48 protein-coding genes and 3 tRNA genes (1 of these 51 only partly in view) are annotated in these 57,543 nt (G+C 69.6%); 12 read left to right on the top strand and 39 right to left on the bottom strand.

Going from position 1 to position 57,543, the window contains the following annotated elements:
* The 5 genes from CQ044_RS05425 to CQ044_RS05405 all read right to left on the bottom strand — a co-directional run.
* Positions 1–116 carry the 5' portion of a TetR/AcrR family transcriptional regulator gene (locus CQ044_RS05425; protein ID WP_105687420.1) on the bottom strand. 469 nt of this gene lie to the left of the window's left edge, so 116 of the gene's 585 nt are visible here — the first part of the coding sequence; it begins with the start codon at positions 114–116; its stop codon lies beyond the left edge, outside the window.
* Positions 117–219: 103 nt separating this feature from the next.
* The gene (locus CQ044_RS05420) at positions 220–1,326 is read right to left on the bottom strand and encodes a PfkB family carbohydrate kinase (RefSeq protein WP_146116742.1); all 1,107 of its coding nucleotides are present in this window, start codon (positions 1,324–1,326) and stop codon (positions 220–222) included.
* A gap of 3 nt (positions 1,327–1,329) precedes the next feature.
* Positions 1,330–2,922, bottom strand: coding sequence for an AMP-binding protein (locus CQ044_RS05415; RefSeq protein ID WP_105687417.1), 1,593 nt, complete (start codon positions 2,920–2,922; stop codon positions 1,330–1,332).
* A 38-nt stretch (positions 2,923–2,960) separates the two neighbouring features.
* On the bottom strand, positions 2,961–4,538 hold the full coding sequence (locus CQ044_RS05410) for a family 20 glycosylhydrolase (RefSeq protein WP_181158188.1): 1,578 nt from the start codon (positions 4,536–4,538) through the stop codon (positions 2,961–2,963).
* 103 nt (positions 4,539–4,641) lie between these two features.
* The gene (locus tag CQ044_RS05405; RefSeq protein ID WP_181158187.1) at positions 4,642–5,703 is read right to left on the bottom strand and encodes a Gfo/Idh/MocA family protein; all 1,062 of its coding nucleotides are present in this window, start codon (positions 5,701–5,703) and stop codon (positions 4,642–4,644) included.
* Positions 5,704–5,818: 115 nt separating this feature from the next.
* Here CQ044_RS05405 and CQ044_RS05400 point away from each other — a divergent pair, with 115 nt between their 5' ends.
* Positions 5,819–6,403 carry a QsdR family transcriptional regulator gene (locus CQ044_RS05400; RefSeq protein WP_181158186.1) on the top strand — a complete coding sequence of 195 codons (585 nt, stop codon included), beginning with the start codon at positions 5,819–5,821 and terminating at the stop codon, positions 6,401–6,403.
* Positions 6,404–6,449: 46 nt separating this feature from the next.
* On the opposite strand, the gene CQ044_RS05395 is transcribed toward CQ044_RS05400, so the two are convergent.
* From CQ044_RS05395 to CQ044_RS05285, 23 genes are all read right to left on the bottom strand, one after another.
* Positions 6,450–7,652: an acetyl-CoA C-acyltransferase gene (locus CQ044_RS05395; RefSeq protein ID WP_105687410.1), complete on the bottom strand. Its 1,203-nt coding sequence runs from the start codon at positions 7,650–7,652 to the stop codon at positions 6,450–6,452.
* A gap of 9 nt (positions 7,653–7,661) precedes the next feature.
* A complete protein-coding gene (locus CQ044_RS05390) occupies positions 7,662–9,464 on the bottom strand; it encodes an acyl-CoA dehydrogenase (protein ID WP_105687408.1) in 1,803 nt (600 codons plus the stop codon).
* Positions 9,465–9,578: 114 nt separating this feature from the next.
* Positions 9,579–10,406, bottom strand: a complete 828-nt coding sequence (locus CQ044_RS05385; protein ID WP_105687406.1) for an ATP-binding cassette domain-containing protein — start codon at positions 10,404–10,406, stop codon at positions 9,579–9,581.
* Entirely contained in the window at positions 10,403–12,262 is a 1,860-nt protein-coding gene (locus CQ044_RS05380; protein ID WP_105687405.1) for a dipeptide/oligopeptide/nickel ABC transporter permease/ATP-binding protein, read from the bottom strand. Before CQ044_RS05380 ends, CQ044_RS05385 begins: the two co-directional genes overlap by 4 nt.
* Positions 12,259–13,200 carry an ABC transporter permease gene (locus CQ044_RS05375; protein WP_105687403.1) on the bottom strand — a complete coding sequence of 314 codons (942 nt, stop codon included), beginning with the start codon at positions 13,198–13,200 and terminating at the stop codon, positions 12,259–12,261. Before CQ044_RS05375 ends, CQ044_RS05380 begins: the two co-directional genes overlap by 4 nt.
* Before the next feature lie 58 nt (positions 13,201–13,258).
* A complete protein-coding gene (locus CQ044_RS05370) occupies positions 13,259–14,800 on the bottom strand; it encodes an ABC transporter substrate-binding protein (RefSeq protein WP_181158185.1) in 1,542 nt (513 codons plus the stop codon).
* Between the two features lie 121 nt (positions 14,801–14,921).
* Positions 14,922–15,893: a sugar phosphate isomerase/epimerase gene (locus CQ044_RS05365; RefSeq protein WP_105687399.1), complete on the bottom strand. Its 972-nt coding sequence runs from the start codon at positions 15,891–15,893 to the stop codon at positions 14,922–14,924.
* On the bottom strand, positions 15,890–17,002 hold the full coding sequence (locus tag CQ044_RS05360) for a Gfo/Idh/MocA family protein (protein ID WP_258133169.1): 1,113 nt from the start codon (positions 17,000–17,002) through the stop codon (positions 15,890–15,892). The genes CQ044_RS05365 and CQ044_RS05360 overlap by 4 nt, the downstream gene beginning before the upstream one ends.
* A gap of 39 nt (positions 17,003–17,041) precedes the next feature.
* Entirely contained in the window at positions 17,042–17,842 is an 801-nt protein-coding gene (locus tag CQ044_RS05355) for a hypothetical protein (protein ID WP_105687396.1), read from the bottom strand.
* On the bottom strand, positions 17,839–18,891 hold the full coding sequence (locus tag CQ044_RS05350; protein ID WP_105687394.1) for a Gfo/Idh/MocA family protein: 1,053 nt from the start codon (positions 18,889–18,891) through the stop codon (positions 17,839–17,841). The genes CQ044_RS05355 and CQ044_RS05350 overlap by 4 nt, the downstream gene beginning before the upstream one ends.
* A complete protein-coding gene (locus CQ044_RS05345; RefSeq protein ID WP_105687393.1) occupies positions 18,888–19,772 on the bottom strand; it encodes a sugar phosphate isomerase/epimerase in 885 nt (294 codons plus the stop codon). The genes CQ044_RS05350 and CQ044_RS05345 overlap by 4 nt, the downstream gene beginning before the upstream one ends.
* 412 nt (positions 19,773–20,184) lie before the next feature.
* On the bottom strand, positions 20,185–20,397 hold the full coding sequence (locus tag CQ044_RS19725) for a hypothetical protein (RefSeq protein ID WP_105687391.1): 213 nt from the start codon (positions 20,395–20,397) through the stop codon (positions 20,185–20,187).
* A 280-nt stretch (positions 20,398–20,677) separates the two neighbouring features.
* The gene (locus CQ044_RS05335; protein ID WP_105687389.1) at positions 20,678–20,983 is read right to left on the bottom strand and encodes a nucleotidyltransferase family protein; all 306 of its coding nucleotides are present in this window, start codon (positions 20,981–20,983) and stop codon (positions 20,678–20,680) included.
* A 60-nt stretch (positions 20,984–21,043) separates the two neighbouring features.
* Positions 21,044–21,117, bottom strand: a tRNA-Met gene (locus CQ044_RS05330).
* 25 nt (positions 21,118–21,142) lie between these two features.
* Positions 21,143–21,214, bottom strand: a tRNA-Thr gene (locus CQ044_RS05325).
* A gap of 108 nt (positions 21,215–21,322) precedes the next feature.
* A complete protein-coding gene (locus CQ044_RS05320; RefSeq protein ID WP_105687388.1) occupies positions 21,323–22,117 on the bottom strand; it encodes an inositol monophosphatase family protein in 795 nt (264 codons plus the stop codon).
* Positions 22,114–23,247, bottom strand: a complete 1,134-nt coding sequence (locus CQ044_RS05315; RefSeq protein WP_105687386.1) for a hypothetical protein — start codon at positions 23,245–23,247, stop codon at positions 22,114–22,116. The genes CQ044_RS05320 and CQ044_RS05315 overlap by 4 nt, the downstream gene beginning before the upstream one ends.
* A 144-nt stretch (positions 23,248–23,391) precedes the next feature.
* Positions 23,392–24,183, bottom strand: a complete 792-nt coding sequence (locus CQ044_RS05310; protein ID WP_105687385.1) for an enoyl-CoA hydratase/isomerase family protein — start codon at positions 24,181–24,183, stop codon at positions 23,392–23,394.
* 258 nt (positions 24,184–24,441) lie between these two features.
* Entirely contained in the window at positions 24,442–24,933 is a 492-nt protein-coding gene (locus tag CQ044_RS05305; RefSeq protein ID WP_045272063.1) for an FBP domain-containing protein, read from the bottom strand.
* Between the two features lie 157 nt (positions 24,934–25,090).
* Positions 25,091–26,497, bottom strand: a complete 1,407-nt coding sequence (locus CQ044_RS05300) for a hypothetical protein (RefSeq protein WP_105687383.1) — start codon at positions 26,495–26,497, stop codon at positions 25,091–25,093.
* Between the two features lie 501 nt (positions 26,498–26,998).
* Complete coding sequence (locus CQ044_RS05295; RefSeq protein WP_105687381.1) at positions 26,999–28,018, bottom strand: FAD-binding oxidoreductase; 1,020 nt, start codon at positions 28,016–28,018, stop codon at positions 26,999–27,001.
* Positions 28,019–28,286: 268 nt separating this feature from the next.
* Positions 28,287–28,368: transfer RNA gene (locus CQ044_RS05290), tRNA-Tyr, on the bottom strand.
* A gap of 108 nt (positions 28,369–28,476) precedes the next feature.
* On the bottom strand, positions 28,477–29,493 hold the full coding sequence (locus tag CQ044_RS05285) for a LacI family DNA-binding transcriptional regulator (protein ID WP_105687379.1): 1,017 nt from the start codon (positions 29,491–29,493) through the stop codon (positions 28,477–28,479).
* Positions 29,494–29,692: 199 nt separating this feature from the next.
* Between CQ044_RS05285 and CQ044_RS05280 the strand changes: the two genes are divergently transcribed.
* From CQ044_RS05280 to CQ044_RS05265, 4 genes are all read left to right on the top strand, one after another.
* Complete coding sequence (locus CQ044_RS05280) at positions 29,693–30,061, top strand: L-rhamnose mutarotase (protein WP_105687378.1); 369 nt, start codon at positions 29,693–29,695, stop codon at positions 30,059–30,061.
* The gene (gene rhaI, locus CQ044_RS05275; RefSeq protein ID WP_105687376.1) at positions 30,058–31,224 is read left to right on the top strand and encodes an L-rhamnose isomerase; all 1,167 of its coding nucleotides are present in this window, start codon (positions 30,058–30,060) and stop codon (positions 31,222–31,224) included. Before CQ044_RS05280 ends, rhaI begins: the two co-directional genes overlap by 4 nt.
* 57 nt (positions 31,225–31,281) lie before the next feature.
* Entirely contained in the window at positions 31,282–33,336 is a 2,055-nt protein-coding gene (locus tag CQ044_RS05270) for a bifunctional aldolase/short-chain dehydrogenase (RefSeq protein WP_105687374.1), read from the top strand.
* Positions 33,337–33,475: 139 nt separating this feature from the next.
* Positions 33,476–34,903: a rhamnulokinase family protein gene (locus tag CQ044_RS05265; RefSeq protein WP_105687689.1), complete on the top strand. Its 1,428-nt coding sequence runs from the start codon at positions 33,476–33,478 to the stop codon at positions 34,901–34,903.
* A gap of 53 nt (positions 34,904–34,956) precedes the next feature.
* On the opposite strand, the gene CQ044_RS05260 is transcribed toward CQ044_RS05265, so the two are convergent.
* Positions 34,957–35,685: a hypothetical protein gene (locus CQ044_RS05260; protein WP_105687373.1), complete on the bottom strand. Its 729-nt coding sequence runs from the start codon at positions 35,683–35,685 to the stop codon at positions 34,957–34,959.
* Between the two features lie 94 nt (positions 35,686–35,779).
* Here CQ044_RS05260 and CQ044_RS05255 point away from each other — a divergent pair, with 94 nt between their 5' ends.
* Entirely contained in the window at positions 35,780–36,388 is a 609-nt protein-coding gene (locus CQ044_RS05255) for a hypothetical protein (RefSeq protein ID WP_105687371.1), read from the top strand.
* Positions 36,389–36,472: 84 nt separating this feature from the next.
* Here CQ044_RS05255 and rpoC read toward each other — a convergent pair whose 3' ends face one another.
* Positions 36,473–40,339, bottom strand: coding sequence for a DNA-directed RNA polymerase subunit beta' (gene rpoC / locus CQ044_RS05250; protein WP_105687370.1), 3,867 nt, complete (start codon positions 40,337–40,339; stop codon positions 36,473–36,475).
* A gap of 67 nt (positions 40,340–40,406) precedes the next feature.
* Positions 40,407–43,907 carry a DNA-directed RNA polymerase subunit beta gene (locus CQ044_RS05245; protein WP_105687368.1) on the bottom strand — a complete coding sequence of 1,167 codons (3,501 nt, stop codon included), beginning with the start codon at positions 43,905–43,907 and terminating at the stop codon, positions 40,407–40,409.
* Between the two features lie 289 nt (positions 43,908–44,196).
* On the opposite strand from CQ044_RS05245, the gene CQ044_RS05240 reads away from it, so the two are divergent.
* A complete protein-coding gene (locus CQ044_RS05240) occupies positions 44,197–45,111 on the top strand; it encodes a sugar kinase (protein WP_105687688.1) in 915 nt (304 codons plus the stop codon).
* Positions 45,112–45,144: 33 nt separating this feature from the next.
* Here the strand turns inward: CQ044_RS05240 and CQ044_RS05235 are convergent, their stop codons facing one another.
* Genes CQ044_RS05235 through CQ044_RS05215 form a run of 5 tightly spaced genes read right to left on the bottom strand, consistent with a single transcriptional unit; the run spans position 45,145 to position 50,678 of the window.
* Positions 45,145–46,002, bottom strand: coding sequence for a MurR/RpiR family transcriptional regulator (locus tag CQ044_RS05235; RefSeq protein WP_105687367.1), 858 nt, complete (start codon positions 46,000–46,002; stop codon positions 45,145–45,147).
* 31 nt (positions 46,003–46,033) lie between these two features.
* Entirely contained in the window at positions 46,034–47,551 is a 1,518-nt protein-coding gene (locus CQ044_RS05230) for a glycoside hydrolase family 3 protein (RefSeq protein ID WP_258133168.1), read from the bottom strand.
* 2 nt (positions 47,552–47,553) lie between these two features.
* Positions 47,554–48,327 carry a carbohydrate ABC transporter permease gene (locus CQ044_RS05225; RefSeq protein WP_105687687.1) on the bottom strand — a complete coding sequence of 258 codons (774 nt, stop codon included), beginning with the start codon at positions 48,325–48,327 and terminating at the stop codon, positions 47,554–47,556.
* Between the two features lie 56 nt (positions 48,328–48,383).
* Complete coding sequence (locus CQ044_RS05220) at positions 48,384–49,364, bottom strand: carbohydrate ABC transporter permease (RefSeq protein ID WP_045272077.1); 981 nt, start codon at positions 49,362–49,364, stop codon at positions 48,384–48,386.
* A gap of 12 nt (positions 49,365–49,376) precedes the next feature.
* The gene (locus CQ044_RS05215; protein WP_045272078.1) at positions 49,377–50,678 is read right to left on the bottom strand and encodes a sugar ABC transporter substrate-binding protein; all 1,302 of its coding nucleotides are present in this window, start codon (positions 50,676–50,678) and stop codon (positions 49,377–49,379) included.
* A 187-nt stretch (positions 50,679–50,865) separates the two neighbouring features.
* Between CQ044_RS05215 and CQ044_RS05210 the strand changes: the two genes are divergently transcribed.
* From CQ044_RS05210 to CQ044_RS05195, 4 genes are all read left to right on the top strand, one after another.
* On the top strand, positions 50,866–51,732 hold the full coding sequence (locus CQ044_RS05210) for a spermidine synthase (RefSeq protein WP_105687365.1): 867 nt from the start codon (positions 50,866–50,868) through the stop codon (positions 51,730–51,732).
* 152 nt (positions 51,733–51,884) lie between these two features.
* Complete coding sequence (locus tag CQ044_RS05205; protein WP_105687686.1) at positions 51,885–52,412, top strand: hypothetical protein; 528 nt, start codon at positions 51,885–51,887, stop codon at positions 52,410–52,412.
* 101 nt (positions 52,413–52,513) lie between these two features.
* Positions 52,514–53,002 carry a SprT-like domain-containing protein gene (locus CQ044_RS05200; RefSeq protein WP_105687364.1) on the top strand — a complete coding sequence of 163 codons (489 nt, stop codon included), beginning with the start codon at positions 52,514–52,516 and terminating at the stop codon, positions 53,000–53,002.
* The gene (locus CQ044_RS05195) at positions 52,999–53,595 is read left to right on the top strand and encodes a hypothetical protein (protein WP_181158184.1); all 597 of its coding nucleotides are present in this window, start codon (positions 52,999–53,001) and stop codon (positions 53,593–53,595) included. The genes CQ044_RS05200 and CQ044_RS05195 overlap by 4 nt, the downstream gene beginning before the upstream one ends.
* Here CQ044_RS05195 and CQ044_RS05190 read toward each other — a convergent pair.
* The 3 genes from CQ044_RS05190 to CQ044_RS05180 form a co-directional block, all read right to left on the bottom strand.
* A complete protein-coding gene (locus tag CQ044_RS05190) occupies positions 53,519–54,979 on the bottom strand; it encodes an ABC transporter permease (RefSeq protein WP_105687363.1) in 1,461 nt (486 codons plus the stop codon). The genes CQ044_RS05195 and CQ044_RS05190 overlap by 77 nt on opposite strands.
* Positions 54,976–55,821, bottom strand: coding sequence for an ABC transporter ATP-binding protein (locus CQ044_RS05185; RefSeq protein ID WP_105687362.1), 846 nt, complete (start codon positions 55,819–55,821; stop codon positions 54,976–54,978). Before CQ044_RS05185 ends, CQ044_RS05190 begins: the two co-directional genes overlap by 4 nt.
* 271 nt (positions 55,822–56,092) lie before the next feature.
* Positions 56,093–56,593, bottom strand: coding sequence for a carboxymuconolactone decarboxylase family protein (locus CQ044_RS05180; protein ID WP_219844923.1), 501 nt, complete (start codon positions 56,591–56,593; stop codon positions 56,093–56,095).
* 86 nt (positions 56,594–56,679) lie between these two features.
* On the opposite strand from CQ044_RS05180, the gene CQ044_RS05175 reads away from it, so the two are divergent.
* Positions 56,680–57,543: LysR family transcriptional regulator (locus CQ044_RS05175; RefSeq protein ID WP_105687685.1), on the top strand; the 864-nt coding region annotated here is incomplete at its 3' end.

Genomic DNA, 57,543 nt, shown 5'->3' with positions numbered 1-57,543 from the left:
TTGGTGACTCCCGCCGCCTCGACGATCTGCTGCACGCTGGTGGTGGCGTACCCCTGGAGCGCGAACAGCTCGACGGCCGCCTTGGCGACGTCGTCGGCGACGTGAGAATCCTTCATCCACTCATCATCCGCCGAAACAGGACCGCGGCCGCCGAGACACGACCGCGGCCGCGGCCGCGGAGGGACGCTCGTCCGTGCGTCGACCGCTCCTGCCGCGCACCTACTCCGGCTCGGCCTCGACATCACGAAGAAGGCGCACGACGTCCTCGAACGACGAGCTCGTTCCTGTCCGCACGTACATGCCGGCCGTCGCGACGCCGAGCGCCAGCGCGGCGTCCAGAGCCCATCCCTGGGCGCGGGCGAACGCGTATCCGGCATTGAAGTTGTCCCCGGCCCCGGTGCGGACCAGGGGCGTCGCCGTGTGGAGGGTCGGCATCCGGGCGCTGCCCTGGTCCTCCGACCACGCCCCGCTGGTCCATGCGTTCCGGACCACGACCTCGTGCACTCCGAGCCGAGCCAGCAATCCCGTCCCGAGAACATCCAGGGAGCAGGAATCCGCGTCGCCGGGCGCCCCGGAGCGCCGATGCACGAGTCGCGCCTCGCCCTCGTTCATGATGAGCACGACGCGCATCGCGCGAGGGATCGCCGCGAGGAAGTCGAAGAGCTCCTCTGTCTCGGCCTGCGAACGGCGTGTCCCGTCGGCGAGGTCGATCACCAGCAGCCCGGGGGCGGCTCCGGGCTCCCGGAGGATCCCTTCGATCAGCCTGTGCCAGATCGCGGTCGCGTGGCGCATCTCGCCCCAGTTGGTGAGGGCCACGACATCCTTCCCGGTGAACGCGGCGCGCATCGTCGGCGCATCGACGCGATCGACGACCGATTCCCAGCCGACCTCTTCCAGCACTCCGGTGTCGGCCAGGAAGAGCTTGCCGTTCTCGAACTCCAGGGCGATGGTCTCGACCGGCTCCTCGAAGCCCACCCAGCGCACGCCCGGTTCCGAGGCGAAGAGAGGATGGGTCCCCGCCTTCCCCACCATCCCGACGCCGGTCACCTCGGCGCCGAGATGCGCGAGGGCACGGGCGAAGAGCGGCATGTTGCCGCCCAGCGCTCTCGCGACGAAGGTGAGCCCGAGGGAGTGGTTCTGTCCCGACGCGGAGGCGAGGAACGCGGCGAGGTCCTTGCTGCTCTCGAACCGCTCGCCGCCACCGCGCTCGACCCGGTAGATCGTGTCGACGAAGCCGTCGAAGCCCATACCCGCCGAGATCGCGCGCGGCGGTGCGCCGAGATGGGCGTCGAGAGCGGCCAAGGCCGCCCCAGGAATCGGACTCATGGCTCAGGATCCCGAAACCGCACGGCTGCGCAGGTCTTTGCGCAGGATCTTGCCCGCGCTCGACTTCGGGATCGAATCGATGAACTCCACGCGGCGCACCTTCTTGTGCGGGGCGACGTTCCCGGCGACGAAGGACATGACCTCCTCCACCGTGAGCCCCGCTCCGGGCGCGGCGACGACGAAGGCCTTGGGGATCTCCTGCTTGTCGTCGTCGAGCACTCCCACGACGGCGGCGTCGAGCACTCCGGGATGCCTCAGCAGCAGAGCCTCGAGCTCGGCCGGCGCGATCTGGTAGCCCTTGTACTTGATGAGCTCCTTGACCCGGTCGACGATCGAGAACCAGCCCTCCCCGCTATAGGTCGCCACGTCGCCGGTGTGGAGGAAACCGTCCGCATCGATGGTCTCGGCCGTGGCGTCGGGGCGGTTGAGATAGCCGAGCATGACGTTCGGCCCCTTCACCCACAGCTCCCCCGGGCGGGTGAGCCCATCGGCTTCGAACTCGGTGATCTCCTCCCCCGTGTCGATGTCGACGAGCTTGCAGACGACGTTCGGCAGCGCGTAGCCGACCGAACTGACCGGGACGCCCTCGGAGTCGGACGGAATGGTGTGCGACGCCGGGCTGAGCTCGCTCATCCCGTACCCCTGGTAGACGCGCGCGTCGATTCGCCGTCCGACGAGCCCTGCCGTCTCGCCGTCCAGCGGCGCGGCCCCGGAGAAGACGGTGCGCACCGTCGAGAGGTCGAATTCGTCGACGATCGGATGCTTCGCGAGCGCGACCGCGATCGGCGGGGCGACGCAGAGGTACGTGCAGCCATGCCGTTGGATGCTGGTGAGGAACTCGACGAGGTCGAACTTCGGCATCGTCACCAGGGTCGCCCTCCGCCGGAGGGCGAGGTTCAGAAGCACCGTCATCCCGTAGATGTGGAAGAACGGGAGGACCGCCAGCAGGCGATCCGCTCCCGCCAGCGCCGTCCCCACCTGGCACTGCTCGACGTTCGCCACGAGGTTGCGGTGGCTGAGCATGACGCCCTTGGGCGCTCCGGTCGTACCGGACGAGTACGGCAGCACGGCCACATGGGTGGCGGGGTCGATCGCGATGACGGGCGGCGCAGCGTTCTCGGAGAGCAGACTGCCGAGATCCGGATGGCCGGCTGCACCGTCGATCACGATGAGGCGCTCGGGTGGGATCCCGCAACGGGCCGCCGCGGCCTCGGCCTGCGGAAGGAGCCGTCCGACGGTGATCAGCCACGTCGCACCGGCATCGGTCAGTTGCTTCTCGATCTCCTCTGCCGTGTAGAGCGAGTTCAGCGTGGTCACGGTCGTCCCGGCGCGGAGGCTGCCGTGGAACACCGCGGCGAACGCCGGGATGTTCGGGCACAGCATCGCGACGACCGTGCCGATGCCCGCGCGGCGCGCGGCGAGCGCGCCGGCGAAGGCGTCCACCTGCGCTCGGAGCGAGCCGTAGGTCGTCTCGGCGCCGGACGCCGCGTCGATCAGGGCCACTCTGCCCAGGTCGTCGTCGGTGAGGTCGGCGAACAGATACTCGTAGACCGTGAGGTCTGGGATCTCGAGGTCAGGGAATCGGCTGTGGAACATGGCTCTTCTCTCCTTCTTGCTTTCTTTGCCTTGCTGGATCACAGGGCCCAGGGGACGGTTGCCGCCCGGAAGTAGCCCAGGGCCCGCCGATCCCAGATGCGGCTCTGCGCGCCGAGGCGGGGGGCGAAGTCCTCCCAGGCGCCGCTTTCCCGAGGAGACCAGGCCCGCTCCGCGAAGCCGGGGATCCGCGTGACGGAGAGGAGTCGCATCGTCGCCGCATCGGACACGGTGTCGGCCCACATCGCGGCCTTCACCCCTGCGACGCTTGCCCCGTCGAGGCCGGGGATGATGGTCTCCGGCTCCCACTCGTAGAACTCCTGCACTGAGCGCGCCGAGTAGACCGGCAGACCGAGAGCACCTCGACGGCCCTCCTGATCGGCGTCCAGCGAGACGTCCGCGTAGGGCGTGTCCAGGTAGGCGACACGGGTGGGGGCCAGCACGACGCGACAGCCCTGCGCGACCGCGCGCTGCACGTCGCCCGCCGCGACCCGGTAGAACGGCAGCGTCGCAGGGGGCATGTCGTGCGGGAGCGGTTCGCCCGCCGCAGCGAGGCGCTCGAGCTTCTCGAGGTCTCCTCCCGGGCCGACGAAGTCGATCCACAACTCCACGATGGATCCGGGTTCCAGCACGGCTCGCGTCGCTTCCTGGGCGAGGACGAGACTCACCCCGCGCGCGCGGGCGACATGGCTCACGCGGCGCACGAAAGAGGAGTAGACGGCCGGATCCATGCGGAAAGCCTCGTCGCAGCAGAGGCCCACGTGCGGCGAGCCGGCGATGTCGGACAGCTCCCTCAGCACGGCCTCGACGAAGACCCACAGCTCGGGACTGCCTGGGTCCACCTGGCCCACGAACCGTCCCTGACGTTCTTCGATCCTCCCCCATTCGGGGTACGCGCGCAGGAGCGCGATGCAGTGGCCCGGAAGATCGATCTCGAGGAGGAGGGTGATCCCCCGCGCCGCGCAGTAGTCGCGCAACCGCTCCATCTCGGCGCGCGAGTAGAAGGGCTCCCCGCCCGCTGTCAGCGCCGCATAGCCCGGCATCTCGATCCGCCACGCCTCGTTGTCGGCAAGATGAAGCTGGAGCACATTCAGCTTGTAGAGAGCGATCACGTCAACGATCGCGAAGATCTCGTCGAGCGTGTAGTAGCACCGGGCGACGTCGAGCAGAAAAGCCCGCCACGCCAGCCGCGGGCCGTCCACGATGCGCACCCCCGCGACTTCCCGACATCCCTCGGCATCGATCGGGGCACCGGCCACGAGCTGGCGGAGAGTCGCGAAAGCATGGCTCACGCCTGCGGGGTCGGCGGCACGGATTGCGATGCCATCCGGAGCGACCCGCAGCGCGTACCGCGCATCCGTCGCCGTACGACCCGTCGGATCGATGCCGACGGCTGCCGGCACCGCGCGTGCGACGTCCATCGGCGCGCCGATGTGAACGGTGATCGCCGCACGCCCCGATCCTTCCTTCACGAGCGCCGGGCCGCCGTCCGCCGCGAGGTCGGCGATGAACGCGTCGACCTGGTCGGCGAGTCCCGGCGGCGCCTGGATGCGATCCCCGTCCCGGACGAGCAGGCACCCCCGGTGCCCGGAGATGTGGACGGGCGCGGGGATGAGCATGCGTGCTCCTTCTTGATTCAGGGCCGGGGGAACGGCTTCAGGCGCGACGACGCCGGGACGGCCGGGTTCGGGTGTGCGGAACCCGCAGAGCACGGGATTCGGATCAGACATGGGGCTCCAGGACGATCGGACCGCCATGGGCGACCGACAGGGCCGTTGCGTCTATAAGCACCTGGACCCGATGGCCGTCGATCATCTCGGGAAGATCGCCACGACGCCGCTCCTCCCGCCGCATCGCGACGAGGTCGGAGATCTGGCCGGCCGCGGCGGCCCGCAGCTGGGAGCGGAAGTCGTCGGGCTCTGCCCAGCGCACGATGCGGTCATCTTCGTGCGCCCGGAGCCAGCACCGTTCGGCGGCGACGAAGTCGACATGCGCGACGCCCCCATCTCCGTACGCCGTCACCGACATGCGCGCCGTCGCCGACGGCTCGACCCTGCTGACGGCGATACGGGCGGTGGCGCCATCGACGCACTCGATCTCGGCCTGGACCGCGTCGAAGTTCTCGACGGCCATGAGGGTCCCGCCCTCGGCGCGGCGCTCGCCGATCCGGATCTCTCCCTGCGCGCGGATCCTGCGCGGCTCGCCCACCGTCCAGCGCACCAGATCCAGAGCATGGGGTCCGAGGTCGCTCAGCACTCCGTACGGCTCGGCGGTGCGGTCGAACCGCCAGGACCACGGCGCATCGGGGGAGGACGCCGACGTGTGCACGTAGTCGACGTCTGCATGCAGCAATCGTCCGATCCGCCCGCTCCGCACCAGATCACGGAACTGCCGCACCCGGGGAAGCCAGCGCGCCGTGAAGCCGACGAGAGCGTTCACGGGTTCGGCAGCCGCGGTGGTCGCGGCGCTGAGGACGCTGTCGAGCGCGATCGGCTTCTCGCACAAGAGGTCGACCCCGCGGGCGGCGGCGGCACGGACGGCATACGGGTGGGCCGCCGGAGGGCTCGCGATCACCACCCCGTCCAGTGCTGCGGCGTCCAGCATGGCGTCGATGTCGTCGTACGCGTCGGGGATCTCCCAGAGCGACGCGAACTCGCGCGCACCGTCGAGCCGGCGCCCTGCCACGGCCACGAGCTCCACGCCCTCGTTCGCCCGCACGCCGGGGAGGGTGAACATCGACGGCCAGGTGCCGTGGCCGATCAGGCCGAGCCGGTAGGGCGACATCGCTCTCCTCACACGATCGTGACGTCGCCGCGCGGCGACGTTGTGCAACATAATTGATATCGTTGCATGCATGTCGTCAGGAAGGCAACCGTCACCGCCGTTTACACTCGTGCCTATGACCATTCCGGCATCGCTCGCGGCGGCGGGGAATCGCGAAGGAGCGGAGCGCGCGTTCCTGCGGGCACGGCGGCAGTTCATGGCCGGCGACCGCATCGACATGCAGGATCTCGCGGCGGACATGGACGTCGACCGTTCCACGCTGTTCCGCTGGATCGGCAACAGGGACCACCTGCTCGCGATGATCCTGATATCGCTCGCAGAGCCGGCGATCCGGGCCGCCGAGGCGCAGACGACCTCGGAGGGCGCGACGAGGATCAGGGACGTCGCCCGCCGGTACGCCGACGGCGTCCTGGGCTCGGCCTTCTTCCAGGCCTACCTGCGCCGCGAGTCCGACCGCGCGCTGCGCCTGCTCACCTCGAAGGCGAGCGCGGTGCAGGCGCACATCGTGACCGCGTTCGAGGAGCTGATCGAGACCGAGCGACGCGCCGGCAGGCTCCAGCACTCGATGGAGTCCCGCCCGCTCGCCTACATCGTCGTCCGCATCATCGAATCCTTCGTCTACACCGACACGATCACCGGCGATCCGCCCGACGCCGCGATGGTGAGCGACGCCGTGGGTGCCCTGATGCACGTCGACTGAGCTGCACGTCGAAGGAGCTGTGCGTCGACGGAGTCTCCGCGCAGCTTCAGGCGAGGTCCAAGAGCGCTGCCGCCCCCATCCCGCCCCCGATGCACATGGTGACGACCGCGCGACGCGCGGCACGGCGGCGTCCCTCCACGAGAGCGTGAGCGACCATCCGCGCACCGGACATCCCATACGGGTGCCCGATCGAGATCGCCCCGCCGTCGACGTTGAACCGCGCCGGGTCGATGCCCAGGCGGTCACGGCAGTAGACCGCCTGCGAGGCGAACGCCTCGTTCAGCTCCCACAGGTCGATGTCGTCGACCCGGAGGCCGTGCCTGGCCAGCAGGGTCTCCACCGCGGCGATCGGTCCGATGCCCATCTCCCCTGGAGCGCATCCGGTCACGACGCTCCCGCGGTAGCGCCCCCAGGGCTCCAGACCCCGTCGCTCCGCCTCCGCCGCCGACATGACGACGAGTGCCGCCGCACCGTCCGAGAGCTGGCTCGCATTCCCGGCCGTGACCGTCGAGCGCGCGCTCGCGACACCGTCCGGCAGTACCGGCACGAGTCTCGAAAGCGCGTCGAGTTCCGTTCCGGGCCGATTGCCCTCGTCACGCCCCAGCACGACCTCGCGGTCGCGCAGGTCCCCGGACTCCGGATCCGTGATCGACATCACCGCTGAGATCGGCACGATCTCCGCGTCGAACCGCCCCGCGGCCTGTGCGGCCGCGGTGCGCGACTGCGACTCGAGCGCGTACAGATCCTGCGCCTCCCTGGTCACGCCATAGCGCTCCGCCACGATCTCGGCCGTGTGCAGCATCGGGAGGTACAGGTCGGGCACCTCGTGCTCCAACCAGCCGTCGCGGGCCCGGTAGGTGTTCTGATGCGGGTTCTGCACCAGCGAGATCGACTCCACGCCGCCCGCGACGCCGACGCCGATCTCTCCCATCGCGATGCGCCCAGCGACCATGTTCAGCGCCATGAGCCCCGATGCGCACTGCCGGTCGACGCTCATACCGGGGACCGTGTCCGGCATGCCAGCCCGGAGTGCCGCCTGCCTTCCGACATTGAATCCTGACGTGCCCTGCTGCAACGCAGAGCCCAGCACGACATCGCCGACCTCCGCCGCGTCGATCCCCGCCCGCGAAACGGCACTCGAGATCGCATGGGCCGCGAGGTGCGGGGCGCTGGTGTCCCTCAGGGAACCTCGATAGGCGCGGCCGATGGGGGTGCGTGCGACACTGACGATCACTGCTTCTTCAGACATGACGGCTCCTCAGATCGTGGCGGGGTCGAGATCGATCGTCGTGCGGTCCCGCTGCTCGACCAGCCGAAGCCAGGGCTCGATCGCCGGGAGCTCGTAGCGGAAGAAATAGCGCGCTGCCCAGCGCTTCCCGTCGTAGAATCCGCCGACGCGCCCTTTCGCCACCAGCTCCTGCTCGAGCCAGAGCCAGGCGACGACGATGTGCCCGAAGGCGTCGAGGTAGTAGGCGGCGTTCGCCAGGGCCTCGACACGATCGCCGACCTGTGAGAGCGCCTGGGTGACGCGCTCGAGCTCGAGCGCCCACCGCTCCACGGCGGCGGCGTGCTCCCCCTCCACTCCCCCTCCGGCCAGGCCGCGTCGGCAGGTCGCCAGCATCCGGCCGATGAGAAGATGCAGGTCGGCGCCGTCGTTGCGGTGCACGCGACGGCCGAGGAGGTCGAGTGCCTGGATCCCGTGGGTCCCCTCGTGGATCGGGTTGAGCCTGTTGTCCCGGTACAGCTGCTCCACGGGGAAATCCCTGGTGTACCCGTAGCCGCCGTGGACCTGAATGGCGAGATCGTTCCCCTTGAGGCACCACTGCGAGGGCCAGGACTTGGCGATGGGCGTGAGCAGCCTCAGCAGCGCCGCCGCCTGCGCGCACTCCGTCGCATCACCCCCGGCGCGCTCCTCGTCCACCAGTCGGGCGCAGTAGAGGATGAGCGCGAGGCCTCCCTCGGCATAGGACTTCTGCGCGAGCAGCATCCGCCGCACGTCAGGGTGCTCGCTGATCGGCACCGACCCTGGCTCGTCCGCCTGGCCGCCGAGCCTGCGCCCCTGGGTGCGCTCCCGCGCATAGTCGAGGGCGCGCAGATAGCCCGTGTACCCCAGCGCGACCGCGCCGGAGCCCACTCCGATACGCGCCTCGTCCATCATGTGGAACATGTACTCGAGGCCGCGCCCCTCTTCCCCTACGAGGTGACCGACGGCGCCGGGCGCGCCGCCCGGCGTCCACGCCCCCTCCCCGAACGAGAGGACGGTGTTGACCGTCCCCCGGTATCCCATCTTGTGATTGAGCCCCGCGAGGGCCACGTCGTTGCGCTCCCCGAGCGAGCCGTCCGCCGCGACGAGGTACCGCGGCACCGCGAACAGCGAAAGGTCCGCACCGGCCCCGTCCGGTCGCTCGGTCTTCGCGAGGACGAGGTGGACGATGTTCTCGGCCAGCTCGTGATCGCCACCGGAGATCCACATCTTCGTGCCGCGCAGCCGATACGAACCGTCCGGCCCCGCGACCGCGGCGGTGGCGATGTCGTTCAGCGCCGACCCCGCCTGCGGCTCGGACAGGCACATCGTCCCGTACCAGCGCCCTTCGATGATCGGATGTGCGAACAGGCGGATCTGCTCCGGTGTCCCGAAGGCGACGAGGAGGTTCGCGTTCGCCTCGGAGAGGAACGGGTAGGCGTAGGCGGAGATCGACGCTGCCTGGAGGAAGACCGCGCACGCCGCGCGCACGACGGCGGGAAGCTGCGCGCCGCCGTGCGCGATGTCGAAAGTGCTCGCCGTCAGCCCCGACTCCGCGAACACCTTGAGCGCAGCGGACAATTCGGCGGGCTGCTCCACCCGACCGGACTCCCCCACCCGCGGCTCCGTCTCATCGAGCAGCCGGTTGATCGGGGCGAAGGTCTGGACGGCCATGGTCTCTGCCATGTCGATCACGCCGTCGAAGGTCGAGCGGTCGTGATCGGAGAAGCGCGGCCGATCGACGAGTGAGACCACGTCGAGCCACTCGTAGAGCAGAAACTCGACGTCCCGCCGCGAGATCACCTGCGATGCCACCATGGGCTCCCATCCGTTGTGCAACGTTTCTAAATATGTTGCATCTCTGTACTCTAGCTCGATCGCAGCCTCTGCGGAATCCCGGAACCCGCTCGCAGCACGCCGCCAGGGCGTCGTTCACCCCGCGGTCTCGAGCACGCGCAGACGGGTCAGCTCGGCCCGGCGCTCGCGCTGCGCCAGGGGATCCGGCACGGGCGCGGAGAGCATCAGGCGACGGGTGTAGGGATGCGACGGCGCCGAGGTGATCTCCGTCACCGGGCCCGCCTCCACGAGCGCACCGCGGTAGAGCACCATCACCTCGTGGCTGATGTGTCGTATGACGGACAGGTCGTGCGAAACGAAGAGGTAGGCGCAGCCGATCTCCCGCTGGATCTCGATGAAGAGATCCAGCACCCGCTCCTGCGTGGACAGATCGAGTGCCGAGACGGGCTCGTCGCACACGATGAGCTTGGGCTCCATGGCGAGCGCTCGCGCGATCGCCACGCGCTGACGCTGCCCGCCCGAGAACTCGCTCGGGTACCGGTCGGCGGCGTCGGACGGCAAGCGGACTCGATCCAGCAGCCCGCGGACCCGACGCGACGCCTCCGTCCGCGACACGCCCTGCGCGCGGAGCGGCTCCGCAAGGATCTGCTCGATCGTCAGTGCAGGGTTCAGCGAAGTGTACGGGTCTTGGAACACGACCTGGATATCACGGCTCAGCGGGCGCCGTCTGGCCCGTGACAGGTGGGTGATGTCCTTGCCCTCGAAGGCGATCCGCCCCGCCGATGCCGGGACGAGACCAAGGATGGCGCGGCCGATCGTCGTCTTGCCCGAACCGGACTCCCCGACGAGGCCCAGCGTCCTTCCGCGTTCGATCGAGAAGCTGATGTCGTTCAGCGCCTGGAAGACTGCGCCGCGTCTGCGGAACTGGACCTCGAGACCTTCGACTTCCAACAGGTTCGTCATCGGATCGCCTCCTCGGCGGCATCGAGCTCGGGACGGGACAGCCCGCCCTCGAGCGTGGAGTCCAGCAGCATCCGGGTGTACTCGTGCCGGGGATCGGCGAAGATCGACTGCACGTCGGACACCTCCACGACCGCGCCGCCGCGCATGACCGCGACACGATCGCAGATGTCGGCGACGACTCCGAAATTGTGGGTCACGAGGACGATGCCCATGCCGTACTCCTTCTGCAGACTCCGCAGCAGATCGAGCACCTCCGCCTGCACGGTGACGTCGAGCGCGGTCGTCGGCTCGTCGGCGATGAGCAGCCGCGGCTTGCACGAGACGGCCCCGGCGATCAGCACGCGCTGCGCCATGCCCCCCGAGATCTCGTGGGGGTACGCATCGAACGTCCGCCGAGGCTCGGGGATGCCGACGCGGCTGAGAAGCTCCAGCGCCGTCACCGTGGCCTCGCGCTTCGAGACACCGAGCCGGTCGACGATCGGCTCGACGAGCTGGTTGCCGATCCGGAAGGAGGGGTCGAGATTGCTCATCGGCTCCTGCGGGATGTAGGCGAGCTCGGTGCCGCGGAGACGGCGGAACACGGATGCAGGAGCATGTCCTAGCTCCTGCCCATCGAACAGGATGCTCCCGGAGCGCACACGTCCGCCCGCGGGGAGCAGCCCCAGGATCGAGAACGCCGTCTGGGTCTTGCCCGAGCCTGACTCGCCCACCAGGCCGAGCACCTCGCCCTGTGAGACGTCGAAACTCGCGTCCCTGACGACGGTCGTCGCATCGGGGCCGTCGCCATACGCGATCGAAACGCCGCGCACGCTGAGCAGCGCTGCATCGGAGGCGACGGGTTGCATCGCCTGATCCCGGCCTGGAGCCGTGGACTCGGGCACGGAGACCACGGCGATGCCTGAAGCCCCAGACCCTGACGCGACACCGGCCTCCCCGGCAGGAGCCGTCGCGGTCCCGGCAGAGGGGCGCCGCTCACGCCGCGAGGAGCGCCCGCCCGCGCGGGATCCGCGCTCCTCGAGCGCATCCCTCAGCCCGTTGCCGATCACCACCAGTGCCGCGCAGGTGAGTCCGATCGCGAGCGTCGGCCAGACGAGCATGGCGGGGTTGCGGTAGATGTTCTTGAACGCGTCGTTGAGCAGATTCCCCCAGGACGGGATCGTGGGATCCCCGATCCCGATGAACTCCAACCCGGACTGGATCGCCAGCGCGATCCCGAGCAGCAGGGAGGTCTGGATGATGACGGGCGCCCGGACCACCGCCAGGATGTGGCGTCCGATGATCGACGTGTCTCTGAGTCCCGCCACCCGGGCGGCGTCGACGTAGAGCTCGTTGCGCACGTCGATGACAGCCGTCCGCACCACCCGGTAGAAGGCGGGCGAGAGGATGATCCCGTAGATGAACATCGACAGCCAGATCGACGGCCCCATGACCGCGCGCGCGGCGAGCAGCACCACGATCCCCGGCATCGACTGGATCAGGTTGTTCCACCACACCGACGAGGAGTCGAACCAGGAACCGTAGTATCCGGCGAGCATCCCGGTCGGGATCCCGATGATCGCGGCCACGACGATGGCGAGGCACGCGCCCAGCAGACTCACCCGACCGCCGTGCAGAAGACGCGACAGGACGTCGCGTCCGGATGAGTCGGTCCCGAGGGGGTGCCCTGGGGAGAACGGCGGCAGCATCGCATCGCCGATGACGGAGAGGTTCGGGTCGTTCGGGGAGAGCATGCCGGCGAAGATGCAGGAGAGCGCGATGAGAGCGAGCAGCAGGAGCCCCGCCGTCGCGAGCGGATTGCGCAGGAATCGGCCTGCGAACCGGATCCGCGACGCCGCGGAGGTAGCCGAGTCGGTCATGCGATGCGCACCTTCGGGTTGAGGAGTCCGACGGCGATGTCCACGAGGACGTTCACCGTCGCGACGACGAGGGATGTCACGAGCAGAAGCCCCATGACCACGGGGATGTCGCCGCGGGTCGTGTACGTGATCGCGATCGTCCCCAATCCGGGGAGGGCGAAGATCTGCTCGACGATGATCGCGCCGCCCAGGAGTCCGACGAACTGGATGCCGAGGACGGTGAGCCCGGCGCCGGAGGCGTTGCGCACGACGTGCTTGAGGATGATCTTGCGTTCGCTGAGGCCACGGCTGCGCAGAGTCCGCACGTAGTCCTGCCGCATCGCGTCGATGACCGCGCCGCGCACCTGCGCCGCGACGGCCGCGATGGCGGCGATCGAGAGCGCGACGATGGGCAACGTCATGGTGCGCACCCATCCACCGGGGTCCTCGCTGAACGGGACGTACCCGGTCGCCGGGAACCAGCCGAGATCGACGGCGAAAGTCAGCACCAGCAAGAGGGCGACGAGGAATCCGGGGAGCGCGTACCCGACCACCGAGATCACCTGGATCAGCCGATCGAGCCAGCCACGGCGCACGCCGGCGGCGATGCCGAGGGCGAAGGCGATGAGACCGGCCAGCACGGTCGTGGCGATGAGGAGCGTGAGGGTGACCGGAAGCCGGGCCAGCAGCGCATCGCCCACGCCCTGCGGCGTGAAATAGGACTGGCCGAGGTCTCCGTGGAAAACGTTCGCCAGCCATTCGCCGTAGCGGACGACCAACGGGCGGTCCAGCCCCAGTTCGTGCGTCTTCTGGCGCACCTGCTCCTCTGTCGCATACTGCCCGAGGATGGCGCGAGCGATGTCACCCGACGACAGGTAGAGCAGCGTGAAGGCGATGAGGGAGATCGCGAACAGCTGCGATATCGCCAGCAACGCTCGCTTGAGGATGAATCTGAGCACAGTCGCTCCCCTTCGTAGCCGCTCCCGGCACCGTCGCCGGCGCCGGGAGCGGTGTCGTTCAGTTCGCCGGCGAGTAGTTGAAGATCGACGGCACGGCCTGCCCCTTCTGCAGGGTCACCGTCGTCTTCTTGTCGACGCCGTACACCTGGTCCTCGAGGTAGAACACGCCGAACCACACGTTGTCGACGATGTGCTTGTTGAGCGCGCGTCCAGCCGTCTGGCGCTCATCATCGCTCGTGGCGTTCTGATAGTCCGTAACGTATCCATCCGCGGTCGGGTCGGAGATCTTGAACGGATTCCACGGGGCGGTCGGCACCACAGTCTGGTTCATCATGGCCCAGTCGTCGAAGAGGTTCAGCTGCATGTAGGCGAACGAGAACTTCGCGCCGGTGAGGCCTGGAATCGCCTCGCCAGGGGCGAACTGATGCTGCTTCACGGTCACGCCGACGTCCTGGAGGTTCTGGATGATGGTGGTGTAGACCGCCGGCGGGAACGCACCGATGAGGGGCAGCTCGATCTCGAGTCCGGTGCCGTACCCCGCCTGGGCGAGCAGCTGCTTGGCCTTCGCCGGGTCGTAGTCCCAGCGGCCGTCTTCGAGCGAAGGATCGTAGGCCAGGTCGTTCGGGTTGAAGATCTGGTTGGTGAGCTTCCCCCGCTCCAGCAGGACGCTCTTGAAGATGCCCTTCTTGTCGATCGCGGTGACGAGCGCCTGCCGTACCCGGACATCGGCGAAGGCGGGGTTGAGCACGCCGCCACGGTCGTAGAACTGGAAGCCCGTCCAGTCGCTCTCCTGGCTGAGCGCGGTCAGTCCCGCACCCTTCAGCTCGTCGTAGGAGGTCTTGTTGACGAACGGTGCGGCATCGACCTGTCCTGAGCGCAGCGCGTTCATGCGTGCGGTCTCGTCCGTGAGCACCTTCAGCTGGATCTGGTCATACGGGAGCTTCGCGCCCCAGTAGTTCTTCGTGCGCGTGAAGGCGTACTGGGACCCGACGATCGTGGACGCGGGGTCGAGCACATAGGGTCCTGAGCCGACCGGCGCCTTGGCGATGCCGGGCGTCCCGGCGACCTTGGGGCTGGCCATGAACCCGAGCGCGTTCGTGAGCGAACGCAGCAGCGACGGATCCGGCGCGCTCAGCGAGATGACCAGCGTCTTCGCGTCGGGCGCACTCACCTTGCTGATGTAGTTCGCGAGCGTGGCCTGCGGACCGTTCGCCGCTCGGAAGTGCTCGATGTTCTTGACTGCGGCCTCTCCGTCGAACTTCGAGCCGTCGGTGAAGGTCACGTCATCGCGCAGCGTCAGGGTGAGCTCGGTGTTGTCGGCGTTGTACGACCATTTCGTCGCGAGCATCGGCTCGAGCTTGCCGTCAGGGCTGAGCCGGATCAAGGTGTCGTAGACCGCTTGGTAGAACGGGATGTAGTTGCCCTCCTGCGCCACGGCCGGGTCCCAGGAGGGGGGTTCGACGAAGCTTCCGATCGATAGCAGCGGGGCTGTCTTGGCACCGCCCGAGGAGGATGCGCTCCCGGTTCCCGAGCAGGCGGAAAGCAGGAGCGCGATGGCTCCGGCGGCCGCCACGAGCGCGGCGGTCTTGGTTCTCTTCATGATGCTCCTTTGCATTTTGCGAATGTGATGCGGATCGGCCGTTCGCCTCTGCGGGTTCGGAGGCACCGACCAGGTGTTGCCGAAGACCCATTCAGGTGAGGGAGTTCGGCCGATGGAGAGTTCAGCGGGCAGGGGGAGTCGTTCCGGATGGGGAGACCCCGACCCCGGCACGTTCCCTGCGCACGAGCGGCCGCAGGGTGTCGTAGGCGATCTGAAGCCCTTCGAGGACCGCCTCGTCGCTTCCGCTCCAGAAAGGATCCTCGTGCTCGACGGACAGCGTTCCGGTGAAGCCCGCGGCATAGAGCCGATCGACGACCCTGGTCCAGTCCACGTCGCCGCGTCCGGGGATGCGATAGCGCCACCAGCCCATCTCCCACGGATTGCCGCCTTTGTGGACGGTGCCGTAGAAGCCGGTGCGGTTGCGGGCCTCCGGCGAGGTCTCGGCGTCCTTCGCCTGGGCGTGCACGATGTGAGCGGCGAACGGGAGGATGGTGGTGAGCGGGTCGATCCCGATCCAGGTGAGGTGGGACGGGTCCCAGTTCAGCCCGAAGCCGAGCGTCGTCGCCCACTCCCACACCTCAGGGCTGTACGCGATGTTCCCAGGGTATCCGTCGGGATGCCAGCCCTCCATGACACAGTTCTCGGTGATCAGCCGCACGCCGCGCTCGCCCGCGTAGTCGACGAGTGCGGGAAGCACCCGCTCCCCTTCCGCCATGTTCTCCACGATGCTCAGCGCGTTGTCCCGTCCGACGAACGTGCCGACATAGGGGACCCCGAGCCGCGACGCGACGTCGACCACCTGGCGGAGATGCGCGTGGACCGCGGCCCGGCGATCCGGATCGTGATGCAGGTTGTTCTCGTAGTAGCCGAGAGCACTCACCGAGACGCCGGTGCGCAGGAGGATCTCCCGGACCGCGTCCTCCTTCCCGCTGTCGAACGATGCGGCATCGATGTGCGTCGCTTCGAAGTCCCGGCTCCCCACGCTCGGCCACGCCGCGACCTCGAGCGCGTCGAAGCCGCGCGCGCTCGCATGCTCGGCGAGTCGCTCCAGGGACCAGTTCGGCAGACAGGCTGTCATCAACCCGAGCTTCATCGGATCACGTCCTTCCATTCGCGAGATCGCACGCTCTCGAGCGCAGCGTCGATCAGCCTCATCGAGCGGACCCCGTCCTCGAGCGTCGGCAGCCCCTCGGGGTCCTCACCGCGCACGGCGGCATAGGTATCGGCGCAGAACGCCGCGAACGCATCGGGCCAGCCCTGGGGGTGCCCCGGCGGAGTGCGCAGCAGCCTGTGCTGATCCGCGGAGGGAGTCCCCTCGCCCCGGCGGATGATCCGGGCACCGTCGGGGGTCCCGATCCACAGCGACTCGGGCTGCTCCTGATCGAACACGAGCGACTGCCGGGTTCCGTCCACCTCGATCCACAGCCGGTTCTTGCGCCCCGCCGATACCTGAGAGATGGTCACGCTCGCGTGGACGCCGCGGTCGCTGCGCAGGGTCAGCAGGGCGATGTCCTCGGTGTCCACGCTCACGCGCGCGGCCGCCGCCCCAGAGGAGGAGAAGGACTCGGACGACGCGGCCGAGCGCGTCGGATGGACGATCGAGAACGTGGCCTGAAGGGATGCGAACCGCTCGCCCGAGATGAACTCCGCCAGATCGCACCAGTGCGAGCCAATATCGGCGAAGGCACGCGAGCTCCCCCCGACGGAGGCGTCCGCCCGCCAGTTCGACACGTCCGGCGACAGCAGCCAGTCCTGCAGGTAGGACCCGTGCAGGAGGATCACGTCTCCGATGTCGCCCCGGCGACGGCGCTCGCGCATCTCCCGCACCAGCGGGTGGAACCGGTATGCGAAGGGCACCGTGGCCACGACACCCGCCTCGCGCACGGCTTCTTCCAGGAGCTGGGCGTCGTGGAGCGTCGTCGCGATCGGCTTCTCCACGACCAGGTGGATGCCGGCCTCGGCGATCGCTCGCCCGTAGGAGAGATGCGTCGAGTTGGGGCTGCAGACATGCACGACGTCAGGCCGGGACAGCAGCAGCTCATCCAGATCCTGGAAGCCTGAAGGGATCCCCCAGGTCGCTGCCGCCGCCGCGGAGGACGAAGGGCTCGAGCCGAGCACGCCGAGCACCGTCGCCCCGGCGTCCCGCGCGGCGCGCGCATGCGCCGCGGCGATCATGCCGGTCCCGATGATGGCGACGCGCAAGCTAGGCCGCATGGCGCGCACCCGCGGGTCTCCTGTGGCTCATCGCGAGCCCTGAGCGATCATCCGCTCCACCGCAGCCACGTCCGCGGCGAGCTCGCGGAGCTGCGAGGCACCCGTGTTCCCGCTGCCCAGGAGGTCGTGGGTCCTGCGCCACTCGGCGCGGTCGGCGGCCTCATACACGGAGGCGAGCTTGTCCTCGCCGTCGAGCGTCGTGACGGTGAGACGGGCCGGAGTGGAGGTGCCCGCAGCGGGCAGCGCGATGTCGATCGTCCTGCTCGATCCGAGCACCTGCACCCGCTGTCCGGCGTGGCTGCTCCTGCTCACGACAGCTTCCACCGCCACCGCCCCCGCGCTCCCTGCCACGTGAACCGAGTGCGGCCTGACCGTCCAGTGCGCGAGTTCGGTGTCGAAGCCGAGCGCCCGCAGCGTGCGCACCACGCTCAGGGCCGCGTCCGCAGGTGACAGCTCCGCCCGGGTCTCGGTGAGGATCACCGCGGTCGCCACGACCAGATGCGCACGCAGCTGTCGTCCGTGGGCCGCGAGCGCCGGGTTCCCCGCGTACTGATCGACCACGCGCACGAGCGCTCCCGCCTCGTCGGCCCGGTGGTCCAGCGCCAGGATCGACTCCGCGTCGACCACAACCGGATCCGTCACGATCACGGCACGCGCACCGGTATCGACCGCGCGGGCGCAGGCCTGCACCCAGTCGGCACCGCCGTCGACGACCACGACGTCGGCCGCGGAGTCCGCGATGACATACGACTCGGGGAGCGTCGCGAGCGCGTAGTCGAACGAGTCCCGCGATACCCCTTCCGCAATGGTGATGCGCAACCGGCTCATGCCGCGTCCTCCCGGAGAAGGGCCGCGACCGCTTGATCGGCGACGGCCAGAGTGAAGTCGAGATCGCCGACCGCGGCCGCAAGACCGCGACCGGCGTCGGCACCGGTCGCCGCGGCGTGAAGGGCGAGGTATTCCCCCTCGTATCCGTTGCTCCGGTAGGGCCCGAAGACGCTCCGGGACCCGTCTGCATGCCGCAGAGTGGCCTCGGCCGAACCGGCATGGACGTAGGAGGGAGGGAACCGGACCTGCAGCGTCTCGTCGTCCGAGATCGCCTCGAGCTCCCAGTACGGTTCGGAGTGCCCGTGGAAGGAGGCGATCAGCTGCACCGACCGGTCGCCCACCTCTCCGTTGATCGCATAGCCGACGGGCCGGAGCATCCTGGCAGAGTGCACCGAAAGCTCCGCCGCCGCAGGCAGCAGCGCGCGCACCAGAGGCAGATCATGCACGGTCAGCTCGAGCACGAGGTTGCGCAGCACCGCCGCGGCCGCCTCGGGCGTGGCCATCGCGAACACCGGCCCCTGGGAGCGGAACCGCACCTCGGTCGACCAGTCCTCGAAGCGCCGATTCCGCGGCAAGACGATCCGTGAGCGCACGGTGTGGACCCGATCGGCGAATCCTCCCCATCCTGCCGAGACCGCGAGCCAGGCGGGATCGTACGCGTGCATGGCCCCGACGATCACCGGAACGCCAGTGCGCTCCGCGGCGGCGGCGATCCGGCCGCCTTCTTCGGCGTTGACCACGAGCGGCTTCTCGCAGAGCACCGCGCGTTTGCCGGCCTCCATCGCCGCCACCACCTGATCGGCGTGGAACTGCTTAGGGCTGGCCACGGCGACGACATCGACGCCGGGGTCGTCCAGGAGAGCCTCCAGGGATGTCGAGGCGCGCGCGCCCACTCGGTCGGCCACCGACTCGGCGACCCCAGGGACCACGTCCATGATGTTCGCGATGCGGAACCGGTCGGTCATCCGGGCGAGGGTGGGCAGATGGATGGTCTGGGACGCCGGGCCGGCGCCGACGATCCCGACACCGATCGTCTCGAGAGCGGTCATGCGGATGCCTCCGTAAAGGGGTAGCGGGCGGTCAGGGCCTGGAAGGATGCACGGGCGCTCTCGACCCGGCTCGGCAGGTTGGGGACATCGACCTCGACGACGCACCAGCCGTCGAAGCCCTCGGGGAGCGCGTCGAAGACGGCGTCGAAGTCGACGACGCCCCGGCCGGGCTCGGTCCAGATGCCGCGCACGAACGCAGCGGTCATGTAGTCGTCCGAGTAGCGGATCGCCTGCTGCATGCCCGAGAGGCTGACGTCCTTCACATGCATCGCAATGACGCGGTCGCGGTAGTCCGAGATGATTTGCGCGGGTACCATCCCCGCCCACGCCAGGTGGCCGGTGTCCGGACCGAATCCGAGGGCCGACCCGGTCGTCGCATCCAGGATCGCGCGGATCTCCTCCTCGGTCTCGATGATCGACGACACGTGCGGGTGGAGTGCGAGCCGCACGCCCTCACCCGCGGCGGCCTCTGCGGCGCGTGCCAGGCCGTCGGCGATGCGCCGCGTCCGTCCGGGGTCGCTCCCCTCTCCGATCGCGGGACGCATCATGCGCTCCGCGTCGAGTCCGCCGGCGACGAACGTCACGTCGAGCCCGAGCTCTCGGATGAGACGGGCGTGGGCGCGAACCGTCTCGACCAGCTCATCGTGGAGCTCCTCCTGATCGAAGGGCCCTGAGACATAGCCGGGCGCGGCGCGGAATCCGTACTCGTCCAGCAGCGCGGTGTAGGAGGCGAGCTCGATCCCCTCAGGCACGCTCGTGTGGAGCGCGCGGAAACCGGTCGGAGCCAGCTCCGCGAGCGCGACCCGCAACGACGACTCCGACAGCGTCGGGCCGGTGGGACCGAAGGTCCAGGGCAGGGGGTTGATCGCCAATCTGAGCATGTGACTTGTCCTCCGAGGCCGTTGTGTCGCGGGGTGGGAGGCTGCCGGTCAGTACGACCGAACAGCCCGTTCCCACGAACCTAGAAGGTGCACGCATCAAATGTCAATATGTTGCACGAAAGGAGTGTTGAGGTCTCGAGCTTCCGCTGCAGCAGTGGCGTCCAGGGCATCGGTGTTGCTCCTTGCTCCTCAGCGAGCAGCTGCCCGGTTCCGGCTATGCGCCGCCAAGCGACCTCGCGAATCGCACGGTCGACGATGACGGCGAAGACCTCCCAGGGTGCGATCCTTTGCGGAACGGGCCAAGGAGGAGCACCGAGACCACTCCGCTTCTGCCCAGTAGGGCGGGGCGGTTCTCACGTTTCGTCAACGGTTCGCCGCGATACGCAAAACACACGGCGGTTCAGATAGGAGCTCAGCGAGGGGGGTCGTATTTCGCGAGGTGTCGCTTGGCTTCGTTCCGAATCCACGTCGACTGCGACTGCAGGAATGGCCGGATTTGCTCGACGTAGTCGCCCGTCCGCATGCGGTACAGGACGCCGATGACGTGACCGTCGACCGCCCAATTGTCGAGCATGTAAGCCAGCCGATCTGAATGCGATGTTGCCTTCACCGTGCCGAGAAGCATCACCCAGGCCTGGCCACCGCGAAGGGCAGAACGATCGGTCGACAGCGCAGCGATCTCGTCGAAGAGTTCGCATCGCCGCGCAAGGAAGGATGCGAGCGGAACACCCTGGGGCGGGATCAGGGTCGCTATCGATTCAGTGTTTTGTAGCAGGAGCGGGGCTTGAACCCCACGACTTCACGACTATGAGTCGTGCGTCACCGCTAGCAGTTGGTCGATACAGGCGATCAGGCCTGGGACTCGATAGCGCGCTGCGTCCCACACGACAGCATCGTCTATTGACTCAGGCCGCATAGAGTTCCTCGGCGGTCGCGAATGCACGCTCCCGGAAGAACGGGTTGCGCACGGCCTCCGACATGACGAGATCGACCGGGTAACCGAAGATCCGCGCCAGATCCTCCTTGAGCCCGAAATAGGCGTCGAACGAATCCCTGTCCTCCGTCGCGAGATCGACGAGCACATCGACGTCGCTGTGCTCCGGGTCGAGCCGATCCGTCACCGCGGACCCGAAGACGCGGAGGCGTCGAACACCGCGAGCCCGCGCGATGCGCGCGACCTCCTCGATATCCACGTCGAACCTCAGCACCATGCTCCGAGTGTAGAGACGCGGGAACGACAAAACCCCCGGAAAACCGGGGGTCTCATTCAGTAGCAGGAGCGGGGCTTGAACCCGCGACCTCACGATTATGAGTCGTGCGCTCTGACCAGCTGAGCTACCCTGCCGCACGGCATCCGCATGGATACTGCGAGCCCCGAGTCAGGATTGAACTGACGACCCCTTCCTTACCATGGAAGTGCTCTGCCACTGAGCTATCGGGGCGTATGCCCTCAGAGGGCAACCAGACGAGAATACCAAAGAAACGGCGCGCCACCGAATCGAGGCGACTCCTTCGTCACACGGGCGTGTCCGCGTTCGGATCCGTCGATCTCAGGCGGCGTCGAGGATCCGGCGGCGCAGTTCCGCGACGAGCTCGGCGCCGCCGGCGAGGTTCAGCCGGCGCGCGACAGCGGGGCCTTCGGGGCGGAGGAAGACCCCACCGGCCTCCCGCACCAGCAGCGCTCCTGCCGCGTAGTCCCATGGGCTCAGCCCACGCTCGAAGTAGCCGTCGAGGCGCCCCGCGGCAACGTACGCCAGGTCGGTCGCGGCGCTACCTCCCCGGCGCAGGTCGCGGGCGATGGGCATCACGCGGCCGACCGTGGCGAGGTCGCCCGCGTGCGTGCTCGGGTCGTAGCCGAAACCGGTCGCGAGCAGGGCGCCGGCGGGCCCGGGCTCGGCGACGCGGAGGCGCTCGCCGTTCCGAAAAGCGCCCTCGCCGCGCACCGCGGAGAAGGTCTCCCCCACGACCGGGGACTGAACGACTCCGGCGAGCGCGGTCCATTCGTCGGGATCGCTGCCGCCTTCGACGGCCGCGATGCTCACCGCGTACAGCGGGATCCCGGAGGCGTAGTTGACCGTCCCGTCGATCGGATCGACGACCCACGTGATGCCCGTGGATCCGTCTCCGCCGCCCGACTCCTCGCCGAGGAAGCCGTCACCTGGACGCTCTGTGCTCAGGCGCGCACGGATCAGCGCCTCCACCTCACGGTCGGCCTCGGTGACGATGTCGGCCAGCGATGACTTGCTCGCCGCGATCGACACGCCTTCCGCGCGCCGCCGCTGCGCCAGCTCCCCGGCCTCCCGGGCGATCTCGATCGCGAGGTCGCGGAGTTCTGCGGCGGTCACTGAGCGGCCGGGGGCGTCGGCGCAGCCGGGGGCGCGGCGGGCGGCGCCGGCGGAAACTCGGGCGCGGTGGCCGTCGACGGCGCGGCCGGATCCGCGTCGACCGCGGACGATTCCGCGTGCAGCGCACCCGCCAGGCCGTGTCCGCCCGTGGTCGGCTGCGCTGCAGCGTCGGTCGCGGGCTGCGCGGGGGCGGCCGGGATCACCGGCGCGGCCGGGACCGGAGCGGCGGCGGCCGGCTGAGGGGGCACGCCGAGCTGCGCCATGGCGGCCTCGGTCGCGGACTGCGTGGGCACGGGCGGGATCGGCGCGGGAGCCTGCCCCGGGATCGTCGCCCCCGGCGACGGCACGCCCGTGTAGTACGCGTTCCAGTCCGGGCTGCCGTCGGCGAAGAACGGCAGAGGCGTACGGCCGTCGGCAAAGGTGGGCCACGGCTGCGGCTCTGCCGCGGGGTACGCGACCGCGCCCGGCGCGGCGTAGCCCACGAGGGCGGGCGCGGCCGGGGCAGGCTTCTTCGGGGCGAACAGCGCGTTCAGCAGCGGGATCAGCATCGTGCCGACGGCGGTGAGGATCGTGAGCGCGACGACGATCCGCCAGTACAACTCGTCGTAGTGGAAGGTGTGCGGGAACGTCAGGTAGAAGACCAGCATCACGACGAGGCCCGCGAGGAACGCGTACGTCACCCACACGATCGCGCGCGTGAACGTGGTCTCGTGCCGGGCGGCTGCCTTCTGGAACAGCCGCACGTGCAGCAGCGCGAGCTGCAGGATCCCGACCACGAGCACGAGCTGGAAGAAGCGCTCCACGCCCCCGAAGTAGGAGTCGTCGGGCAGCCAGATCTTCACAGCGCCGACCAGCAGCGCGATGATCCAGGACAGCATGCTGAGCAGCGCGAGCCAGTCCTGTCGGTTCGGCGCCAGGCTGGCCTCGAGGATCGCGATCGCCGCGAAGCCCGCGAGCAGCACGATCGTGAGGAAGGCCCGGCCGATCAGCCCCTGCGGGTCTCCGATGAGCACCCACACGACGCATACGAGCGCGGCAGCGATGAGGGCTCCGATCGCGATCCAGATCGCGCCGCGGATGAGCAGTGAGGTGTTCGGCCCCGATTTGGCCGGTGTCGTCGTGTTCGCCATGGGATCCCCCGTCTGTGGTGCTCTCATCCTCGCACGCACCGGTGCGCGTGCCACGGGAGATTCACGATCAGGGGAGAAGTCGCCGGTGCGGAGCGCTGTGGAGGCCGATGCGGCGCCGGGCGATGACCCCGTCGGAGCGAGCGGTCAGCGCCCCGAGGACCGCTTCGCGAATGCCGCGATCAGGCCCTGCGCCTCCGGACCGCCGAACGCCGCGGCGATCGTGCGGGCCTCCTCGTCCAGCTGCTCGGGGAACGTGCGCTCCGCACGGGAGCGGATCAGGCGCTTCGCCTGCCCGTACGCGCCGAACGCGCCGGCCAGCCAGAACCGCGCGACCTCCTCCGACCTGGTGCGCACGGCGGCGGCGATCGTCGCCGCATCGCCCTCGCCCACCGCTTCGGCCGCGATGCCCCATTCGACGGCTTCCGCGGCCGTGAGCATGCGATCCGTGAGCAGCAGCTGCAGGGCGCGGCGCTCGCCGACCGTCGCGGCCAGCTGCGCGCTGACCGAGAGGTCGGGCGTGAGGCCGACGTTCGCGTAGAGGCTACCGAAGCGCGAATCGGATCCGACGACGGCGTAGTCGCTCGCGAGCAGGATCCCCAGGCCGCCGCCGGCGGTCGTGCCGTGCGCGGCCGCGACGACCGGCACGGAGGAGGACGTCAGCGTCGAGATGCCGGTGTGGATGACCTGAGCGAGCCGTTCGATCTCATCGTTCCCGCCCATGCCCGTCGCCATGTCGATCACGTCGCCGCCCGCGCAGAACGCGCGGCCTTCGCCCTCGATCAGGATCGCTCCCACCGTGCTGTCGCCGACGGCGGCCGCCGTCGCCTCCGCCCACGCATGCGCGAGCTCGGCGTTGAAGGCGTTCAGCCGCTGCGGGCGGTTCAGCGTGATCCGGGCGAGACCGTCCTCGACGCGGTAGAGCAGGGGGTCGGACATGGTGCTCCTTCGGGATCGGCGGTGATCGGGCGGCTGTCAGACCGCTCGATCAGCCTACCCGCGCCACGCCTCTCCGTGGCACCGAGTCTCAGGAATCATGAGCCTGAGGATCAGCCTCTTCGGCGCGACGGATGCACGATCCGGGAACGGATGCACGACGGATCCGCCGTTTCGATCGTGCATCCGTGGCGCAGTCGTGCATCCGTCGCATGCTCGAGCGCAGGCCGCGCACCCGCAAGCACCGCCAGGCTCGCGCCCTCAGACCTCGCCGAGCACGGAGGCGACGAAGGAGTACACGCGCCGATGCGTGCCGTCCAGGCGGCGGTCGACATGCTGCTCCGCGCGGATCTCGTTGGGCGCGAGCGGAGGAACGATCCGCACGCTCTCGTGGCACGAGAGGTCGGCGCAGATGTAGGTGCCCACCACGGATCCTTTGCGGCCCTCCTCCCCCGCGCGGCGCGCGGCGAACAGGGCGACCTGATTGCCGGGCTGCATCGTGTGGCAGAGGTTGCACATGCCGGAGCGCGCACGGGTCGGATCCGCCGCGCGCAGCACGATCCCGACGGCCTCGCCGTCCTGCTCGATCAGGATGTAGCCCTTGCGGGATGCGATCGGATCCCGCCAGGCGAAGAAGTCGAGGTAGTCCCACTCCGCGAGAAGCAGGTCGTGCGGCATCGCGATGTCGGCGACCTCGTCGAGCTCCGCGTTGCGGAAAGACGCCCGGATCTGATGTTCGGTGAGGGCACGCATGACGACCAGTCTAAGAAGCCGGGGACGGCGCGGGGCTCATGCGCCCACGCCTCGGCGTCGCCACGAAGCAAATAGTCGTCGGGGGCCGGAAAGCCTGCCCCGCGGTGAGGGTGAGGTGCGACGGATCGCCTCACCCTCACCGCAGGATGGGTCTGACCTAGCAGGCGGCGCCTCGGGTCCAGGCGAACCAGTCGGTCTCCTTGAACCCCGGCGCGCTGGTGCGCTCGTGCCACGAATCAGCGGTGACGACCTGGGTGTCCAGAAGCTCGTCGCCGTTGTAGAGGTTGCCGCTGCCGGTGAGGATGCCCTTCCACCCGACGACCTTCGCGTCGGGGCCGAAGTTCGTCACCCATGTGGTCTTGCTCGCCCCCGTCCCGAACGCCTGCGAGACACCGGTTCCGTCCGCCTGCACGTAGGTGACCAGGTCGGCTTCGCCGGTGTTCCGGGTCGTGTGCTGCCCCTCCGCGGACGTGACGTTCTGCGCGATTAGCTGGTTCTGGTAGTACAGATCACCGTTGGGGCGCAGCGAGAAGTTCCAGCCGATCGCCTTCGCATCCCCCGTCGGCGTCGCGAAGTTGTTCGCCGCGGTCCAGACGCCCGCGCCGCTCTTCTTCCCGGTGTGCACCCCTGTGGAGGTGACGAAAGTGGCGTAGTCGAAGACGGTGCCTGCGGAGTCGACCTCGTGCTGGACCACCGCGGAGGTGACCCCCGTAGCGACCGTGGTCCCCGTGATCGACAGGTCTCCGTTCGGGTAGAGGAAGGAGTTCCAGCCGACGACCTTGGTGCCGGCCGGGACCCCGGTCTGCACGACCGTGCCGTTGAGCTGCCCTCCACCCTCGGACGTCCATGTCTTTCCGGTGCCGTCGCTGGTGAGGTAGGTGAGGATGTCGATCTCGCGAACCGGGTTCGGCGCGAGCTGCGTGTAATGATGGGCGGCGATGTCGACGACGCCGGTGTCGACCACGGAGTAGCCGGAATCCTGGTGGTACGTGTACAGAGTCCCGTCAGGGCCGAGGAACACATCCCACGCGATCGCGGTCGAACCTTCGGGAATACCGCCCATGTCGCGGATCGCCATGTCCGGGTTCGATCCGTCGCGGTGCACTTCACGGGCGATCGTCCCCGTCACCGTCACCGGTACCGCCGCAGAAGGCCCGGACGGAAGCACGGTGCCGACGATCGTCGCCGCACCGGCCGTCGATCCGCCGACCGCTCCCGTCACCGTGACGACCCCTGTCGGGTCCGAGGTGAAGATCTTCGCGCCCGTCGTGTTGTCGGACCAGTGCCAGCCCGCCGGCAGCGCCACCGACACCTGCGTCCCCGACAAGGGCTTGTTGCCGCTGTCGGTCACCGTGAAGGTGAGATGCTGTGCCGGGCTGCACGCACCGACGAAGTGCGGTCCGCTGCCGGGGGTGATCACCACCCCTCCCGTTGACGCGGCATGCGCCGGTGTGGCGACGGCGGCCGCGAGCACCGGCACCGACCATGCCGCGCCCTTGATGACCGTCCGCCGCTTCACGCCCTGCGCACCTGACTCCGGCGACTTCTCCGTGTAGTTCTCCATGCGTTCTTCTTTCCCCTGAACCGGAGTGCGGCGGAACCACCGCACCCTTCAGCACGAAGGAGAGGCTTCTCCGAGAAAAGTGACGCGAAGGGGTCACGGCTTCCACGTGGGCGGCGCGGCCGGGCAGACCGCGCGCCGGTGCAGCCAAACCGGGACCCAGCCCGGCACGACCGCGATGGCCTCACCGCTTCCGAGCACGAATGGCTGCACCGACAGGATCCGCAAGAGCCGGGGAACGAACTCTGCCTCACCACAGTGAAAGAGCGGAGCAGCGGGAAAAGGTGACGCCGATCGCTCCGTCGTTCCGCGCCCGAGAAAATCTGCAGTCGGCTGCCCTACGGAGCGCCGCCGCCCCGCGCTTCCGCTCCTCCAGCGCGTGGGCATAGACCGTGGTGAGCATCATCAGCACTTTGGCGACAGCTGGTGCGTCAGGACATCGGTGACGGTTCGGTGTCCTTCCGCCGACGGGGTCTGCCATTGCCGACGCCAGTTGCGCAGGGGCTATCGCGGCTGGAAGAGCGCGAGCTCAGCGCGGGTCTCATGCGTCAGGATCTCGTCTGCCACCGCATCGCCGATGACCGACGCGAGTGTGACCCCTGGATGGGCGACCGCGACGTACAGGCCCGGAACTCCGGTGTAGCCGACGCTCGGATCACCATCGGCAAGCATCGGGCGCCACCCGATGTCGACGCCCACCAGTCGTGTCTGGGCCGCGCCGGTGAACGACTCCACGAACAGACGTTGCGCAGCCTCGCCAATCCGCATGAGTGCCGCCATCGACGACTCCCCGTCGTGGTCGACGGGCATCAGCACCATTCCGTCGCGACTCTGGCGCGCCTCGAATCGATCGTTGGCGACGATTCCTGTGACGATGCCCACCGGGGCCTGAAGCCGAACCATCACGGAGGGGCTCGACACCATGGGCAGAACGAAGCCGGCCGAGGCGCAGAGAGCGGTCGACCCGGTTCCCGCAGCCACGACCACCGTCGAGGCTGTCAGCGTCTCCGAGCCAAGCATCACGCCGACAACTGTCCCGTCATCCACGCGGACCAATCGGGTGACCGGGGTACCGAGCCGCACTTTCGCTCCGGCCTGTTGAGCCGCACGAATCAAACTCTCCGTAGCAGAAGTGGCGTCCAACCACCCGTCATCCGACCGGAATTCGGAGCGGGACGGCGGCGACACCAGATTCGGTTCTCGCACTGCAGCGTCGTCGCTCAGCACAGCATCATCGCCGGAGAAGAACTCGCCCCAGACGACAGCACCGCACCAGTGAACGTCGAGTTCGGGCACCTCTTTCCGAAGCCGCTCCCAGTGCAGACGACCCAATGCTCGCAGCTCGCCTGCAGGGCTGACATCTCCGGGCGATCGGCCGATCCAACCGAATGAATGCCGCGTCGCCCCGAAGCCCGGAAGAGCTGCGTCAACCAGCAGTACTTCCGCGCCCTGCGAGGCGAGGTGATAGGCGATCGATGCTCCGATCACCCCTGCACCAACAACGATCACAGTGTTTGACGACATCCGCCCACGCTACACACGACGTCGACCCCGCCAGACTTCTCGCCTTCGAGGCGCGCAATCCGTCGTGCTGCTCGAACGTCTCGAGGAGAGCCGTCGGATGCCGCCCGGCGTCGATCGGGCGAGATCGGCGCTCGGATGCTCGTCAACCTCACAGAGCGTGATCTCGAAGCAGCGGTCGCCGCAGTCGCCAACGATACGGCGCAGACGCCGGAGGGGCTGGCACCTGATGTGGTGCCAGCCCCTCCGTTTCCCGCGGAATTCCGCGCTGTGGCAAGTGAGGGATTCGAACCCCCGAAGCATTACGCGGCTGATTTACAGTCAGCTCCCTTTGGCCGCTCGGGCAACTTGCCAATGCACGCCCGTCCCGCTTTTCCAGCCGACCGGGGGCGCGAAGATCAAGCATACCCGGCGGATCCGGTCACGAGAAATCGAGGGGGCCGAGCGGATCCACGGAGGCCTCAGCGCGCGACGAGTCCCCCGGTCGACGCCCTCACGACGAGTTCGGGTTGGAACACGACATGGTCGTTCACCGCCGCGGAATCGTCGGCGATCCGCATGAGGAGGTCGACGGCGGTCGAGCCGATGAGCGCCGCCGGCTGACGCACCGAGCTCAGCGGGATGACCGCCGAGGCCGCGAAGTCGATGTCGTCGTAGCCGATCAGGGCGATGTCCTCCGGCACCCGCACGTCGCCGGTCATCACGAGCGCCTGCAGCAGGCCGAGGGCGAGGAGGTCGTTGGCCGCGAACACCGCGTGCGGCCTCGCCGACGGCGCCCGTTCCAGGATCCGATGCCCCGCATCCCGGCCCGCCTCGACGGTCAGCGCGCGTGTTCCGATGAACTCCACGGTGGCGTCGTCCCGGTCCGCGACGGCCCGCTGCGCGCCCTCGAGGCGGTCGGACACCTGACGGAGCGAGAGCGGTCCGCCCACGAACGCGATCCTGCGGCGCCCGATCGCACAGAGGTGCTCCACGGCGATCCTCCCGCCGCTCACGTCGTCGACCGCGACGGAGGGGAAGCCCCCGTCCTGCGATTCGCGATCGACGAGGACCGTGGGCATGCCGCGTTCGCGGAGCCGCTGCAGGCGGGGCAAGGACTCCGCGACGGGCGTGATCAGCACCCCGTGCACGCGCTGCTGCTCGAAGAGGTCGATGTGTGCCCGTTCCCGATCGCCCTTCTCATCGCTGTTCGCGACCAGGACTGTGAGGCCGTGCTCGGCCGCGCGCTCCTCGACGCCCCGCGCAACGTCGGCGAAGAACGGGTTGCGCGCATCCAGCACCACCAGGCCGATGCTGTTACTGCGGCCCGCACGCAGTTGCCGCGCCGCGTCGTTGCGCACGAAACCCAGCCTGCTGATCGCGTCCTGGACGCGCGCGACGGTGGCCACCGCGACGCGTTCCGGCCGGTTCAGGACGTTGGAGACCGTCCCCACCGAGACCCCGGCCGCCTCCGCGACGTCTTTCACGCTCGCCGACATCGTTCCTCCCGCTCCGACTCTATCCACTGCCAGAGCCTCCGTCTGAAACGAATCACCAACGCCGACGGCAAACCCTGGCCCAGATCCATTGACGAATGTTCTGGCTGGGACGTACGGTGGGTTCGAATGCATTGAATCGATTCATCTTGTAGCTCCCAAACAGTAGGAAAGCTACCGACCGACGCTTTCGGAGAGGATCATGACCCGCCACTGCTTCGAACTCCGCATCAGGCCCGAGCTCCTCGACGACTACATCGCCCGTCACACCCCGGTGCGGCCGGAGATGCTCGCCGAGATCGCCGCGGCAGGCCGGCGCAACTACTCGCTGTTCCTCGCCGAAGGCGGCCGACTCGTCGGCTACTACGAGACCGACGACGCGGCGGCGCAGGCCTACCTCGCCGCGTCCCCGATCGCCGCGCGCTGGGAGGCCGAGATGGCGCCCTACTTCCTCGGCCTCGACGGGCGGCCCGACCAGGCCGCGACCGCACTCACCGAGATCTTCCACCTGGCCGATCAGCTCGACGCTGCGCGCCGCTCGCCCGCTCCCGAAGAAAGCACCGCATCATGACAACGCTCTCCCCCGAGATCCTCGCCGAGCTCGAGAAGCAGTCGATCGAACTGCCCAGCTGGGCGTTCGGAAACTCCGGCACGCGCTTCCGGGTCTTCGGCACGCCCGGCACGCCCCGCGACCCGTACGAGAAGATCGCCGACGCCGCCCAGGTGCACGCGCACACCGCGCTGGCACCGATCGTCGCGCTGCACATCCCGTGGGATCTCGTCGACTCCTACGACGACCTGCGCCGGCACGCGGAGGACCTGGGCGTGACCCTGGGCACCGTGAACTCGAACACGTTCCAGGACGAGGACTACAAGTTCGGCGCCCTCACGCACGAGGACGACCGGATCCGGCGGAAGGCGATCGACCACCACTTCGCCTGCATCGACGTGATGCACGCGACCGGATCCCGGGATCTCAAGATCTGGCTCGCAGAGGGATCCAACTACCCGGGGCAGAACGACATGCGCGCCCGGCAGGACCGCCTGCAGGACTCGCTGCAGCAGATCTACGCGCGCCTCGGCGACGCGCAGCGCCTGGTGCTGGAGTACAAGTTCTTCGAGCCGGCGTTCTATCACACCGACGTGCCCGACTGGGGGACGAGCTACGCCCAGGTCGCCGCGCTCGGCGAGCGGGCGATGGTGTGCCTGGACACCGGCCACCACGCCCCCGGCACCAACATCGAGTTCATCGTGATGCAGTTGCTGCGCCTCGGAAAGCTCGGCTCCTTCGACTTCAACTCGCGCTTCTACGCCGACGACGACCTCATCGTGGGCGCGGCGGATCCCTTCCAGCTGTTCCGGATCATCTCCGAGGTGATCCGCGGCGGCGGGCTGAACAACCCCGACGTGGCCTTCATGCTCGACCAGTGCCACAACATCGAGGCGAAGATCCCCGGACAGATCCGCTCGGTGCTGAATGTGCAGGAGATGACGGCGCGCGCTCTGCTGATCGACCGCGAGGCCCTGGCCGCCGCGCAGCGCGCGGACGACGTGCTGGCCGCGAACGCCGTGCTGATGGACGCGTTCTACACCGACGTGCGCCCCGCACTCGCCGCGTGGCGCGAGGAGCGCGGCCTTCCAGCCGACCCGATGGCGGCGTTCCTCGCCTCCGGCTATCTGGAGCGCATCTCCGCCGACCGCGTCGGCGGAGCCCCGGCCGGCTGGGGCGCCTGAGCGCGCTCCCCGCAACCGTCCGAGACCCTGCACGATCACCGCATCCAAGGAAGAGACATGACCTCCCCCACCGCCGCCGCGCTGATCGCGCGCAGCAACCGCCTGGGCGCCGACCCGAAGAACACGAACTACGCGGGAGGGAACACCTCCGCGAAAGGCACAGACACGGATCCCGTCACGGGACGGCCCGTCGAGCTGCTCTGGGTGAAGGGCTCGGGCGGCGACCTCGGCACGCTCACCGCGCAGGGCCTGGCCGTGCTGCGGCTCGACCGCCTGCGCGCGCTCCAGGACGTGTACCCGGGAGCGGACCGCGAGGACGAGATGGTCGCCGCGTTCGACTACTGCCTGCACGGGAAGGGGGGAGCCGCGCCGTCGATCGACACCGCCATGCACGCGCTCGTCGACGCGGCGCACGTCGACCACCTGCACCCCGACAGCGGCATCGCGATCGCGACCGCGGCGGACGGGGAGGCGCTCACGGCGACGATCTTCGGCGGCAGGGTGGCGTGGGTGCCGTGGCGGCGCCCCGGATTCCAGCTGGGGCTGGACATCGCCGCGATCAAGGCCGCGAACCCGGACGCGGTGGGCTGCATCCTCGGCGGGCACGGCATCACGGCCTGGGGCGACACGTCCGAGGAGGCCGAGGCCCATTCGCTCTGGATCATCGAGACCGCCGCCGCCTACATCGCGGAGCACGGGAAGGACGAGCCGTTCGGCGGTGTCCGTGCCGGGTTCGAGGCGCTGCCCGAGGCCGCGCGCCGCGAGCGCGCTGCGGCCCTCGCCGGCACGATCCGCGGCATCGCCTCGACCGACCGCCCCATGGTCGGGCACTTCACGGACGCCGACGTCGTGCTCGACTTCCTCGCCGCTGAGAAGGCTCCGGCTCTCGCCGCGCTCGGCACGAGCTGCCCCGATCACTTCCTGCGCACCAAGGTCAAGCCGCTCATCCTGGACCTGCCCGCGACGGCGTCGGCCGAGGAGCAGATCGCGCGCCTGCACGAGTTGCACGCGGCATACCGCGCGGACTACCAGGCGTACTACGACGCGCACGCTTCGACAGGCTCAGCGACCGAACCGGCGTCCCCCGCGATCCGCGGCGCGGATCCGCTCATCGTGCTCGTCCCGGGCGTGGGCATGTTCTCCTACGGCGCGAACAAGCAGACCGCGCGCGTGGCGGGCGAGTTCTACGTCAACGCGATCAACGTGATGCGCGGCGCCGAGGCGCTTTCGACCTACTCCCCCATCTCGGACGCGGAGAAGTTCCGCATCGAGTACTGGGCGCTCGAGGAGGCGAAGCTGCAGCGCATGCCGAAGCCCAAGACCCACCAGGGCCGCATCGCGTTCGTGACCGGGGCCGCCTCCGGGATCGGCAAGGCCATCGCCACCCGGCTTGCGGCCGAGGGCGCGTGCGTGGTCGTCGCCGACCTCGATCTCGAGAAGGCCAGGGCCGCCGCGGCCGAGCTCGGGAACGCCGACGTCGCGATCGGCGTGGCCGCGAACGTCGCCGACGCCGACGCCGTGCAGGCGGCGCTGAAGGAGACCGTGCTCGCTTTCGGCGGCGTCGACCTCGTCGTGAACAACGCGGGCCTGTCGCTCTCCAAGCCCCTGCTGGAGACCACCGAGAAGGACTGGGATCTGCAGCACGACGTGATGGCGAAGGGATCCTTCCTCGTCTCGAAGGCCGCGGCGCGGATCCTGATCGATCAGAAGCTCGGCGGAGACATCGTCTACATCTCCTCGAAGAACAGCGTCTTCGCAGGGCCAAACAACATCGCGTACTCGGCCACGAAAGCCGATCAGGCCCACCAGGTGCGGCTGCTCGCGGTCGAGCTCGGCGAGCACGGCGTGCGCGTGAACGGCATCAATCCCGACGGCGTCGTGCGCGGATCCGGGATCTTCGCATCGGGCTGGGGCGCGAACCGCGCCGCGACCTACGGCGTCGCCGAGGAGGACCTCGGCCAGTTCTACGCGAACCGCACGATCCTCAAGCGCGAGGTCGTGCCGGAGAACGTCGCCGACGCCGTCTATGTGCTCACCGGCCCCGAGCTCAGCCGCACCACGGGACTGCACATCCCCGTCGACTCCGGCGTCGCCGCCGCGTTCCTGCGTTGAGCGCGATGCACGAGGTACGCGGCCTGCGGGCGGGCACGGCCCGCCGAGTGCACGGCTTCGTGCCGAGCGCACCGGACGTTCGCGCGGATAGGCCGTGCGCTCGACAGCTTCCCGTGCGCTCGGTGCAAGGGCCGGCGAGATGAGCGCCGCGCAGACCCCCCGCGCGTTCGCCGCCGTCGATCTCGGCGCCACGAGCGGACGCGTCATGATCGGCCGGGTCGGAGAGGGCCTGCTCGCGCTCGAGCAGGTGGCACGGTTCCCGAACGGGCCCGTGCGGCGCCCCGACGGCCTGCACTGGGACTTCGAAGCGCTCATGGCGCACGTCGTCGACGGCCTCGCCGAGGCGGTGCGCCGTGAGCCGTCGATCGAGAGCATCGGCGTCGACACCTGGGCGGTCGACTACGGGCTGCTCCACGACGAGGCGCTGCAGGGCGAGCCGTTCCACTACCGCGACGACCGCGGCGCCCGCGGCGTCGACATCGTGCATACACGCGTGCCGTTCGCCGAGCTGTACTCCCGCAACGGCCTGCAGTTCCTTCCGTTCACCACGCTCTACCAGCTCGCCGCGGACGACCGTACGGCCGAGGCCGAGACCCTGCTGCTCGTCCCGGACCTCGTCGCCCACCGGCTCACCGGGGCCCGTGTCGCCGAGCGCACGAACGCCTCGACCACGGGACTGCTCGGCGTGCACGACCGGGAATGGGACGTCGCGCTCGCGGAACAGATCGGGATCCGCTTCGACCTGCTGCCGGCGCTCGTCGACCCGGGACAGCGGATCGGGCACCTGCTCCCGGCCGTCGCGGCGCGGATCGGGGCGGATCTGCCCGTCGTCGCGGTCGGCTCCCACGACACGGCCTCCGCGGTCGTCGCCGCCCCCCTGGCCTCCCCCTCGTCCGCGTACATCTCCTGCGGCACCTGGGGCCTGGTCGGTCTCGAGTTCGACGCCCCCGTGCTCACCGATGCGGCGCGCGACGCGGGCTTCACGCACGAGCTCGGGGTCGACGGACGGATCCGCTTCCTGCACAACGTGACGGGACTGTGGCTGCTCACCGAGACCGTGCGGGCCTGGGAGGCCGAGGACGGCGCACCCCTCGACCTTCCGGAGCTCCTGGCGCGGGCCGCCGCCGCGGACCCCGGCGTCCCCGTGTTCGACGCGAACGATCCGTCGCTGAGCGCCCCCGGCGACATGCCCGCTCGCATCGGCGCCGTCGGCCGCGCCGCCGGCGCCGTGCCCCCCGGCGACCGGCCGGCGTTCGTCCGCATGGTCGTCGAGTCGATCGCCCAGGCGTTCGCCGACGCCATCGGAACCGCGGCGGAGCTCACCGGCCGGACGATCGAGGAGATCCGCCTCATCGGCGGCGGATCCCTCAACCGGCTGCTCTGCCAGGCGACCGCGGATCGGTCCGGCCTGCCCGTGCTCGCGGGCCCGGTGGAGGCCACCGCGCTCGGCAACGTGCTCGTGCAGGCGCGCGCGGCCGGGGTCTTCGGCGCTGATGCCTCCCTCGAGGAGCTGCGAGCCCTGGTGCTCCGCACACATCCGCCCGTGCGCTACGCGCCGCGGCGCTGAGCCAGGGTCGGCGCAGCCAGGCCCGGCGCGGCGCCCGTCACAGCGCCCTGGGGTCAGGTCGCGATGCGGGCGATCCGGTCTTCGAGTCCGTGCCAGTCCGGCGCGGGGGCGTGCGCGGCGGGCGGATCCGGCAGGAGCCGCACCGGCGCATGACGGTACGTGCCCGCGACGACCGGGGCGGGCAGCAGTACGGCCGAGGGCGCAGCGGCGAGGGCGGGCCGCGCGAGCCCTTCGAACCCCGGTGCCTGCGCGTCGTCCCGCGACGACGGCGCCGCTTCGGGAGCGGCCACGTCGGAGCCACTGCCCCGCGGGACGGACGCCTCGGACGCCTCCGCAGGCTTCACGGACGCACCCAGCCCGAACGCGCCCAGCACCTCATCGCGCACCTCGGTGATCGTCGACCCCTCGCGGTCGCGGAAGTCCACGATCAGGTCGGCCTCCGCCTGCGCGGCCAGCGACCGGCGGGTGTCCGTGAACGCGCTCTCGCCCCGGCGCAGCTCGACCTCGACGCCGCCGCGGTCCCGCACGATCGAGCGGCGCAGCGTGCCCTCCGGTGCAGGGACGGAGACGAGGCGGATCCCTCGATCCTGCAGCGCCGTGCGGATCCTGTCTCCGTCGGCGTCCTCCGCGACCGGCGCGACGACGGTCAGCACAAGGCCGTGACCGAGCAGGGACGCAGCGAGCTCCACGGCGTCGCCGGTCACGCTCTCGCGCACCCCGCCCGGATCGCGGATCTCATCGACCCGCGCCTCGCCCACGACCACCACGCGATGCTCGGTCATGCCGCCCCCATCTCCCCGGATGGCTCCGGAACTCTCCCCAGGCTACTCCGGAGCGCCGCTCGGACCGGCGAACCCTGAGCCCTATCCTGGCGCCATGAAGACACGCAGCGTCGCGGTCGCTCTCACCGCGCTCGCCCTCGCCGCCGCGCTGGCCGCGTGCAGCCCCACGGCCCCCGGCGCCGCCTCCGGAGAGACCCCTACGGCCTCCGGATCCGGCACCGCATCGTCGACGAAGACGCCGTCCCCCGGAAAGAGCTCATCGCCGACGCCCACCCCGACATCGACACCGGTCGCACTGCCGAAGGACTGCACGGCGATCCTGTCGGCCGAGGTGCGGTCCCAGCTCGGCGACACCCCGTTGAACTCCCCCGTGTTCGGCCCCAGCGGCGTGCAGTCCGACGGGAGCCTGATCTGCATCTGGGCGGATCCGAAGGCCGATACGACGAACATCACCACGACCATCTCCCGCAAGGCGCGCGGCGAGGCGCTGGACATGCTGAACGGCCTCGTCAAGACCGAGGGATACAGCTGCTACACGCCGGACAAGGGCACCCGCTGCGAGAAGGAATGGCAGGACCCGAAGTATCCGGTCACCGACGGGCGCACGCTGTTCTGGCGGGACGACGTGCTCATCGACACCCGTTATTCCAACCTCGCCCCGACGGGGTACACCTCGAGCATCGTGGCGAGCATCTTCCCCTGAACCGGCTCCCGCATGCGGGAACGCGAAGACCCCCGGATCCATGTGGATCCGGGGGTCTTCGTCAGACGATCAGTCCGTCAGCACTCAGTTATAGGTGCCGGGGGTGATGTCGTCGGTCGAGAACGCGTCGAAGTCGACGTAGCCGAAGTCTCCCTCGGCGTACGCGCCGTCGGATGCGAAGATCCGGTTCGGGTAGCGCTCGCTCTTGGCCTCCTCGGTCGCCTCCACCGTGATGTCGCGGTAGCGGCGCAGGCCGGTCCCCGCGGGGATCAGCTTTCCGATGATGACGTTCTCCTTGAGGCCGACCAGCGGGTCGCTCTTGCCCTCCATGGCGGCCTGCGTGAGCACGCGGGTCGTCTCCTGGAAGGACGCGGCCGACAGCCACGACTCGGTCGCGAGCGACGCCTTCGTGATACCCATCAGCTCCGGGCGACCGGACGCCGGGCGCTTGCCCGACGCGACGGCCTCGCGGTTGACGTCCTGGTAACGACGGGCGTCGAGCATCTCGCCGGGCAGCAGGGTCGTGTCGCCGTGGTCGACGACGGTGACCTTGCGCAGCATCTGGCGAACGATGACCTCGATGTGCTTGTCGTGGATCGGCACACCCTGGGAGCGGTACACGCCCTGCACGCCGTTGACGAGGTAGCGCTGCACCTCGCGGGCACCCATGACGCGCATGACCTCCTTGGGGTCGAGCGTTCCGACCTGGAGCGGCTCGCCGACGACGACGTGCTGGCCGTCCTCGACGAGGAGCGTCGCACGCTTCAGCACCGGGTAGACCACTTCCTCGTCGCCGTTGTCGGGCGTGAGGATGACCTTCTTCGACTTGTCGGTCTCCTCGATCGTGATGCGGCCATCGGCCTCGGCGATCGGGGAGGCGCCCTTCGGGGTACGCGCCTCGAAGAGCTCCTGCACGCGGGGCAGACCCTGCGTGATGTCACCGGCGGAGGCGAGGTGGAAGGTACGCATCGTCAGCTGCGTTCCGGGCTCACCGATCGACTGGGCCGCGATGATGCCGACGGCCTCACCGATGTCCACCGTCTTGCCGGTGGCCAGCGAGCGGCCGTAGCACTGCGCGCAGACGCCGACGGCCGAGTCGCAGGTCAGCACGGAGCGGACCTTGATGGCCTCGACGCCGAGCGCGACCAGCTTGTCGATGAGCACGTCGCCGACGTCCTCACCGGCGCTGGCGAGAACCTCGCCGGCCTCGTTCACGACATCGGACGCGAGCGTACGGGCGAACACGGAGTTCTCCACGTTCGCGTCGCGCACCAGCTCGCCGGCGCTGTTCGGTGCGGCGATCGGCAGCTCCAGGCCCTTCGACGTGCCGCAGTCGTCCTCACGGATGATGACGTCCTGCGAGACGTCCACCAGACGACGGGTCAGGTAGCCCGAGTCGGCGGTGCGCAGAGCGGTGTCGGCGAGACCCTTACGGGTACCGTGCGTGGCGATGAAGTACTCCGCCACCGACAGGCCCTCGCGGTACGAGGAGATGATCGGACGCGGGATGAGCTCACCCTTGGGGTTGTTCACCAGACCGCGCATACCCGCGATGTTACGGATCTGCAGCCAGTTACCACGGGCGCCCGAGGAGACCATCCGGTTGATGGTGTTGTCCGTCGGGAAGTTCGCCATCATGGCCGCCTGGACCTCGTCGGTCGCCGCGGTCCAGATCTGGATGAGCTCCCGACGACGCTCGGCGTCGGTGATGAGGCCCTTGTCGTACTGGCCCTGGACCTTCTCGGCCTGCTTCTCGTAGCCCGAGACGATCTCGCCCTTGTTCGGCGGGGTGACGACGTCGCTGAGCGCGACGGTCACGCCGGAACGCGTGGCCCAGTAGAAGCCGGCGTCCTTGATCCGGTCCAGCGACGCAGCTGTCTCGACCTTCGGGTACTCCTCGGCCAGCTTGTTGACGATCTGGGACAGCTTGCCCTTGTCGGCGACGCCGCGCACGAAGGGGTAGCCCTTCGGCAGGGTGTCGTTGAAGATCGCCTGGCCGAGCGAGGTGTCCACGAGACCGTGGCGCTCGTAGCCCTCGGGGGCTTCGCCCTCGAGGAACGTCAGACCCGGGATGCGGATGCGGACCTTGGCCTGCAGGTCGAGGGTGCCCTCGTCCTTCGCCAGGATCGCCTCGCCCACGGAGCCGAACGCACGGCCCTCGCCGACCGCACCGTCCTTGACCGTGGTCAGGTGGTGCAGGCCGATGATCATGTCCTGCGAGGGCAGGGTGACCGGACGGCCGTCGGACGGCTTGAGGATGTTGTTCGAGGCGAGCATCAGCACGCGGGCCTCGGCCTGAGCCTCGACCGAGAGCGGCAGGTGCACGGCCATCTGGTCACCGTCGAAGTCGGCGTTGAACGCCGCGCAGACGAGCGGGTGCAGCTGGATGGCCTTGCCCTCGACGAGCTGAGGCTCGAAGGCCTGGATGCCCAGGCGGTGCAGGGTGGGGGCGCGGTTCAGCAGCACGGGGCGCTCGCGGATGATCTCCTCGAGCACGTCCCAGACCTCGGGGCGCATGCGCTCGACGGCGCGCTTGGCGGCCTTGATGTTCTGCGAGTGGCCCAGGTCGATCAGGCGCTTGATCACGAACGGCTTGAACAGCTCGATCGCCATCGTCTTCGGCAGACCGCACTGGTGCAGCTTGAGCTGCGGTCCGACGATGATGACCGAACGGCCCGAGTAGTCCACGCGCTTGCCGAGCAGGTTCTGGCGGAAGCGACCCTGCTTTCCCTTCAGCATGTCGCTGAGGGACTTCAGGGCGCGGTTGCCGGTGCCGGTGACGGGACGACCGCGGCGGCCGTTGTCGAACAGCGCGTCGACGGCCTCCTGCAGCATGCGCTTCTCGTTGTTCACGATGATCTCGGGGGCGCCGAGATCGATCAGACGACGAAGACGGTTGTTGCGGTTGATCACGCGACGGTACAGGTCGTTCAGGTCACTGGTCGCGAAGCGGCCACCGTCCAGCTGCACCATCGGGCGCAGCTCCGGCGGGATCACCGGAACGACGTCGAGCACCATGGCGGCCGGGCTCATGCCGGTCTCCAGGAACGAGTTCACGACCTTGAGGCGCTTGATCGCACGGATCTTGCGCTGACCCTTGCCCTCGGAGATCTGCAGGTGCAGCTTCTCCGACTCGGCGGCGAGGTCGAAGGCCGCGAGGCGGCGCTGGATCGCCTCGGCGCCCATGTGGGCCTCGAAGTACTGGCCGAACCGGTCCTGCAGCTCGTGGAAGACGTCGTCCTCGGGACGGAGGGCGCCGACCTCGAGGGTGCGGAAGTCCTCCCACACGCGCTCGAGCTTGACGATCGCCTCGTCAGCGCCCTTGCGGATCAGGGACATCTCCTTCTCGGCGGCGTCCTTGACCTTCTTCTTGGCGTCGGCCTTGGCGCCTTCGGCCTCGAGGGCCGCGAGCTCCTCCTCCAGCTTGGCCAGGCGCTCCGCGATCTTGGCATCGCGGCGGTCGCCGAGCGTCTTCAGCTCGAGGCGGATGTTGTTCTCCTGGGTCGCGAGGTCGCGGTGACGCGCGTCCTCGTCGACCGAGATGACCATGTACGCGGCGAAGTAGATGACCTTCTCGAGGTCCTTCGGCGCCATGTCCAGCAGGTAGCCGAGGCGCGAGGGCACGCCCTTGAAGTACCAGATGTGGGTGACGGGTGCGGCGAGCTCGATGTGGCCCATGCGCTCACGGCGCACGGAGCTCTTGGTGACCTCCACGCCGCATCGCTCGCACACGATGCCCTTGAAGCGCACGCGCTTGTACTTGCCGCAGGCGCACTCCCAGTCGCGGGACGGGCCGAAGATCTGCTCGCCGAAGAGGCCGTCCTTCTCCGGCTTCAGCGTGCGGTAGTTGATGGTCTCGGGCTTCTTGACCTCGCCGTAGGACCACTTGCGGATATCGTCTGCGGTGGCCAGACCGATGCGAAGCTCATCGAACGTTGTTGCGTCGAGCACTAGTTCTCCTGTGTCTCAATAAAAACTGTTGATTGCGGGCCGCGAGGCCCGTCGAATCGGTTCTGGCTCAGATCTCGTCGATCGAGGCGGACTCGAAGCGGCTGGAGATGTTGATCCCCAGCTCCTCGGCGGCCCGGAAGGCCTCGTCGTCGGTGTCGCGGAGGTTGACCGCCGTGCCGTCGGCCGAGAGGACCTCGACGTTCAGGCAGAGCGACTGCATCTCCTTCATGAGCACCTTGAACGACTCCGGGATGCCCGGCTCCTGGATGTTCTCGCCCTTGACGATCGCCTCGTAGACCTTGACGCGGCCGAGGATGTCGTCGGACTTGATCGTGAGGAGCTCCTGCAGCGCGTATGCGGCGCCGTAGGCCTCGAGCGCCCACACCTCCATCTCACCGAAGCGCTGGCCGCCGAACTGGGCCTTACCGCCGAGCGGCTGCTGGGTGATCATCGAGTAGGGGCCCGTCGAACGCGCGTGGATCTTGTCGTCGACGAGGTGGTGGAGCTTCAGGATGTACATGTAGCCCACGGAGATCTGCCCCGGGAACGGCTCGCCGGAGCGGCCGTCGAACAGGGTGGTCTTACCGGTCGAGTCGATCAGGCGCACGCCGTCACGGGTCGGCAGCGTCGAGTCGAGCAGACCGGAGATCTCCTCCTCGCTGGCGCCGTCGAACACCGGGGTCGCGACCTTGGTGCCGGGGGCGACGTCGAACGCCTCCTCGGGAAGGCGCGCGGCCCACTCCGGGTTGCCCTCGATCTTCCAGCCCTGTGCGGCGATCCACCCGAGGTGGGTCTCCAGCACCTGGCCGAAGTTCATGCGGCCCGGGATGCCGAGCGGGTTCAGGATCACGTCGACCGGGGTGCCGTCGGAGAGGAACGGCATGTCCTCGACCGGCAGGATCTTCGCGATGACGCCCTTGTTGCCGTGACGGCCGGCGAGCTTGTCGCCCTCGGTGATCTTGCGCTTCTGGGCGATGAAGACCACGACGCGGCGGTTGACGCCGGAGCCGAGCTCGTCGTCGCCGTCCTCGGCGTTGAACTCCTTGACCGCGATGACGGTGCCCTGCTCGCCGTGCGGCACCTTCAGGGAGGTGTCGCGGACCTCGCGGCTCTTCTCGTTGAAGATCGCGCGGAGCAGGCGCTCCTCGGCCGAGAGCTCGGTTTCGCCCTTCGGGGTGACCTTTCCGACGAGGATGTCGCCGGGGCGGACCTCGGCGCCGATGCGGATGATGCCGCGCTCGTCGAGGTCCTTCAGGAGCTCCGGGCTGACGTTGGGGAGGTCACGGGTGATCTCCTCCTTGCCGAGCTTCGTGTCGCGCGAGTCGACCTCGTACTCCTCGATGTGGATCGAGGAGAGGGTGTCGTCCTTCACCAGGTCCTGGCTGAGGATGATCGCGTCCTCGAAGTTGTGACCCTCCCACGTCATGAAGGCGACGAGGAGGTTCTTGCCGAGCGCGAGCTCGCCGTTCTCCGTGGCGGGACCGTCTGCGATGACCTCGCCGACCTCGACGCGCTCACCGGCCGAGACGACGACCTTCTGGTTGTAGGAGGTGCCGTGGTTCGAGCGGTCGAACTTGCGCAGGTAGAACTCCTGCGTGCCGCCCTCGTCGAGCATGACCACGACGCGGTCCGCGGAGACCTCGGAGACGACACCGGCCTTGTCGGCGGTGATCACGTCACCGGCGTCGATGGCGGCGTAGCCCTCCATACCGGTGCCGACGTACGGCGACTCGGAACGGAGCAGCGGCACGGCCTGGCGCTGCATGTTGGCGCCCATGAGCGCGCGCTGCGCGTCGTCGTGCTCGAGGAACGGCACGAGCGAGGTCGCGACCGAAACCATCTGGCGCGGGGAGACGTCGATGTAGCCGATCTCCTCGGGGAGGAACATGTCGACCTCGCCGGATCCGCCCTTCGGGCGGGCCAGCACGTGCGCCTCGGTGAAGCGGCCGTCCGCGGCGAGCGGGGCGTTCGCCTGGGCGATGTTGAAGTCGACCTCCTCGGCGGCGGTCAGGTAATCGATGTGCTCGGTGACCTTGCCGCCCTCGACCTTGCGGTACGGGGTCTCGATGAAGCCGAAGGAGTTGATCCGCGCGAACGTGGCGAGCGAGCCGATCAGACCGATGTTCGGGCCTTCCGGGGTCTCGATCGGGCACATGCGGCCGTAGTGCGAGGGGTGCACGTCGCGGACCTCGACGCCGGCGCGGTCGCGGCTCAGACCACCGGGGCCGAGGGCCGAGAGGCGGCGCTTGTGGGTCAGACCCGCGAGCGGGTTGTTCTGGTCCATGAACTGCGACAGCTGCGAGGTGCCGAAGAACTCCTTGATCGCGGCGACGACGGGGCGCACGTTGATCAGGGTCTGCGGGGTGATCGCCTCGATGTCCTGCGTGGTCATGCGCTCGCGGACGACGCGCTCCATGCGGGACAGGCCGGTGCGGACCTGGTTCTGGATGAGCTCGCCGACGGCGCGGATGCGACGGTTGCCGAAGTTGTCGATGTCGTCGGTCGCGAGACGGATCTCCGCCTTCTTGCCGCCGCGGATGCCCTCGAAGGTCTCCACGTTCGCGTGCAGGCGCACCAGGTACTTGATCGTCTCGACGACGTCCTTGACCGTGAGGACGGACTCGTCCAGCGGGGTGTCCAGGCCGAGCTTCTGGTTGATCTTGTAGCGACCCACCTTGGCCAGGTCGTAGCGCTTGGCGTTGAAGTAGAAGTTGTCCAGGAGCGCGCGGGCGGCCTCGGCGGCGACCTGCTCGCCCGGACGGAGCTTGCGGTAGATGTCGCGGAGCGCGTCCTCCTTGGTGAGGATCGTGTCCTTCGCCAGGGTCTCCTCGATCGAGGCGAAGCCGGCGAACTCGGCGAGGATCTCCTCGCTGGTCAGGCCCAGCGCCTTGAGGAAGACGGTGACGGACTGCTTGCGCTTGCGGTCGATGCGCACGCCGACCTGGTCGCGCTTGTCGATCTCGAACTCGAGCCAGGCGCCGCGGGACGGGATGACGCGCGCGGAGACGATGTCCTTGTCGCTCGTCTTGTCGGGGGTCTTGTCGAAGTAGACGCCCGGGGAGCGGACCAGCTGCGAGACGACGACGCGCTCGGTGCCGTTGATGATGAACGTGCCTTTGGCGGTCTGCAGCGGGAAGTCGCCCATGAAGACCGTCTGCGTCTTGATCTCACCGGTCTGGTGGTTCATGAACTCGGCCTCGACGTAGAGCGGGGCCGCGTAGGTCTTGCCGCGCTCCTTGCACTCCTCGATGGAGTACTTCTCGGGCTCGAGGTACGGGTTCGTGAACGAGAGCTGCATGGTCTCGCTCAGGTCCTCGATCGGGGAGATCTCCTCGAAGATCTCCTCCAGGCCGCTGGCCTGGGCGAGGTCCTTGCGGCCGGCCTTCTTGGCCTCCGCGACGCGCTGCTTCCAGGCCTCGTTGCCCACGAGCCAGTCGAAGGACTCGGTCTGCAGGGCGAGCAGGTCGGGGACCGTCAGCGTGTCGGAGATCTTGGCGAACGAGAGGCGGGAGTAGCCGCGTCCGTTCTTGATGGTGGTGGGGGTGGATGCGTTGCGAGCAGCAGCCAAGGGAATAACCTCCGTGAGCCCCGAAGGGCGTCTCGATTCCTCGTCGTCAGGTGAGTGCGCCGCGTCACACGGCCGCACGCTGAAGGCGCTCTGTCGAGGAGCGAGGACGTACGGAGTCTGCCGACCACCATATGAGGGCAGGGAGGAGCGAGGCGCAAATATCAACTATAGGCCCGATATCGCGACATGTCCAGCGCGATTCTTGACCTTCTGCCCCGAGGGGGGTATAACCACGAGCGCGCGGCGCCCGGACGCGTGGATGTCACAGGGATCCGGTATCGTCGCGAGCGTGCCCGAAACACCGTTGATCGCCTGCTTCGGCGAAGGCCTGGTGGCGCTCGTGCCCACCACGGCCGGTCCGCTGGAGAGCAATCGGACGTTCCAGCGCTCCCTGGCGGGCGCGGAGTGGAACGTCGCGCTCGCGGTCGCCTCTGCGGGCTCCGGTGCCGCGGTGATCTCCCGGGTGGGCGATGACGGCTTCGGCCGCTTCCTGCTCGCCGAGCTCGCGCAGCACGGCGTCGACGCCTCCGCGGTCGAGATCGACCCCGCGGCTCCCACGGGGCTCTACGTGAAGGAGCTCTCCGCCGAGGGCGAGGGGCCGGTGCAGAGTGCCATGCACTACTACCGGGCCGGATCCGCGGGCAGCCGGATCTCCCCCGCGACCCTGCGCACGCCCGCCGCGGAGCGGGTGCTCGCCGATGCGGCGCTCGTGCATACGACCGGAATCACCCCCGCCCTGTCCGACGGCGCCCGCGCCGCACAGGACGAGCTGTTCGCCGAGCGCGGCGACCGGCTGATCGGCTTCGACGTGAACTGGCGCCCTGCGCTCTGGCAGGGCCGCGAGGACGAGGCGCGAGAGCTGCTCGGCGGCTACCTCGCCGCGGCCGACGTGGCGCAGTGCAGCGCGCACGACGCCGAGGCCGTCTTCGGCACCGGGGATCCGGACCGCCTGCGTGCGCTGTTCCCCGGACCGAGGCACCTCGTCGTCACACGGGACGACGGCGCCACCGCGTTCGACGGCGCCGAGCGCGCCGACGCCCCCGCCGTGCCCTCGACCGTGGTCGAGACGATCGGCGCCGGTGACGCCTTCGCGGCGGGCTTCCTCGCCGGGGTGCTCAGTGGGCTGTCGCTGAGCGGCTGCGTGGCGAGGGCCAACCGCATCGCGACCCGTGCGCTGGGCAGCACCCGCGACCACGTGGGCTGAGCAGGGCCGGCCACCGACGCCGGGCAGGACCCGTCAGTCGCCGCGCACCGCGCGGCGGGTCGCGCGCAGCGGTGCCGTCACGGTCTCCCCGCGGTGCTGCACGACGCGCACGAACAGCAGGTCGAGCACGGCGAGCTGCGCGATCCTGCTCGACATCGCGGCCATCCGCAGCGGCGATTCCTTGGCGCGCGTGCCGAGCACCACGTCGGCCACGACCGTGATCGGGGATCCTGGGGCGTTTGTCAGCGCGACCACGAAGGCCCCCGCCGCGCGCGCCACCTCGGCCGTCCTGATCGTCTCCGCCGTCGCGCCCTCATGGGAGACCGCGAGGACGACGTCCTCGGTCCCGAGCAGCGAGGCACCGGTGATCGCGATGTGCGGATCCGGCGAGTGCACGGCGACGCATCCGATCCGGGCGAGCTTGAGCTGCATGTCCTGCGCGGTGAGCGACGAGGCGCCCTGCCCGAACAGGTGCACCTGCCTCGCGCCCGCGATCGCGACCGCGACGCGGTCCAGTGCGGCGAAGTCGAGACCCGCGACGGTGTGCTCGATCGCGCCGATCTCGCTCGCCGCCAGCTTGGCCGCCACGGCCTCCACCGGGTCGCCGGGGTCGATGACCGCATCGACGAAGCCGAAGCGCTCCTGCTCGGCCTGCGCACGCGCCACGGCGCCGGCGAACGCGACGCGCAGCTCGCGGTAGCCGCTGAAGCCCAGGGTCTGCGCGAAGCGCGCGACGGTCGACAACGAGGTGCGGCAGAGCTGCGCGAGGTCCGTGATGGCGAGATCCACGACGAGGGTCGGATCCGCGAGCACGCGCTCGGCGACCCTCGCCTCGGCGGCGCTCAGCCGCGGCAGTGCCCCGCGCACCACGGCGAAGACGTCCGCGTCCATCACACCCCTTCTGCCTCCCGAAGAGAGCGGATCATCGCACGGAGCCGACGAGCCTCTCCCTCGCGAGCTCGGCGCCGATCCTACTCGCAGAACCCACCTCGATCACCGGCACGCCCGCATCCTCCGCGGGCAGGCCGACGTTCACGGCCACGACCTCGGCCGCGCGCGCCGCGAACACGGCGACGAGCGCGCGCTGCGCGGGGTCCGTGTCGATCCGGTCGACGAGCAGCGCGATCCGCCGGCCTTCGGCCTGCGCGAGTGCTGCGTCGACGGCCGCGTCGCGCTGCGTCTCGTCCAGCTGCGCGGCGTCGAACCGCACGGTCGCCGCTCCCGCGGCGAGCGCCTCCGACACGTAGCCGGCGGCGCTGTCCACGGCGAGCGTCGAGCTGCGGCGGGCATCGACCACGAACGGAGAGTCCGCGGCCTTCAGGTCCCCTCGGACGCGCAGCGCGCGGCGCAGGATGCCGGCAGCGTCGTAGGCCTCGGCCTCCGCGGGCGTCGCGGCCTCCGCGAGCTTCGTCGCGAGCCGCGCAACCCTGGCACCGGCCTCGAGCACCCTTTCGCGGGACAGCGAGCCGTCCCGGAGCGCGGCGACGATCGCGTCTCGCGCCGTGCGGTAGTCGTGCTCGTCCTGATCCGGGAGGGCCGCCGCACCGGGGTTCGTCGGATTGCCGATGCAGAGGAGGTCGGCGCCCGCGGCGAGCGCGAGCACTCCTCCCCCGCCGATCCCGACGGACTCGCGGATCGCGGCCATGTCGAGGGCGTCGGTGATGATGACGCCGTCGAATCCGGCCTCCCGCAGCATGCCCAGCACGCGCGGGTTGAGCGTGGCGGGCTCCTCACCCCAGGCGGGGACCACGATGTGCGCGGTCATCACGGCGTCCACGCCCGCGGCGATCGCGGCGCGGAACGGCGCGAGGTGCACGCGCTCGATCTCGGCCGGATCCACCGCGATGCGCGGGAGGTCGTGGTGGGAGTCGACGTGCGTGTCGCCGTGCCCGGGGAAGTGCTTGACGCAGGCGGCCACGCCGCCCGCCTGGACGCCCTCGACGGCGGCGACCACGTGCCGCGAGACCAGGTCCGCGTCGGCGCCGAACGCGCGCACGCCGATGACCGGGTTGCGCGGATCCGTGTTCACGTCCGCCACCGGGCCCAGCACGACGTCGGCGCCCACGGCGCGCACGCGCCGGGCGAGCTCCGCGCCGGTCGCCTCGGTCGCGGTCACGTCGTCGAGCGCGCCGAGCTGCGCGGCGCCGGGGAGGGTGGATCCGGTCGCGGCCTCGAGCCGGGTGACGCTGCCGCCCTCCTCGTCGATGCCGATGAGCGCCTGCGGGTTCGCGGCGCGGATCCCGGCGCTCAGGGCGGCGAGGTCGGGACCGATGTTCTGCGCGAAGTAGACCACGCCGGCGAGCCCCTGATGCAGCGCCGTGTCGAGCCACGCCGGCACGGTGCGGCCGTAGAAGCCCGGCCACAGCACCGCGTTCGCAAGGCGTTCGAGCTCCGCCGTCCCGCCGTCGCCCTCGGAAACTCCGTCGTTCGCCTCTGCCACGCTCATCCCTTCACCGCTCCCGCGACGAGTCCCGAGGACAGGCGCCGCTGCACGATCACGAAGAAGATCATGACAGGCAGGGTGATGAGAGTGGAAGCGGCCATGATGCTCCCCCAGTCGTTGGAGTACTGGCCGAAGAACGACTTCAGTCCGATCGAGACCGTGTACTGGTCGGTCGCGCCGCCCAGCATCGTCATCGCGAAGATGAACTCGTTCCACGCGGTGATGAAGCTGAACACGCTCGTGGCCACGAGGCCCGGCATCACGAGGGGCAGCAGCACGGAGCGGAACATCCGCCACCAGCTCGCGCCGTCGATGTACGCGGCCTCCTCGAGCTCGACGGGGACCGCCTGCACGAAGCCGCGCAGCATCCAGATCCCGAAGGCGAGGGAGAGCGCCACGTACACGACCATGAGGCCGAGGATGCTGTTCAGCAGGCCGAGGCTCTTCACCTGCAGGAACAGCGGGATGACGAGCGCCTCGAGCGGCACCATCTGCACGATGAGGATCATCAGCAGGATCGCGGTGCGGAACTTGAAGCGGAAGCGCGCGACCGCCACGGCGGCGAGCAGGCAGACGAAGCCGCTCACGAGGACCGTGACGAGCGCGACGATCACCGAGTTGCGCAGGAACGTCGCGAAGCCGCCGTCCGTGAGCACGAAGGCGAAGTTGTCGAGGGTGAACTCCTTGGGCAGGAGCGACTGTCCGCCGCTCGAGGCCTTCTTGTCGAAGGCGCTGGAGACCATCCAGTACACCGGGAACAGCGTGAAGAGCATCACGGCGACGACCGCGATCACGATGCCGATGCGTCCGAGGATCGGGTGACGGGATTTCACAGCTCTTCCTCCTTCATGAGGGAGCGGATGTACACGATCGTGATCCCGAGCAGGACCAGGGTGAGCAGCACCGCGAGCGCGGCGCCGAAACCGTAGCGGTTCTGACCGAAGGACTCCACGTACGACCACACGCCCAGGTTCAGCACGGTGCGATTGCCGCCGTTGCCGCCCGGCATCAGATAGACCTGCGCGAAGACCTTGAAGTCCCAGATCGTGGAGAGGATGATCACGACGGAGAACACGGGCTTGAGCGTGGGGAAGATGATCTTCCAGAACCGCCGCCAGGCGCCCGCGCCGTCCAGGGCCGCGGCCTCGAGCATCTCCTTGGAGACGCCGAGCAGACCCGCGAGCACGGTCACGGCGACGAACGGGAAGCCGTGGTGCACGACGTTCAGCAGCACGATCGCGTAGAACGACCACTGGTTCGTGAACCAGTTCACCTGTCCGTCGATGAGACCGAGGTCCTTGAGCACCGAGTTGAACACGCCCTTGTCGGCGTCGAAGATCCACACCCACACGTAGGTTCCGGTGACGGCGGGCATCGCCCAGGCGACCATGATGCAGCTGGAGACGATCGTGCGCCACACCGTGCCGAGGCGGGCCAGCAGCAGCGCGACCAGCGTGCCGACGGTGACGGTGACGAACACCGCGACCACGGCGAAGCCCACCGTGTTCGGCAGGACCACGGTCCACAGCGTCTTGTCTGTGAGCGCCTCGACGTAGTTGTCGAACCCGATGAAGTTGGTCCGGCCGGTGTTGATCTCACGCAGGCCGTAGTCCTGCAGCGAGTAGATCACGACCTGGACGAGCGGCCACAGCATGAGCGTGGCCAGGATGAACAGGCCGGGTGCGAGCAGCAGCCACGGCCGCGCGGTCACCCAGCTGAGCTTCTTCTTCCGCGACGGCGGGCCGCCGGCCGCGGCCTCGGAGCGGGACTCCGAGGACGCGGCCGGCCGTGGTGCGTGCACCGTGGACATACAGGGATCCGATTACTTCTTGTTGAGCAGGTCGGTCATCTCGGTCGCGGCGTCCTTCGAGGCCGTCGCGACGTCCTTCTGACCGCTGAGGATCGCCTGGATCATCGAGTTGGTGGTCTTCTTCGCCTGCACGGCGCCGAAGTTCGGGGTCACCGGCACCGAGGCGCCGCCTTCCACCATCTGCTTCGCGAACGGCGCGACCAGCGGGTCCGTCGACTTCAGGGACTCGGCCATGGCCGACTGCACGCCCGGGAAGTAGCCGGTCTCGTCCGCCCACTGCGTGGCGAACTTGCCGGTGGTCATCATCTTCACGAACGCCCACGCGAGGTCGGGGTTCTTGGTGTTGTTGAAGATCGACAGGTGCGAGCCGCCGAGGACAGAGGGGGCGATGCCGCCGTCCTTGCCCGGGATGACCGCGGCGCCGATCTTGCCCTTCAGCTCCGGGTTCTTCTCGATGAGCGACTTCGGCGTCCAGGATCCGGAGAGCATCATCGCGACGTTGCCCTGGCTGAAGGAGTCACGCAGATCGGTCTCCTTCCAGGTGGTCGCACCGGCGGAGGAGAAGCCGTGCTTGAGCGCGAGGTCCGTGTAGAACTGGATGCCCTCCTGCGACTTCTTGCTGTCGAGCTGGCTGGTCCACTTCCCGCTCTTGTCGGTGGCGACCTCGCCGCCCGCGCCCCAGACCCACGGGTACACGAGGAACTCGGCGTCACCCGGAACCGGGAAGGCCATCATCTCGGGGTGCGCGGCCTTGATCTTCTCGCCGGCGGCGACGATGTCGTCCCAGGACGTCGGTGCCTTGAGGCCGAGCTCGTCGAAGACGTCGGTGCGGTAGACGATCGAGCGCACACCGGCGTACCAGGGCATGCCATAGAGCTCCTTGTCGTAGGTGCCCGCAACCTTGAGGCCCTCGACGAGGTCCTTGGACAGGCCGCTCTCCGCGTCGACGTACTTGTCGATCGGCAGTAGCGCGCCGGCGTCGGCGAACTCGGCGGTCCAGGTGGTGCCGGTCTCCGCGATGTCGGGGGTGGTGCCGCCGGCGATCGAGGTCACGAACCGGTCGTGGGCGTCCGCCCACTGCACCTCTTCGACCTTCACGTCCGCGCCGGTCTCCTTCTTGAACTCCGCCGAGACCGCGTCGTAGAACGCGGAGGAGTCGGGGTTCGTGCCCTTCATGATCCAGACGTTGAGCGTCTTGCCCTTGCCGTCGACGGGACCGCTGGTGGCCGCGGGGGTGCTGCCGCCGGAGCAGGCTGCCAGGCCCAGCGTCGCCACGACGCCGAGTGCCGCGACGGACAGAATGCGCTTGTGCATCGGGTGAATCTCCTCTTTGAAATCGCTGGGCGAACGTGCCAGTAGGAAAAAGTATCCACGCTGAACAAACTCTCTGCAAGTTTCTTCCAAGCCTGTGATCGAGCCGTGACCTGCGCGCGCCGCCCGTCCTGGCCGCGCGGATCCGCGGGCGGCCGCGCCCGCGACCGCACCGCCGTAGGCTCATCGCATGGGCAGAGCGCGCGCGAAGGACACCGAGCATCCGGCCGCACGGCTGGCATCAGGCGGGATCGCGCGGGTCGTCCCCGCGGAGTTCGGCGGCGGCTTCGAACTGCTCATCGAGGACACTCCGCAGTCGCACGTCGACCTCGCGGATCCCACCCACCTGCACTTCGAGTACATCGTGCGGATGGGCGCCCTGATCGACCAGCTCGCCTCCCCCGGTGCGCCGATCACGGCCGTGCACCTCGGCGCCGGCGCGATGACCCTCCCCCGCTACATCGCCACGACCAGACCCGGATCCCGCCAGCAGGTCATCGAGCTCGAGGCCCCGCTCGTGGAGCTCGTGCGCGAGCATCTCCCGCTGCCCCGCGGCGCCGCGATCCGGATCCGCATCGGCGACGCCCGCGAAGGCGTGCACCGCCTTCCGCCGGCGCTGAACGAGGCGGTCGACCTCGTCGTCGCCGATGTCTACTCCGGAGCGCAGACCCCCGCGCACCTGACCAGCGTGGAGTTCTACACCGAGCTCGCCCAGCTGCTGGGGCCCACCGGCGTCCTGCTCGTGAACGTCGCGGACGGTCCGGGGCTCGCGTTCGCCCGCCGGCAGGTGGCGACCATCCGCGCGGTGCTTCCGGAGGTCGCCATCCTCGCGGACGCGCAGATCCTGAAGGGACGCCGGTTCGGCAACCTCGTGCTCGCCGCGTCGAGAGGTCCGCTTCCGGCCGACGCGCTGCCGCGGATCCTCGCCGCGGGTCCGCACCCGGCCAAGCTCGCGCACGGCGCCGAGGTGGTCGCGTTCGCGAAGGATGCGGCGATCGTCACCGACGCGACCGCGGTGGCCTCGCCGCGGCCCGACGCCGGGCTCTTCCTGCGCTGATCTCCTCCGCCCGAGCCGATCCACGGCACCAAGAGCCTTTCGATCCGACGCCGGCCACCGGTTTCTCACGGCACGCCCTGGGGCCTTCGCGGATGCGCCGGATCGGGAGGCAGACTGGAGGGCACGGCGAGGCAGTGCAGGAGGACGGGCGCGTGGGCTACATCAAGGGATACGACCCGGACTCTCTGCGGGAGCTGGTGGATCCGGCCGAGTGCGAGGCGCGTCTCGAGGAGATCGCCGACCTGCGCAGCCTGCCGTCGATGCTCGAGCGGGTGTGGCTGCTGAAGGTCCTCGGCCGTCTGGACGACGCGCTGCGCCTCGCGGATGAGACCGTGCGGCAGGCGCGCATGGCCGGCACCCGCAAGGATCTGCTGCGTGCGCGCGTGCTGCGCGCGACCGTGCAGCAGTACCGCCGCGCGCACGCCTCCGCCGACCACGAGCTGGCCGCCTGCGTGGCCGAAGCGGAGGGACAGGGGTGGATCGCCATCGCCGCTTTCGCGCATCAGCACCGCGGCCGCAACGCCTTCGAGGCCGGCGAGTACGACCAGGCCCGCGAGAGCTTCAAGCGCACGGTGTTCCTGCGCCGCGAGGCGGGAGCCGACGACGCGGCGCTGGAGGCGGCGCTGCTCGCCGTCGACACGGTCGAGCGCCGCCGCGACCCCGTCGTCGTCAACGGCTGACGCGGTCTTCGTCGCCTGCTGCCGCCGGTGCTGCACGCGGCGCGGAGCGCTGATCCGGGCGTTCGCGCCGGAATGTCGCCGGCGTCCCCTAACGTGAATGCATGGCCGAGTTGGAACGAGTCCGGATCTGGGGCGAAGCGCTCATCCGGCTGCATCTCGATCCCACCTGGTCGTTCGGCTTCGACAACGCCAAGCGCCGGGCGGGCGCCTGCAACTACCGCGACAAGAGGATCACCGTCTCGCGCTATCTCGCCGCCCGGTTCGACGACGACGAGATCCACCAGGTACTCCTGCACGAGGTCGCCCACGCCGTCGCCGGCCACGACGCCGCGCACGGCGCGGCCTGGAAGCGGGTCGCCCGGTCCTTGGGCTACGACGGCGGGACGACGCACCATGGCGAGACCGCGACCGATCTCGCCCCGTGGGTGGGCCGCTGCCCGACCGGCCACGTGACGTACCGGCATCGGCGGCCGACGCGGGCGTCCTCGTGCGCGCGCTGCTCGCGGCGCTACGACGAGCGCTTCCTCCTGGTCTGGACCCGCCGCGAGATCACGGCGGCCGACCTCAGGGCGGCGGTGATGCCGCGATGACGACGACCAGCCTGAAGCTGCGGCATGTGCAGCTGAAGTTCCGGATCCCGGCGAGCGCCGACGCCGCCTGGGCCGCTCTGCATTCGCCCGCCGTGCTCACGGCGCTCTACGCGCCGGTGCTCGTGGTCGAGCCGCTCACGCACGAGGACGAGGGCTCGCTGCTGCACAGCGCGGTGCGGCTGCGCCTGTTCGGTCTGGTCACCGTCGGCACGCAGCTGATCGGGGCGTACGACGAGGTCCGCGAGCACAAGGGCGAGACCGTGCGGATCCTCCGCGACAGCGGCATACCGCTCACCGGGCCGCTCTCCTCGCTCGACGTCTGGGACCACCGGATGGCCGTCTCTGAGCTGCCGGACGGCCGGGCACTCTGGCGCGACCGTCTCGTGTTCGGCGGTCCGGGTTCCCTCCTGCTGCTGCCCGTGCTGTGGGCGGCGTGGCAGTGGCGCGGATGGCGGATCCGCCGCCTCTCCCGCACATGGGACAGGGCCGCGGAGATCCCCCGCGGCACTGCGACCCTCAGTCCGCGGCGAGCGCCTCGACCGGGGCGACGCGGGTGGCGAGGCGGGTCGGGGCGGCGGACGCCACGAGCGTGAGCACGGCCGTGCAGGCCACGATCGCGACCACCGGCACCCACGGCACGACCGGCGGGATGAGCCCCGCCGGCTGGAAGTCGGGCATCGACGGGACCGAGCCGAGCAGCGACTGCGCGGCGATCCAGCCGTAGGCCACGCCCAGCACGAGCCCGGTCGCCGTGGCGGCGATCGTCACATGCGCAGCCTCCAGCAGCACCATGCGGCGCACCTGGCGGCTGCTCAGCCCGATCGCGCGCAGCAGGCCCAGTTCGCGTCGGCGCTGCACGACGCCGATCGTGAGCAGGTTGACCAGCCCGACCGCGGCGATCACGGCCGACACGGCGACCAGCACCATCATCACGGTGCCGAACGCATCGAACGGGGCGAAGAACCCCGGCGGCAGGTCCTCGGCGCTCGTGCGCACCATGAGCGCCTTGGCGGACTCCAGAGCGACTGCGAACATCGTCACGAGCGTGACGCCCATCACGACGCCGATCGCCATCCGGCTCGACCGCTCGGGGTGGCGGAGCGCATTCTCGGCCGCGAGCCGGGCCGTCGCGCCGCGTCCGAAGAGGCGCCCGACGAGCCGCAGCACGGGCGGCATCACCAGCACCGAGCCGATCGCGAGCCCGCTGAACGAGAACACCCCGCCGAAGAACGCGACGACGACGCCGAGCGGCGAGGACAGCCCCACCACGACACCGCCGGCCAGCAGCAGCCCGCCGAGCACGAACATCGTGATCGCCCCGAGATGCCTGGTCCCGCCGGCACTGGTCTCGGCGACCGTGCGCTCGGCGGAGCCCGCGAGCGCCTGCAGCGGGGTGACGGTCAGCACGCGCCGTGATCCGGCCCACGCGGCGAGCCACGTGGTCAGTGCCACGCCGACGGCGGGGATCAGCGCCCCCGGCTGCAGCGGCGAGAAGCCCTGCGGCGGATGGTCGAAGGCGAGGGATCCGATCGCCGCGCCGCCCCAGCTCAGCAGAACTCCGGCCGCGAGCCCGAGCACCGCGCCGATGACGCCGACCGCGAGGCCCTGCCCCGCGACCTCCGACCGCTGCGACTGCGCCGAAGCGCCGATCAGCCGCATCAGCGCGATGCGCCGGGTGCGGCCGGCGACGATGGTCGCGAACGTGTTGGCGGTGACGATGGCGGCGACGTACATCGCCACGGCGGTGAGCAGCACCGAGAGGATCCGCACCACGTAGGCGAGGGTCTCGCTGTCCCCGAGGAACGGATCGTTCTGCAGCAGGGCGCCCAGGTAGAAGGTCGTGTCGACGAGGATCACGCCGAACGCGGCCGTGAGCGCGGCGACGAACACGCTCGAGCCCATGCCGCGCTCCCGCAGGAACGCGAGACGCGACGGGGTGAGCGGCGTCTCGAGCAGCGTCGGGGCGAGGGCGGTCATGCCAGCGCTCCGCTCGGCTGAGCCGCAGGCGCGGGGACGGCGGTCGGGGCGGGCCCGGCGCTCATCGCGGGTGCGGCCGCCGGGGCCGGAGCGCCGCCGGAGAGCATGAGGGCGGCGATCTCGTCCGCGGTGCGGCGCGGGTGGTCGGCGACGATCCGGCCGTCGCCGAGGAACAGCACGCGGTCGGCGTAGCTGGCGGCGACCGCGTCGTGCGTGACCATCGCGATGGACTGGCCCTGCTCGCGGCTCGCGGTGGAGAGCAGCTGCAGCACTTCGCGCCCTGAGGCGGAGTCGAGGTTGCCAGTGGGCTCGTCCGCGAAGACGAGGTCGGGCGCCGTGGCGAGCGCCCGGGCGATCGCGACCCGCTGCTGCTGCCCGCCGGACAGCTGGTGCGGGCGGTGCCGCAGCCGCGGCCCGATGCCGAGGATCTCGACGAGGGAGTCGATGCGGGCCCGCTCGATCGCGGACGGGCGCCGTCCATCGAGCTCGAAGGGCAGCAGGATGTTGCCGAGCGCATCGAGGGTCGGCACCAGGTTGAACGCCTGGAAGATGAAGCCCACGCGTCGGCGGCGGAGGATCGTGAGGTCGAGGTCGCCGAGGCCGCTGATCTCGGTGTCGCCGATCCACGCCCGCCCCTGGGTCGGGGTGTCCAGGCCCGCCATGATGTGCATGAGCGTGGACTTGCCGGAGCCGGAGGCTCCCATGATCGCCGTGAACTGGCCGCGGCGGATGCCGACGCTGACGTCGTCGAGGGCGCGCACCGCACCCTCGCCGGATCCGTAGGTCTTGGTGAGGTGCTGGACGCGGGCCGCAAGACCCAGGTCGGTCGTTGTGATCTCCATGTCTTCGACGCTAAGGATCCGCCCCCGTCCGCCGCGTCGCTCTCTGGATCCATCCCCGTACATCGCAAGGATGATCCGCTCGCCTCCCCCGCTCCGTCTCCGGCCTCTCCTACCTCCGAGTCGTCCCTGTGAGCGCACGCCAGGGGGTCCGCTCACAGGGACGACTCGGAAGTAGGGCGGACTCAGGCGGGGGCGGGGCGGGGATGCACCGCACCCGTGCCCTCCCGGCTTCCGGCAGGGCCGGGCACTCCGGCAGAGCCTGGTCCGCCGGCTACATCGATCCGGTCCAGGCGTGCGTGGAGACGCCGACGGCGTTCCAGGCGTTGATCACGACGATGAGCGAGACGAGCGCGCCGAGCTCCTCCGGGGAGAAGCGCGTGGCGGCGGCCGCCCAGTCCGCGTCCGGCACGTGGGTCTCGGAGAGGCGGGTGATGCTCTCGGTGAGCGCGAACGCGGCCCGCTCGCGTGCGGTGAAGAAGGGCGACTCCTGCCACACGGCGACGGCGGCGATGCGGGCGGCGGTGTCTCCCGCCTTGGCGGCGTCCCCCGAGTGCAGGTCGACGCAATAGCTGCAGCCGTTGATCTGCGAGGCCCGCAGCCGCACCAGCTCGCGCAGCCTGGCGTCGATGCCCGCCGCATCGAGCTCGCGGACCATCGCGGCGTCGAGCCCGGCGAGCGCGCGGGAGAAGCGCGGCGCGACCGTGTCGATGTCGAGACGGACGGGGATCGGGACGGTCGGCTCGGTCTGGGTCGAGGTCTCGGTGATGGTCATGGTCATTCCTTTCGTCCCCTTCAGACTCGACGATCCGGATCCATCCGTCCAACAGCTGATACCTATCGCTATCATCTGTCTCAGATATGGAACTTCACCAGTTGCGCTACGTCCTGGCCGTCGTCGAGACGGGATCCTTCACGGCGGCCGCAGCACGCGTGCGCGTCAGCCAGTCCGGGGTGAGCACACAGGTGCAGAAGCTCGAGCGCGAGCTCGGCGTCGCCCTGTTCGACCGCTCCTCCCGCCGGGTCGCCCTCACCCAGGAGGGCGAGCGTCTGATGCCCTCGATCCGCGCCGCCCTCGAGGCGATCGGGGAGATCGGCGCCACGGCGGCCGACCTGCGCGGGCTGCTGCTCGGATCCCTCCGCGTCGGCACCGTGTTCGGGCTCACGTGGCCGCGGTTCTACGACGCCCTCGCCGAGATCAGCGCGGCGCATCCGGGGCTCGAGCTGCGGCTGCGCGAGGACACGTCAGCGCAGCTGATCGGCGCGATCCGTCGCGGCGAGATCGACCTCGCGCTCGTGGCCTGGGCCGAGCATCCGCCGGACGGTCTCGGATCCGCGGTGGTGTTCGACGATCCGATGGTCGCGGTCGTCGCGCCGTCGCACCCCTGGGCGGCGCGGCGCAGGATCCGCCCGGACGAGCTGGTCGGCATGGACCTCATCGCGCTCCCGGAGGGTACCGGCGACCGGGCGGCGCTCGACGCGCTCCTCTCCGGACGCCCGGGCGCGGGAGCGCCGCACTGGGAGGTGTCAACGCCCTCCGCGGTCGAGAAGCTCGCGGTGCGCGGGCTCGGGGTGGGCGTCGTCAGCGCCGCGACGTGCCGCCGCTGGGAGGGCATCCGCGCGATCCCGATCGACGCGCCGGACGTGCGCTCGCGCCTCGGCGTGGTGTGGCGGGCGACCCCGACGCGCGCCGCCCGTGCCCTCCTGGAGCTCCTCCACCCCGAC

The organism is Microbacterium sp. MYb64, from assembly GCF_002979495.1.
In the GTDB taxonomy this organism is placed as follows: Bacteria; Actinomycetota; Actinomycetes; order Actinomycetales; family Microbacteriaceae; genus Microbacterium; species Microbacterium azadirachtae_A.
Note: the sequence above shows the minus strand (reverse complement) of the source record. Positions and strands in the feature narration are given on the sequence as shown.

Bases quoted from the DNA above. Each gene is read 5' to 3' on its own strand.
- CQ044_RS05335 (WP_105687389.1), bottom strand. From the start codon at position 20,983: ATGGTGCTGAGGTTCGACGTGGATATCGAGGAGGTCGCGCGCATCGCG.
- CQ044_RS05420 (WP_146116742.1), bottom strand. From the start codon at position 1,326: ATGAGTCCGATTCCTGGGGCGGCCTTGGCCGCTCTCGACGCCCATCTC.
- CQ044_RS05300 (WP_105687383.1), bottom strand. From the start codon at position 26,497: ATGGAGAACTACACGGAGAAGTCGCCGGAGTCAGGTGCGCAGGGCGTG.
- CQ044_RS05400 (WP_181158186.1), top strand. From the start codon at position 5,819: ATGACCATTCCGGCATCGCTCGCGGCGGCGGGGAATCGCGAAGGAGCG.
- CQ044_RS05215 (WP_045272078.1), bottom strand. From the start codon at position 50,678: ATGCACAAGCGCATTCTGTCCGTCGCGGCACTCGGCGTCGTGGCGACG.
- CQ044_RS05345 (WP_105687393.1), bottom strand. From the start codon at position 19,772: ATGCTCAGATTGGCGATCAACCCCCTGCCCTGGACCTTCGGTCCCACC.
- CQ044_RS05185 (WP_105687362.1), bottom strand. From the start codon at position 55,821: ATGGAGATCACAACGACCGACCTGGGTCTTGCGGCCCGCGTCCAGCAC.
- CQ044_RS05200 (WP_105687364.1), top strand. From the start codon at position 52,514: ATGGCCGAGTTGGAACGAGTCCGGATCTGGGGCGAAGCGCTCATCCGG.
- CQ044_RS05295 (WP_105687381.1), bottom strand. From the start codon at position 28,018: ATGTCGTCAAACACTGTGATCGTTGTTGGTGCAGGGGTGATCGGAGCA.
- CQ044_RS05390 (WP_105687408.1), bottom strand. From the start codon at position 9,464: ATGGTGGCATCGCAGGTGATCTCGCGGCGGGACGTCGAGTTTCTGCTC.
- CQ044_RS19725 (WP_105687391.1), bottom strand. From the start codon at position 20,397: ATGCTTCTCGGCACGGTGAAGGCAACATCGCATTCAGATCGGCTGGCT.
- CQ044_RS05270 (WP_105687374.1), top strand. From the start codon at position 31,282: ATGACCTCCCCCACCGCCGCCGCGCTGATCGCGCGCAGCAACCGCCTG.
- CQ044_RS05195 (WP_181158184.1), top strand. From the start codon at position 52,999: ATGACGACGACCAGCCTGAAGCTGCGGCATGTGCAGCTGAAGTTCCGG.
- CQ044_RS05395 (WP_105687410.1), bottom strand. From the start codon at position 7,652: ATGTCTGAAGAAGCAGTGATCGTCAGTGTCGCACGCACCCCCATCGGC.
- CQ044_RS05380 (WP_105687405.1), bottom strand. From the start codon at position 12,262: ATGACCGACTCGGCTACCTCCGCGGCGTCGCGGATCCGGTTCGCAGGC.
- CQ044_RS05385 (WP_105687406.1), bottom strand. From the start codon at position 10,406: ATGACGAACCTGTTGGAAGTCGAAGGTCTCGAGGTCCAGTTCCGCAGA.
- CQ044_RS05280 (WP_105687378.1), top strand. From the start codon at position 29,693: ATGACCCGCCACTGCTTCGAACTCCGCATCAGGCCCGAGCTCCTCGAC.
- rhaI (WP_105687376.1), top strand. From the start codon at position 30,058: ATGACAACGCTCTCCCCCGAGATCCTCGCCGAGCTCGAGAAGCAGTCG.
- CQ044_RS05210 (WP_105687365.1), top strand. From the start codon at position 50,866: ATGGGCAGAGCGCGCGCGAAGGACACCGAGCATCCGGCCGCACGGCTG.
- CQ044_RS05365 (WP_105687399.1), bottom strand. From the start codon at position 15,893: ATGAAGCTCGGGTTGATGACAGCCTGTCTGCCGAACTGGTCCCTGGAG.
- CQ044_RS05355 (WP_105687396.1), bottom strand. From the start codon at position 17,842: ATGAGCCGGTTGCGCATCACCATTGCGGAAGGGGTATCGCGGGACTCG.
- CQ044_RS05220 (WP_045272077.1), bottom strand. From the start codon at position 49,364: ATGTCCACGGTGCACGCACCACGGCCGGCCGCGTCCTCGGAGTCCCGC.
- CQ044_RS05285 (WP_105687379.1), bottom strand. From the start codon at position 29,493: ATGTCGGCGAGCGTGAAAGACGTCGCGGAGGCGGCCGGGGTCTCGGTG.
- CQ044_RS05310 (WP_105687385.1), bottom strand. From the start codon at position 24,183: ATGTCCGACCCCCTGCTCTACCGCGTCGAGGACGGTCTCGCCCGGATC.
- CQ044_RS05190 (WP_105687363.1), bottom strand. From the start codon at position 54,979: ATGACCGCCCTCGCCCCGACGCTGCTCGAGACGCCGCTCACCCCGTCG.
- CQ044_RS05410 (WP_181158188.1), bottom strand. From the start codon at position 4,538: ATGCTCATCCCCGCGCCCGTCCACATCTCCGGGCACCGGGGGTGCCTG.
- CQ044_RS05370 (WP_181158185.1), bottom strand. From the start codon at position 14,800: ATGAAGAGAACCAAGACCGCCGCGCTCGTGGCGGCCGCCGGAGCCATC.
- CQ044_RS05225 (WP_105687687.1), bottom strand. From the start codon at position 48,327: ATGCTCTTCACGCTGTTCCCGGTGTACTGGATGGTCTCCAGCGCCTTC.
- CQ044_RS05235 (WP_105687367.1), bottom strand. From the start codon at position 46,002: ATGGACGCGGACGTCTTCGCCGTGGTGCGCGGGGCACTGCCGCGGCTG.
- CQ044_RS05260 (WP_105687373.1), bottom strand. From the start codon at position 35,685: ATGACCGAGCATCGCGTGGTGGTCGTGGGCGAGGCGCGGGTCGATGAG.
- CQ044_RS05265 (WP_105687689.1), top strand. From the start codon at position 33,476: ATGAGCGCCGCGCAGACCCCCCGCGCGTTCGCCGCCGTCGATCTCGGC.
- CQ044_RS05305 (WP_045272063.1), bottom strand. From the start codon at position 24,933: ATGCGTGCCCTCACCGAACATCAGATCCGGGCGTCTTTCCGCAACGCG.
- CQ044_RS05415 (WP_105687417.1), bottom strand. From the start codon at position 2,922: ATGTTCCACAGCCGATTCCCTGACCTCGAGATCCCAGACCTCACGGTC.
- CQ044_RS05350 (WP_105687394.1), bottom strand. From the start codon at position 18,891: ATGACCGCTCTCGAGACGATCGGTGTCGGGATCGTCGGCGCCGGCCCG.
- CQ044_RS05255 (WP_105687371.1), top strand. From the start codon at position 35,780: ATGAAGACACGCAGCGTCGCGGTCGCTCTCACCGCGCTCGCCCTCGCC.
- CQ044_RS05180 (WP_219844923.1), bottom strand. From the start codon at position 56,593: ATGACCATCACCGAGACCTCGACCCAGACCGAGCCGACCGTCCCGATC.
- CQ044_RS05315 (WP_105687386.1), bottom strand. From the start codon at position 23,247: ATGGCGAACACGACGACACCGGCCAAATCGGGGCCGAACACCTCACTG.
- CQ044_RS05405 (WP_181158187.1), bottom strand. From the start codon at position 5,703: ATGTCGCCCTACCGGCTCGGCCTGATCGGCCACGGCACCTGGCCGTCG.